General features: G+C 62.5%; 56 protein-coding genes and 1 other RNA gene (1 of these 57 cut by a window edge). 33 read left to right on the top strand and 24 right to left on the bottom strand.

Features of this window, described 5'->3' with window-relative positions; translation table 11 throughout:
• Nucleotides 1–1,441, bottom strand: partial view of a CYTH and CHAD domain-containing protein gene (locus tag C7440_RS07370; protein ID WP_116518020.1) — the 5' portion only. The gene continues 143 nt to the left of window position 1, outside the view; the window shows 1,441 of its 1,584 coding nt (coding positions 1–1,441); the start codon lies at nt 1,439–1,441; its stop codon lies beyond the left edge, outside the window.
• Between the two features lie 217 nt (nt 1,442–1,658).
• Between C7440_RS07370 and ribBA the strand changes: the two genes are divergently transcribed.
• From ribBA to C7440_RS07340, 6 genes are all read left to right on the top strand, one after another.
• Complete coding sequence (gene ribBA, locus C7440_RS07365; RefSeq protein ID WP_116518019.1) at nt 1,659–2,822, top strand: bifunctional 3,4-dihydroxy-2-butanone-4-phosphate synthase/GTP cyclohydrolase II; 1,164 nt, start codon at nt 1,659–1,661, stop codon at nt 2,820–2,822.
• An 11-nt stretch (nt 2,823–2,833) separates the two neighbouring features.
• A complete protein-coding gene (gene ribH, locus C7440_RS07360; RefSeq protein ID WP_116518018.1) occupies nt 2,834–3,364 on the top strand; it encodes a 6,7-dimethyl-8-ribityllumazine synthase in 531 nt (176 codons plus the stop codon).
• Complete coding sequence (gene nusB / locus C7440_RS07355; RefSeq protein WP_017522634.1) at nt 3,354–3,842, top strand: transcription antitermination factor NusB; 489 nt, start codon at nt 3,354–3,356, stop codon at nt 3,840–3,842. The genes ribH and nusB overlap by 11 nt, the downstream gene beginning before the upstream one ends.
• A 124-nt stretch (nt 3,843–3,966) precedes the next feature.
• Nucleotides 3,967–4,923, top strand: a complete 957-nt coding sequence (thiL, locus tag C7440_RS07350; protein WP_116518017.1) for a thiamine-phosphate kinase — start codon at nt 3,967–3,969, stop codon at nt 4,921–4,923.
• A gap of 13 nt (nt 4,924–4,936) precedes the next feature.
• Nucleotides 4,937–5,452: a phosphatidylglycerophosphatase A family protein gene (locus tag C7440_RS07345; RefSeq protein WP_116518016.1), complete on the top strand. Its 516-nt coding sequence runs from the start codon at nt 4,937–4,939 to the stop codon at nt 5,450–5,452.
• The gene (locus tag C7440_RS07340) at nt 5,449–5,949 is read left to right on the top strand and encodes a CinA family protein (RefSeq protein WP_017522631.1); all 501 of its coding nucleotides are present in this window, start codon (nt 5,449–5,451) and stop codon (nt 5,947–5,949) included. Before C7440_RS07345 ends, C7440_RS07340 begins: the two co-directional genes overlap by 4 nt.
• Nucleotides 5,950–5,991: 42 nt before the next feature.
• Here C7440_RS07340 and pyrF read toward each other — a convergent pair whose 3' ends face one another.
• The 6 genes from pyrF to C7440_RS07310 form a co-directional block, all read right to left on the bottom strand.
• Nucleotides 5,992–6,819, bottom strand: coding sequence for an orotidine-5'-phosphate decarboxylase (gene pyrF / locus C7440_RS07335; RefSeq protein ID WP_017522630.1), 828 nt, complete (start codon nt 6,817–6,819; stop codon nt 5,992–5,994).
• A gap of 46 nt (nt 6,820–6,865) precedes the next feature.
• Nucleotides 6,866–7,252, bottom strand: a complete 387-nt coding sequence (locus tag C7440_RS07330; RefSeq protein ID WP_026067572.1) for a diacylglycerol kinase — start codon at nt 7,250–7,252, stop codon at nt 6,866–6,868.
• A 307-nt stretch (nt 7,253–7,559) separates the two neighbouring features.
• The gene (groL, locus tag C7440_RS07325; RefSeq protein WP_017522628.1) at nt 7,560–9,206 is read right to left on the bottom strand and encodes a chaperonin GroEL; all 1,647 of its coding nucleotides are present in this window, start codon (nt 9,204–9,206) and stop codon (nt 7,560–7,562) included.
• Between the two features lie 36 nt (nt 9,207–9,242).
• Nucleotides 9,243–9,530: a co-chaperone GroES gene (locus C7440_RS07320; RefSeq protein WP_017522627.1), complete on the bottom strand. Its 288-nt coding sequence runs from the start codon at nt 9,528–9,530 to the stop codon at nt 9,243–9,245.
• A gap of 189 nt (nt 9,531–9,719) precedes the next feature.
• Nucleotides 9,720–10,085: a 5-carboxymethyl-2-hydroxymuconate Delta-isomerase gene (locus tag C7440_RS07315; protein ID WP_116518015.1), complete on the bottom strand. Its 366-nt coding sequence runs from the start codon at nt 10,083–10,085 to the stop codon at nt 9,720–9,722.
• A 74-nt stretch (nt 10,086–10,159) separates the two neighbouring features.
• Nucleotides 10,160–10,648: a MarR family winged helix-turn-helix transcriptional regulator gene (locus tag C7440_RS07310; protein ID WP_157787522.1), complete on the bottom strand. Its 489-nt coding sequence runs from the start codon at nt 10,646–10,648 to the stop codon at nt 10,160–10,162.
• A 312-nt stretch (nt 10,649–10,960) separates the two neighbouring features.
• On the opposite strand from C7440_RS07310, the gene C7440_RS07305 reads away from it, so the two are divergent.
• The 10 genes from C7440_RS07305 to C7440_RS07260 all read left to right on the top strand — a co-directional run bounded on the left by C7440_RS07305 (nt 10,961) and on the right by C7440_RS07260 (nt 23,169).
• Nucleotides 10,961–13,318, top strand: coding sequence for a xanthine dehydrogenase family protein molybdopterin-binding subunit (locus C7440_RS07305; protein WP_116518014.1), 2,358 nt, complete (start codon nt 10,961–10,963; stop codon nt 13,316–13,318).
• Nucleotides 13,311–14,195, top strand: coding sequence for an FAD binding domain-containing protein (locus tag C7440_RS07300; protein WP_116518013.1), 885 nt, complete (start codon nt 13,311–13,313; stop codon nt 14,193–14,195). Before C7440_RS07305 ends, C7440_RS07300 begins: the two co-directional genes overlap by 8 nt.
• Nucleotides 14,192–14,671 carry a (2Fe-2S)-binding protein gene (locus tag C7440_RS07295; protein ID WP_116518012.1) on the top strand — a complete coding sequence of 160 codons (480 nt, stop codon included), beginning with the start codon at nt 14,192–14,194 and terminating at the stop codon, nt 14,669–14,671. The genes C7440_RS07300 and C7440_RS07295 overlap by 4 nt, the downstream gene beginning before the upstream one ends.
• Nucleotides 14,661–15,515 (top strand): SRPBCC family protein, encoded by an 855-nt coding sequence (locus tag C7440_RS07290; protein WP_017522607.1) that lies wholly within the window; start codon nt 14,661–14,663, stop codon nt 15,513–15,515. Before C7440_RS07295 ends, C7440_RS07290 begins: the two co-directional genes overlap by 11 nt.
• A 35-nt stretch (nt 15,516–15,550) precedes the next feature.
• Entirely contained in the window at nt 15,551–16,720 is a 1,170-nt protein-coding gene (locus tag C7440_RS07285; RefSeq protein WP_371743475.1) for an ABC transporter substrate-binding protein, read from the top strand.
• A 97-nt stretch (nt 16,721–16,817) separates the two neighbouring features.
• Complete coding sequence (locus C7440_RS07280) at nt 16,818–17,870, top strand: branched-chain amino acid ABC transporter permease (protein WP_116518010.1); 1,053 nt, start codon at nt 16,818–16,820, stop codon at nt 17,868–17,870.
• Nucleotides 17,867–19,669 (top strand): branched-chain amino acid ABC transporter ATP-binding protein/permease, encoded by a 1,803-nt coding sequence (locus C7440_RS07275; RefSeq protein ID WP_017522604.1) that lies wholly within the window; start codon nt 17,867–17,869, stop codon nt 19,667–19,669. Before C7440_RS07280 ends, C7440_RS07275 begins: the two co-directional genes overlap by 4 nt.
• Nucleotides 19,666–20,385 carry an ABC transporter ATP-binding protein gene (locus C7440_RS07270; protein ID WP_017522603.1) on the top strand — a complete coding sequence of 240 codons (720 nt, stop codon included), beginning with the start codon at nt 19,666–19,668 and terminating at the stop codon, nt 20,383–20,385. Before C7440_RS07275 ends, C7440_RS07270 begins: the two co-directional genes overlap by 4 nt.
• 27 nt (nt 20,386–20,412) lie before the next feature.
• A complete protein-coding gene (locus C7440_RS07265) occupies nt 20,413–22,788 on the top strand; it encodes a molybdopterin-dependent oxidoreductase (protein ID WP_017522602.1) in 2,376 nt (791 codons plus the stop codon).
• A 162-nt stretch (nt 22,789–22,950) separates the two neighbouring features.
• Entirely contained in the window at nt 22,951–23,169 is a 219-nt protein-coding gene (locus C7440_RS07260; RefSeq protein WP_040547996.1) for a hypothetical protein, read from the top strand.
• Nucleotides 23,170–23,276: 107 nt separating this feature from the next.
• On the opposite strand, the gene purT is transcribed toward C7440_RS07260, so the two are convergent.
• Nucleotides 23,277–24,491: a formate-dependent phosphoribosylglycinamide formyltransferase gene (gene purT, locus C7440_RS07255; protein WP_116518009.1), complete on the bottom strand. Its 1,215-nt coding sequence runs from the start codon at nt 24,489–24,491 to the stop codon at nt 23,277–23,279.
• A gap of 239 nt (nt 24,492–24,730) precedes the next feature.
• Here purT and C7440_RS07250 point away from each other — a divergent pair, with 239 nt between their 5' ends.
• The 8 genes from C7440_RS07250 (at nt 24,731) to C7440_RS07215 (ending at nt 32,393) form a co-directional block, all read left to right on the top strand.
• On the top strand, nt 24,731–25,036 hold the full coding sequence (locus C7440_RS07250; protein WP_017522599.1) for a hypothetical protein: 306 nt from the start codon (nt 24,731–24,733) through the stop codon (nt 25,034–25,036).
• Nucleotides 25,037–25,319: 283 nt separating this feature from the next.
• Nucleotides 25,320–26,612 (top strand): imelysin family protein, encoded by a 1,293-nt coding sequence (locus C7440_RS07245; protein WP_116518008.1) that lies wholly within the window; start codon nt 25,320–25,322, stop codon nt 26,610–26,612.
• Between the two features lie 7 nt (nt 26,613–26,619).
• The gene (locus tag C7440_RS07240) at nt 26,620–28,167 is read left to right on the top strand and encodes a di-heme oxidoreductase family protein (RefSeq protein WP_116518007.1); all 1,548 of its coding nucleotides are present in this window, start codon (nt 26,620–26,622) and stop codon (nt 28,165–28,167) included.
• Between the two features lie 9 nt (nt 28,168–28,176).
• On the top strand, nt 28,177–29,259 hold the full coding sequence (locus C7440_RS07235; protein ID WP_116518006.1) for an imelysin family protein: 1,083 nt from the start codon (nt 28,177–28,179) through the stop codon (nt 29,257–29,259).
• Nucleotides 29,240–30,391 (top strand): DUF1513 domain-containing protein, encoded by a 1,152-nt coding sequence (locus C7440_RS07230; RefSeq protein ID WP_165832492.1) that lies wholly within the window; start codon nt 29,240–29,242, stop codon nt 30,389–30,391. Before C7440_RS07235 ends, C7440_RS07230 begins: the two co-directional genes overlap by 20 nt.
• 86 nt (nt 30,392–30,477) lie before the next feature.
• Entirely contained in the window at nt 30,478–30,684 is a 207-nt protein-coding gene (locus C7440_RS07225; protein WP_017525282.1) for a dodecin, read from the top strand.
• Nucleotides 30,685–30,696: 12 nt separating this feature from the next.
• Nucleotides 30,697–31,341, top strand: a complete 645-nt coding sequence (locus C7440_RS07220; protein WP_116518004.1) for a class I SAM-dependent methyltransferase — start codon at nt 30,697–30,699, stop codon at nt 31,339–31,341.
• 296 nt (nt 31,342–31,637) lie between these two features.
• Complete coding sequence (locus tag C7440_RS07215) at nt 31,638–32,393, top strand: TorF family putative porin (RefSeq protein WP_116518003.1); 756 nt, start codon at nt 31,638–31,640, stop codon at nt 32,391–32,393.
• A 62-nt stretch (nt 32,394–32,455) separates the two neighbouring features.
• Here C7440_RS07215 and epsC read toward each other — a convergent pair whose 3' ends face one another.
• Both epsC and C7440_RS07205 read right to left on the bottom strand, forming a co-directional pair.
• On the bottom strand, nt 32,456–33,379 hold the full coding sequence (epsC, locus tag C7440_RS07210) for a serine O-acetyltransferase EpsC (RefSeq protein ID WP_116518002.1): 924 nt from the start codon (nt 33,377–33,379) through the stop codon (nt 32,456–32,458).
• An 83-nt stretch (nt 33,380–33,462) separates the two neighbouring features.
• A complete protein-coding gene (locus C7440_RS07205; protein ID WP_116518001.1) occupies nt 33,463–35,118 on the bottom strand; it encodes a methyl-accepting chemotaxis protein in 1,656 nt (551 codons plus the stop codon).
• Nucleotides 35,119–35,228: 110 nt separating this feature from the next.
• On the opposite strand from C7440_RS07205, the gene C7440_RS07200 reads away from it, so the two are divergent.
• On the top strand, nt 35,229–35,825 hold the full coding sequence (locus C7440_RS07200; RefSeq protein WP_116518000.1) for a copper chaperone PCu(A)C: 597 nt from the start codon (nt 35,229–35,231) through the stop codon (nt 35,823–35,825).
• Between the two features lie 108 nt (nt 35,826–35,933).
• On the opposite strand, the gene C7440_RS07195 is transcribed toward C7440_RS07200, so the two are convergent.
• The 9 genes from C7440_RS07195 to C7440_RS07155 form a co-directional block, all read right to left on the bottom strand.
• A complete protein-coding gene (locus tag C7440_RS07195; protein WP_116517999.1) occupies nt 35,934–36,752 on the bottom strand; it encodes an alpha/beta fold hydrolase in 819 nt (272 codons plus the stop codon).
• Nucleotides 36,753–36,857: 105 nt separating this feature from the next.
• Entirely contained in the window at nt 36,858–37,544 is a 687-nt protein-coding gene (gene ybgF / locus C7440_RS07190) for a tol-pal system protein YbgF (protein WP_116517998.1), read from the bottom strand.
• Between the two features lie 109 nt (nt 37,545–37,653).
• The gene (pal, locus tag C7440_RS07185) at nt 37,654–38,154 is read right to left on the bottom strand and encodes a peptidoglycan-associated lipoprotein Pal (RefSeq protein WP_017525290.1); all 501 of its coding nucleotides are present in this window, start codon (nt 38,152–38,154) and stop codon (nt 37,654–37,656) included.
• Between the two features lie 33 nt (nt 38,155–38,187).
• Nucleotides 38,188–39,498, bottom strand: a complete 1,311-nt coding sequence (gene tolB, locus C7440_RS07180) for a Tol-Pal system beta propeller repeat protein TolB (protein WP_116517997.1) — start codon at nt 39,496–39,498, stop codon at nt 38,188–38,190.
• A 13-nt stretch (nt 39,499–39,511) separates the two neighbouring features.
• Nucleotides 39,512–40,738: a cell envelope integrity protein TolA gene (tolA, locus tag C7440_RS07175; protein ID WP_116517996.1), complete on the bottom strand. Its 1,227-nt coding sequence runs from the start codon at nt 40,736–40,738 to the stop codon at nt 39,512–39,514.
• Nucleotides 40,735–41,184 (bottom strand): protein TolR, encoded by a 450-nt coding sequence (gene tolR / locus C7440_RS07170; RefSeq protein ID WP_017525293.1) that lies wholly within the window; start codon nt 41,182–41,184, stop codon nt 40,735–40,737. The genes tolA and tolR overlap by 4 nt, the downstream gene beginning before the upstream one ends.
• A complete protein-coding gene (gene tolQ / locus C7440_RS07165; protein WP_017525294.1) occupies nt 41,184–41,864 on the bottom strand; it encodes a protein TolQ in 681 nt (226 codons plus the stop codon). The genes tolR and tolQ overlap by 1 nt, the downstream gene beginning before the upstream one ends.
• A gap of 2 nt (nt 41,865–41,866) precedes the next feature.
• A complete protein-coding gene (gene ybgC / locus C7440_RS07160; RefSeq protein WP_026068109.1) occupies nt 41,867–42,292 on the bottom strand; it encodes a tol-pal system-associated acyl-CoA thioesterase in 426 nt (141 codons plus the stop codon).
• Nucleotides 42,293–42,375: 83 nt separating this feature from the next.
• The gene (locus tag C7440_RS07155) at nt 42,376–44,112 is read right to left on the bottom strand and encodes a proline--tRNA ligase (RefSeq protein WP_017525296.1); all 1,737 of its coding nucleotides are present in this window, start codon (nt 44,110–44,112) and stop codon (nt 42,376–42,378) included.
• Between the two features lie 63 nt (nt 44,113–44,175).
• On the opposite strand from C7440_RS07155, the gene C7440_RS07150 reads away from it, so the two are divergent.
• On the top strand, nt 44,176–44,820 hold the full coding sequence (locus C7440_RS07150) for an RNA pyrophosphohydrolase (protein WP_017525297.1): 645 nt from the start codon (nt 44,176–44,178) through the stop codon (nt 44,818–44,820).
• An 11-nt stretch (nt 44,821–44,831) separates the two neighbouring features.
• Here C7440_RS07150 and C7440_RS07145 read toward each other — a convergent pair whose 3' ends face one another.
• From C7440_RS07145 to C7440_RS07135, 3 genes are read right to left on the bottom strand one after another with little or no spacing between them, the layout of a single operon-like run.
• Nucleotides 44,832–45,746: an NAD(P)-dependent oxidoreductase gene (locus C7440_RS07145; protein ID WP_116517995.1), complete on the bottom strand. Its 915-nt coding sequence runs from the start codon at nt 45,744–45,746 to the stop codon at nt 44,832–44,834.
• 25 nt (nt 45,747–45,771) lie between these two features.
• Nucleotides 45,772–47,277 (bottom strand): tripartite tricarboxylate transporter permease, encoded by a 1,506-nt coding sequence (locus C7440_RS07140; protein ID WP_026068110.1) that lies wholly within the window; start codon nt 47,275–47,277, stop codon nt 45,772–45,774.
• A 36-nt stretch (nt 47,278–47,313) separates the two neighbouring features.
• Nucleotides 47,314–47,775, bottom strand: coding sequence for a tripartite tricarboxylate transporter TctB family protein (locus C7440_RS07135; RefSeq protein ID WP_026068111.1), 462 nt, complete (start codon nt 47,773–47,775; stop codon nt 47,314–47,316).
• 141 nt (nt 47,776–47,916) lie between these two features.
• Between C7440_RS07135 and C7440_RS07130 the strand changes: the two genes are divergently transcribed.
• From C7440_RS07130 to C7440_RS07110, 5 genes are all read left to right on the top strand, one after another.
• Nucleotides 47,917–48,321, top strand: coding sequence for a hypothetical protein (locus C7440_RS07130; protein ID WP_017525301.1), 405 nt, complete (start codon nt 47,917–47,919; stop codon nt 48,319–48,321).
• 6 nt (nt 48,322–48,327) lie between these two features.
• Complete coding sequence (locus C7440_RS07125) at nt 48,328–48,645, top strand: cell division protein ZapA (protein WP_017525302.1); 318 nt, start codon at nt 48,328–48,330, stop codon at nt 48,643–48,645.
• Nucleotides 48,646–48,686: 41 nt separating this feature from the next.
• A non-coding RNA gene (gene ssrS, locus C7440_RS07120) (6S RNA) lies at nt 48,687–48,868 on the top strand.
• Between the two features lie 81 nt (nt 48,869–48,949).
• A complete protein-coding gene (locus C7440_RS07115; RefSeq protein ID WP_051019304.1) occupies nt 48,950–50,437 on the top strand; it encodes a sensor domain-containing diguanylate cyclase in 1,488 nt (495 codons plus the stop codon).
• An 89-nt stretch (nt 50,438–50,526) separates the two neighbouring features.
• A complete protein-coding gene (locus C7440_RS07110; RefSeq protein WP_017525304.1) occupies nt 50,527–51,270 on the top strand; it encodes an SIMPL domain-containing protein in 744 nt (247 codons plus the stop codon).
• Here C7440_RS07110 and lgt read toward each other — a convergent pair.
• Nucleotides 51,230–52,018, bottom strand: coding sequence for a prolipoprotein diacylglyceryl transferase (lgt, locus tag C7440_RS07105; RefSeq protein ID WP_017525305.1), 789 nt, complete (start codon nt 52,016–52,018; stop codon nt 51,230–51,232). The two genes, C7440_RS07110 and lgt, sit on opposite strands and share 41 nt — an antisense overlap.
• Before the next feature lie 141 nt (nt 52,019–52,159).
• Here lgt and C7440_RS07100 point away from each other — a divergent pair, with 141 nt between their 5' ends.
• A complete protein-coding gene (locus C7440_RS07100; protein ID WP_026068113.1) occupies nt 52,160–52,483 on the top strand; it encodes a c-type cytochrome in 324 nt (107 codons plus the stop codon).
• A 140-nt stretch (nt 52,484–52,623) separates the two neighbouring features.
• Complete coding sequence (gene msrA / locus C7440_RS07095; RefSeq protein WP_026068114.1) at nt 52,624–53,169, top strand: peptide-methionine (S)-S-oxide reductase MsrA; 546 nt, start codon at nt 52,624–52,626, stop codon at nt 53,167–53,169.
• A gap of 167 nt (nt 53,170–53,336) precedes the next feature.
• Here the strand turns inward: msrA and hppD are convergent, their stop codons facing one another.
• Nucleotides 53,337–54,455, bottom strand: coding sequence for a 4-hydroxyphenylpyruvate dioxygenase (gene hppD / locus C7440_RS07090; protein ID WP_116517994.1), 1,119 nt, complete (start codon nt 54,453–54,455; stop codon nt 53,337–53,339).
• Between the last annotated feature and the right edge of the window lie 845 nt (nt 54,456–55,300).

Below are 55,300 nucleotides of genomic sequence, written 5' to 3'. Positions count from 1 at the left end.
CGGCCAGGCTTCGATAGTGTTCTTCGGCCACGTAGCAGTCGTTCAGGTCGCCCAGCACGTCCTGGATGTGGTTCAGTGCGGCGCCCAGGGCCTTTGCTTCGCGGCCGGGCAGCAGGCTCGAGCTGAAATCCAGGCTGTAGCGCATCAGCTTCACCTGCTTGCGGACATTGTGCTGCTGGTCGACGGAAAGCGCATTGAAACGGCGTCCGCGCTTCAGGATGCGTTCCCACCAGTAGTCCAGCCGCTGCTGCAGAAGGACCGCGAGTTCGGGGGCGGCGGGCGCCTTGGAAGTACCGCGTTTCCTTCGTTTGGGCCGCGAGTCCTGGCCGGTATCGGCCACGCGCACCAGGTGCCGAAGCAGCGCCAGCAACAGGGATTGAAACTCGACGCCGCCGGCCGCGTCTCGCATAGAGGCCATGGGAGGGCGGTCCGGCCATGCCGGGGCCGCGGTTTCGGGCATGCCGGCCTGTCTCAGCCGCGGCTCGATATGCAGGCGGATGACGTCCTGGTTGCGTGCCTCGCCCAGCATGCTGAAATAGGCCTTGAGCGCCTGCGCAATATCTGGCTCGACAGCTGGCACGATCCCCTCGAACAGTTTCCAGCACGAGCGCAGCCTTCGGATGCCGACCCGAAGCTGATGGGTGTAGACGGCCTGGGTGTCGTCGCCGGAGCCGGCGGCATCCACCCCGGCCAACAGGGCGGCGTTGGCCGCCATCTGCAGCAGGCAGTCGCCCGCGCAGGCGGCGTAGCCCTGGGCTGCCGTCATGTCGGGCGCAAGCGAGACCCTGGCCGCGCGGCGCGCAGGAAACAGCGAGGTGGGCGGTGTGTGCGGCCCTTGGGGCGACTCCGGTTCAGGCGGGTGGGGCGGCAGTGCCGCAAGCCGGTCGCCGCGTTCGGCCTTGCTGCGGGTTTCAAGCACGAGGCCGTGCCTGGCCAGCCATTCGCCGCCCACTTCGAAGACGGCATCCATGTTTCCGGATACGAGCTCGAATTCGACCTCGCTGATGGGCAGCGCCCAGCCCTGGGAGTGGATGGCGCCGTTGTCGTGGGCGATTTCGATTACTGCGTCTTTCAACTTCGCCAGCAGCACCCGCCGCGTGACACGGGTTTCGTAGCGCAGGCTCAGTGGTTCGCCAAGCTGGGCGAAGAAGCCCGCCAGCGGCCCCTGGTCGTATAGCGACAGGTCGAGCGTGGCCTGCGGGCGGGGGTGGTTGATCTCGATGCGGGTAAGCGGGTCGTTGCCGCGCGCCTTGAGGGTCTGCACCCAGCGCCGGCCTTCGCGGCGTACACGCAGCGCAATGCCGGCCTGGGCCAGCGCCCGCGAAGGGGTGTCGAAATACAGGGCGCGCAAGGTGATCTGCCGGGCCTTTTGGGCACGCATGGCCCTGGCTACCGCCGCTTGGGCCGTGGCCGGGATATGAAGGCTGAGTTCTCTTTCCATGCTGCTCCAGCGCAAAGGGGCCAAAGGGGCACACGGCCGCCCAAGGGAAGATGATATCTCTGAATTATTGCTGAATGTGCAGTTTTCCCCATGCCGGCGCCCCGTGGCCGCGGCGTGCGCCGGCTGCGCTGCAAGAATGCCCGGTTCAGGCGACAATACGCAAGAATTCGCCCACTCCAGGCGTTAAAATGTATGACCTTCCATAGAGTCTTTTGTCATGAGCAATCTGTCCGCGGCGCAAACCGATAGCGCGCAAAGCTACGATATCGCCCCTGTTCCCGAAATCATCGCTGAATTGCGGGCCGGCCGCATGGTCATCCTGGTCGATGAAGAAGACCGCGAGAACGAGGGCGACCTCGTCATGGCCGCCGAATACGTCACCCCCGAGGCCATCAATTTCATGGTCACCCATGCACGCGGGCTGGTGTGCCTTACCCTTACCGAAGAGCGCTGCCAGCAGCTCGATCTGCCGCTTATGGCCAGCCGCAACGGCGCTCGCTTCGGCACCAATTTCACCCAGTCCATCGAGGCCGCAGAGGGCGTGGAAACGGGCATATCGGCGGCCGATCGCGCCCGCACCATCCAGGTGGCCGTGGCGCGCAACGCCAAGCCGTCCGACATCGTCCAGCCCGGCCACATCTTTCCCGTGCAGGCTGTGCGCGGCGGCGTGCTGGTGCGCGCGGGCCATACCGAGGCCGGCTGCGACCTTACCGCCCTGGCCGGGCTTACCCCGGCGGCGGCCATCTGCGAAATCCTCAAGCCCGACGGCACCATGGCGCGGTTGCCCGACCTTATGCTGTTCGCACGCGAGCACGGCCTGAAAATCGGCACCATCGCCGACCTCATCCAGTACCGCAGCGAACACGAGTCCATGGTCGAGCGGGTCGGCCAGCGCAGCCTGCAAACGCCCTGGGGCGAATTCCAGGCCGTGGCCTATCGCGACCTGGCCTCGGGGGCGCCGCATCTGGCGCTGGCACGCGGCAATATCTCGTCCGACTCCGAAACCCTGGTCCGCGTGCACGAACCCACCACCATGCTCGACATCCTTTCAGCCGACGCCACTTCGCATAGCTGGACAGTGCCCAGCGCCATGAAGGCCATTGCCGAGGCGCCCAGCGGAGTCATGGTACTGCTCAATTGCCAGGGCTCGGCCGAACTGCTGTTCGAGCAGTTCGGCGCCTGGGGCGGGGCGCCCGCGCCCAGCGCCGCGGCGGACGGCCAGCGTTTCGACCTGCGTACCTATGGCATCGGGGCGCAGATCTTGCGCGATCTCAACGTGGGCCGCGTGCGCCTTCTGGCCAAGCCCCGAAAAATGCCCAGCATGACAGGTTTTGCCCTGACCGTAACCGGTTACGATAGTGAACCTACCCCATCCGCCTAAAAGGAACCGACATGAACCCTTATACCCTATCGCCTGACCTGAACGGAGAAGGCCTGCATTTGGGCATTGTCCGCGCGCGTTTCAACGAGGACATCGGGCTGGCCGAACTCGATGCCTGCCTGGCCGAACTGGCCGAACTGGGCGTAGATGAACGCGACGTCATGGTGGTCACGGTTCCCGGTGCGCTCGAACTGGGCGTGGCGCTGGCGCAAATGGCCGAAACCTTCGAGTTCGATGCACTGATCGCCCTTGGGGCGGTGGTGCGCGGCGAAACCTACCATTTCGAGATTGTCAGCAATGAAAGCGCCGCGGCCATCAGCCGCATCGCGCTCGAAACAGGCATTCCCGTGGCCAATGGGGTGCTTACCACCGAAAACGAAGAGCAGGCCCATGCCCGCGCCGCCGAGAAGGGACGCGACTGCGCCCGCACGGCGGTCGAAATGGCCAATCTCACGGCGGCGCTCGAACCCGAGTCCGACGATGACGAAGATTATGATGATGACGACTTCGACGACGAGGACGAAGATTTTGATGAAAGGTAAACCGCAGGGCGGCGCGGCGCGCGCCAACCCTCGCAGCGCGCGCCGCCGTGCCCGCGAATTCGCGCTTCAGGGCGTCTACGCCTGGCTTCTGCGCGGCGATGAAGGCCTGCAGGAGGCCGGCGCCATCGACGCCCACCTGCGCGACGACGAAGAATTTCCCGAGGCCGATGCCAATTGGTTCAAGACGCTGCTGCATGGCGTGCTGCGCGAGGCGCCTGCCTTGCGCGAGCGCTTTGCGCCCTATCTCGACCGGCCGCTCGAAGAGCTTTCCCCCATCGAGCATGGCATCTTGCTCATCGCCAGCTTCGAGCTCATCCACCATATCGAGGTGCCCTACAAGGTGGCCATCAACGAGGCCGTCGAGCTGGCCAAGTCGTTCGGCGGCACCGACGGCTTCAAGTTCGTCAATGGCGTGCTCGACCGCATGGCGGCCGACGTCCGGTCCGTCGAGGTCGAGGCGGCGGCGCGTCCCCGCTAAGGCCGACAGGGGCGCCGGCAGCGGCTTTGCATCGCCGGCGTGTCCATGGGAGGGGCGGCGTCGCCCCGCCGTCCAGAACGCCGCTGCCACGGCTGGCGGGCACGTCGAAGCAAGCGGAGAGCTCTTGAACGAATTCGATCTTATCCGACGTTATTTCACGCGGCCCGTGCCGCCGGGCTATCTCGGCGCTGGCGACGATTGCGCCTTGCTGCCGGTAGCGCCCGGCAAACAGCTGGCCACCAGCACCGACCTGCTGATCGAAGGCCGCCACTTCCTGCCCGACGCCGACCCGGCGTCGCTGGGACACAAGGCGCTTGCCGTCAATATCTCCGATCTTGCCGCCATGGGCGCCGAACCCCTGGGCTGCATGCTGGGGCTTTCCCTGCCCAAGGTCGATGAGGCCTGGCTGGCTGCCTTTGCCGATGCTTTCCATGAGCTTGCCCACGAAGCCGGCTGCCCGCTGGTGGGCGGCGACACCACCCGCAGCCCTGATGGCATCGTCATCAGCGTGACCGTATTTGGACAGATAGAGCAGGGCAGGGCGCTGCTCAGAAGCGCAGCCCGGCCGGACGACGATATCTGGGTCACCGGCACGCTGGGTGCTCCGCACGCGGCCTTGCAATGGCTGACCAGGCAATGGCCGGCGCAGCCGGCCCTGCTGGCCGCAGCGCGGCCCGCGCTCGAGAGGCCTGTTCCCCCATGGCGCTTTGCACAGCGCTTGCCCGGTCTCGCCCACGCAGCGCTCGATATTTCCGACGGCCTGCTGCAGGATCTGGGGCATATATTGAAGGCCAGCGGCTGCGGCGCCATTTTGTACTACCACCAGTTGCCCATTGACTCGGTGCTGGAGCCGCTGGACGAATCTCTCGTGCGCGAAGCCGTGCTGTCAGGCGGCGATGTTTACCAGCTGTGCTTTACCGCGGCCCCCCGCAATCGCGAGGCCATTGCCGAGCTGGCCCGCGCCTTTGATGTCAGGGCGACACGCATTGGCGTGATTGAAAGCGGTGCCCACCTGAAAGTGCACGATGCCGCGGGTCGGCCGATTCCGATATCATCGCGTGGTTTTGACCACTTTGCCTGACAGGACCCTCGACATGCCGCCCATCCCTCCTGACTCCAGCTCCGCGCCGCATCCCTCACTGGGCTGGGTCTTTCGCTCGCCAAGCCGGGCCGTGGCCTTCGGGCTGGGAAGCGGCCTGCTGCGCCCAGCGCCGGGCACCTGGGGCACGGCGCTGGGATGGCTGCTTTGGGTCGCTGTGGTGTCACGCCTGCCCGACGCCGGCATTGCCACCGTGCTGCTGTTCTCTTTCGCCTACGGCTGCTGGGCCTGCCAGCGGGTCGGCCGCGAACTGGGCCGGGCGGACGACAGCGCGATGGTATGGGACGAGATCGTGGCTTTTTGGCTGGTATTGTGGCTGATGCCCGAAGAGCCGGCCGTGCAGGCGCTGGCCTTCGTGGTCTTCAGGTTCTTCGATATCGTCAAGCCTCCTCCCATCCGCTATTTTGATACAAAGTTGAAGAACGGGTTGGGCGTGATGTGGGACGACATCCTCGCCGCGGCCTATAGCTTGCTGGTAATGGCCATTCTGGTCCGCCTGGAGATCTTATGAGCGACACACGAACCATCGCCGCCCAGCGTCTGGGCAATCTGCTTTCCGGCCATGAGTGGATGCTGGCCTGCGCCGAGTCGTGCACGGGCGGGCTGCTGAGCGCCGCCGTTACCGATGTGGCGGGCTCCAGCCAATGGTTTGACCGGGGCTTCGTCACCTACAGCAATACCGCCAAGATGGAGCAGTTGCGCGTGGGCGCCGACACGCTGGAGCGCTTCGGCGCCGTCAGCGAAGAAACGGCGATGGAAATGGCGGGCGGTGCGCTTGCGGCCAGCCATGCCGACTTTGCGGTGGCCACCACCGGCATTGCCGGCCCGGGCGGCGCCGTGCCCGGCAAGCCCGTGGGTATGGTGTGCTTTGGCTTTGCGTGGCGCAGCGGCCCCGGCATTACCACGCGGGCCGTTACAAAGGTGTTCGAAGGCGACCGGGCACAGGTGCGTGCGGCGGCCGTCGAGTTTGCCTTGAACTCGGCTATCGAGTTTATTGAGCCTCGGTGACCCGGCTCGATAAAAGCAAATAAACCTTCAAGCCGTAATCGTTTACAACGCTGAACGAGCCGTGTTGATGGCGTCTCGCGTATCGACCGCGGCTTTCGCCGCCGCCTCGCGCCAATCGTCCCCGGCGCCGGCGTAAATGATGGCGCGCGAAGAATTGATCATCATCCCTGTGCCACGGGAAGAGCAGCCGGCCTTGACCGTTGCGTCGATGTCGCCGCCCTGGGCGCCGATGCCCGGTACCAGTAGCGGCATGTCGCCCACCCGCTGGCGCACCTGGGCCAGCTCTTGCGGGAAGGTGGCCCCCACCACCAGTGCGCACTGGCCGTTGCGGTTCCACTTGTCGGCCACCAGGCTGGCGACGCGCAAATACAGAGGTTCGGCGGAATCCAGTTCCAGCGCCTGCAGGTCGGAGCCCCCCTTGTTGGACGTGCGGCACAGGATGATGACGCCTTTTTCTTCCCACGACAGATAAGGCTCGATCGAATCGAAGCCAAGATAAGGGCTGAGCGTAACCGCGTCGGCGCCAAAACGTTCGAAGGCTTCGCGCGCGTATTGCTCGGCGGTCGAGCCGATGTCGCCGCGCTTGGCATCCAGCACCAGCGGCAGTTGCGGGTAGCGCTCGGCCACGTAGCGGCACAGTTCCTCCAGCTGATCTTCGGCGCGCTGGGCGGCAAAGTAGGCTATTTGCGGCTTGATGCCGCATGCATAAGGCGCGGTGGCGTCGATGATGCCGCGGCAAAATTCATAGATGGCGTCGGGGCGGCCGTGCAGCTCGGCCGGAAACCGCATGGGATCGGGGTCCAGCCCCACCATCAGCAGGGAATTGGCGTGGCTCCAGGCGGCGTCGAGTTTTTGGGTGAAAGTGGTCATCGCGAATAATGTCGGTGGCAGGGGGTATGTGGATGGATCGGGGCGCTTATGAGCCAAAGCCGGTCAGTACGGCGACCCAGACAATGGCGGCGCCGATGATGGACAGCATCACGGCGGCGCTGCCCAGGTCTTTGGCGCGGCCTATGAGGGGATGCTGTTCCAGCGTGACGCTGTCGGCTATGGCTTCCAGCGCTGAATTGAGCAGTTCCACGATCAGCACGAAGAACAGGGTGGCGATCAGCAAAAGCTGCTCGGCCAGTGTATTGCCCACCCAGATGGCGACGGGTATAAGCACCACGCACAGCAGCAGCTCCTGGCGAAAGGCCGCTTCATGCTTCAGCGCGGCGCCCAGGCCCTGCATGGAATAGCGCAGCGCATTGATCAGGCGGGCTGGCCCACCGCGGCTTTTGTAGGGTGATTTGGGTTGCGTCATGAAGCCCTTGGGATTGAAGCGAACTGCCGGGACAGGAGCATTGTAATAAGAAAGCGCCCACCGCTCCGGCGCCCGTGCCATGCGCCCCGGGAAAAGCACCGTGTTTGGCACAGCGCCGTCTTCGGTCTTGCACGAAAATATTCCAACAGGAAGAGAAAGGCTGGGGGGTGTAGTCACAAAACCGCCTTCATGCAGGCGTAAAAAAGCCCCCGAGAATTCTCGGAGGCCTGTACAGCCCTGGCGGCGTGCCGACGGCACGGCCCTTCTGGGCCTTGCCGCCGGCTTTGCGGCCGGGGATGGCGTGGGCTTAGAAGCCGCCCATGCCACCCATGCCGCCCATGCCACCCATGTCGGGCATGGCAGGAGCGGGCTTGTCGTCGACGATTTCAGCCACGGCGGCTTCGGTGGTCAGCAGCAGGGCGGCAACCGAAGCGGCGTTTTGCAGGGCGGTGCGGGTAACCTTGGTGGGGTCCAGCACGCCTTGCTCGACCAGGTCGCCGTACTCGCCGGTGGAAGCGTTGTAGCCGTAGTTGTCCTTGCCGCTGGCCACGTTGTTGACCACGACGCTAGGCTCGTCGCCGGCGTTGGCCACGATGGTGCGCAGCGGGGCTTCGACAGCACGCAGGATCAGCTTGACGCCGGCTTCCTGGTCGATGTTGTCGCCCTTGACGTTGGCGATGGCAGCCTTGGCGCGGATCAGTGCGACACCGCCGCCGGGAACGATGCCTTCTTCGACAGCGGCGCGGGTGGCGTGCAGTGCGTCTTCAACGCGGGCTTTCTTTTCCTTCATTTCGACTTCGGTGGCTGCGCCGACGCGGATCACGGCAACACCGCCGGCCAGCTTGGCCACGCGCTCTTGCAGTTTTTCGCGGTCGTAGTCGGACGTGGCTTCTTCGATCTGGACGCGGATCTGCTTGACGCGCGCTTCGATCGACTTGCCGTCGCCGGCGCCGTCGATGATGATGGTGTTTTCCTTGCCCACTTCGATGCGCTTGGCCTGGCCCAGCTGCTCGAGGGTGGTGCTTTCGAGCGAGCCGCCGGTTTCTTCCGAGATGACGGTGCCGCCGGTCAGGATGGCGATGTCTTCGAGCATGGCCTTGCGGCGGTCGCCGAAGCCAGGAGCCTTGACGGCCGTGGTCTTGAGAATGCCGCGGATGTTGTTCACGACCAGGGTGGCCAGGGCTTCGCCTTCGACGTCTTCAGCCACGATCAGCAGCGGACGGCTGGACTTGGCCACTTGCTCGAGCACGGGCAGCAGGTCGCGGATGTTGCTGACTTTCTTGTCGTAGATCAGGACATAGGGATCATCAAGGACGGAAACCTGCTTGTCCTGGTTGTTGATGAAGTAGGGCGAGAGGTAGCCGCGGTCGAACTGCATGCCTTCGACGACGTCCAGCTCGTTGTCGAGCGACTTGCCGTCTTCGACGGTGATGACGCCTTCTTTGCCGACCTTGTCCATGGCGTCGGCAATGATCTTGCCGATGGACTCATCGCTGTTGGCCGAGATGGAGCCGACCTGGGCGATTTCCTTGCTGGTGGTGCAAGGACGCGAGATTTTCCTGAGCTCTTCGACGGCAACGGCGACAGCCTTGTCGATGCCGCGCTTGAGGTCCATGGGGTTGATGCCGGCGGCCACGTACTTCAGGCCCTCTTCGACGATGGACTGGGCCAGAACGGTGGCGGTGGTGGTGCCGTCGCCGGCATTGTCGGAGGTCTTGGAAGCCACTTCCTTGACGAGTTGGGCGCCGATGTTCTCGAATTTGTCTTTCAGTTCGATTTCTTTAGCGACCGACACGCCGTCCTTGGTGACGGTGGGGGCGCCGAAAGAGCGCTCGAGCACGACATTGCGGCCCTTGGGGCCCAGGGTGGTCTTGACGGCATTGGCCAGGGTGTTGACGCCGCGGACGATGCGCGAGCGCGCGTCGTCGCCGAATTGTACTTGCTTAGCAGCCATTGTTGATTCCTTGCGAGATTCGTATTCGTTTGCGGATTACTGGATGACGGCGAGGATTTCGTCCTCGCGGATGACGAGAAGCTCTTCGCCATCGACCTTGACGGCCTGGCCGGCGTATTTGCCGAACAGAACTTTGTCGCCCGCCTTGACGTCGACCGGGGTTACCTTGCCGTCTTCGGCTTTCTTGCCGGGACCGACGGCAATGACTTCGCCCTGATCGGGTTTCTCAGCGGCGCTCTCGGGGATCACGATGCCCGAAGCGGTGGTACGCTCGTTGTCCAGACGTTTGACGATCACGCGATCGTGCAAAGGACGCAGTGCCATGAAGGAACTCCTGTTCAAAAAATGGTTGGTAGTAGCGATGGGGGCGGGCTTGTTAGCACTCTGTCCCCTCGAGTGCTAATTATAAGGATGGACTGGAATACTTCAAGGGCGGGAGGCGGCTTTGTTACAAATGCGGGGCGCGAGCGGCTGCAGCTGCTCAAGCAAGAGACGGTCCGGGTCGCTGCTACCTCAAGCCAGCTTGAACTTCCGGTAGCTGCCGCGATCCATGTCCACGACTTCCACGCTTAGATGCGCGGTCATTCCCGGTGGAAACGCCGGCATGTGTTCCAGCATGCCGTCGGCGACGCGCTGGCTGAAGTCCTTTTTTGCTTGCTCGCTGCGGCCGGCCAGAATCCGGACGGTGACGTGAATGAAGCCGCGCTGGCTGTCGGCCAGCCCCACTCGGAAACAGTCGGCCCGCACGACGCGCGCTTTCAGGTCGGCCTCGTCCTCTACTTCGGGGCTTTCCGCCAAGCGACGGGTGACTGAAGCCAGCATGGCATCGAAAGGCAGGTCGGTCAGGTTGGGGGTGTATTCAACGATGATATGGGGCATTTTGGCTGAAGGGTGTGTTTGCTATTTGGGTGGAGGGCATACAGAACATCGCCGGGCGCATGCGAAACAAGAGCTCAGTCAATATCCGCGCAAACCGCCTGAAGCTTCTGCAAGATTCCATACAGGCGCACGCGGTCTTCGACGTCGAGCGCCAGTAGCAAGCGCGCGTGGCGCTCGCGCGCCAGGGGAATCACCTTGTCCACCACCCGTGATCCCTTGGCGGTGATATTGCACACCAGCGAGCGGTCGCCGCTTTTCATCGAAGCGGTGGACACCAACCCTTTGGCCGCCAGTTCCTTGACGGTGCGGCTGACCAACGCCTTGTCGCTGGCCGAGATTTCGGCCAGCTGCTTGAGGGGAATGGAGCGGTGGTGCGCCACGGTGGACAGCAGCCGCCATTGCGGCAGGGTCAGGCCCGCGCTGCTGGCGTAGATGCTTGGAAAACGCTTCAGATGCGCGGCGATCCGGACAATGGGTACGGAAAGAAAATCTTCGACGGTCAGGTTGGAGCCATCGGGTTCGATGTGCTCCCAGGGGCAGCGGGCGGAGGTTTTGTTCGTCACGGCCAGGATGAAGGTGCGCGGGCCAGGGTGGCGGGCCCGCAAGTTGAAGAAAGACGCTGATCAGGGCTTGACGCCTTATTGAAGCGCAAGGGGCGGCCATTCCTGATCGAAGCGCAAAAAATCTGCAGCCCCAATTCTAGCCTCCTCTCTTGCCCTCGCAGGGCATTTTTTTCTAATGCAGCGACCGCTATATATCAACGTACTATTTACACCTATCAAATTGACAAGTCAATAAGTACTGATGATAATTGATTAATCAATTTAAGAGATGGACAATCCGTCTCAACGTAAGAGAGTTTCAGTAGAGGCGTTATGAGTAATACGGTTGAGACGGGTGCCGCGGAAAGTGCGGTGCAAGATGCTTCGCCCACGCATTCCACCACCTTGGGCACGGAGCTTCCCCAGGTCAATCATCGGGCCAAGGTATTGGGCCGGGCCATGTATGCGGGCGATCTCAAGCTGCCGGGCATGCTGCACGGCGCGATTCTGCGCAGCCCCTACGCGCATGCGCGCATCGTCAGCATCGATACATCGGCGGCGCGTGCTTTGCCCGGGGTCAGGGCGGTATTGACCGGCGACGATGCGCCCGCCACACCCTGGGGCGGAGGCCCCATCAAAGAGCGCCACATCCTGGCCAAGGGTATCGTGCGCTTCGCCGGCGAAGAGGTCGCGGCCGTGGCGGCCGTTACCGAGGACATCGCCCGCGACGCTCTGGATTTGATCCGGGTCGAGTACGAAGAGCTGCCCTCGCTGCTGACGACCGACGAGGCGCTGGCGCCGGGCGCGCCCACGGTGCATCCGGGCCGGCACGACAACAGTGGCCACGAGATCAAGTTCAACCGGGGCGACGTCGACGCGGCCTTTGCTTCGGCCGACCTGGTGCACGAGGCCACCTACAACACGTCGCGGCAGTATCCGGGCTATCTGGAACCCATGGTCTCGGTGGCTTCGCTCGAGTCAGACGACCGCCTTCATGTATGGACGTCCACGCAGACCGTGTTCCTGGCGCGCTCGCGCATTGCCAAGGCGCTGGAACTGCCCATCTCGTCGGTGCGCGTCATCCAGCAGACCACGGGCGGCGGTTTCGGCGGCAAGATCGTCGAAGACGACAACCAGCTCGTGGCCGGCCTCCTGGCGCTGCGCACGCGACGCCCCGTGCGCCTGCTCAACAATCGCCTCGAAGATTTCCTGTCCTGTTGCACCAGCGTGCCCGAGCGCATCACGCTCAAGCTGGGCATGACCCGCGACGGCATCATCGTGGCCAAAGACGTGCGCATCGTCGCCGATTGCGGCGCCTATTCGGGCCTGGCCGGCGAGGTCATGCACGTGTCGGCCATGCGCAGCGACAATATGTTCCGCAATCCGAACGTGCGCTGCCATGCGGTGCTGGCCTACACCCATACGCCTCCCCACGGGGCCTTCCGCGGTTTCGGCGGTTCGCAGATGTTGTTCGCATTGAACAGCCATATCGATGCCATGGCCCGCGAACTGAATCTGGACCCGGCGCAGATCCATGAGCGCAATGCGATCGGCGCGGGTGAAACCTCGGTGCACGGATGGAAGATACACAGCACCGGCTTCAAGCAATGTGTGGCCAATGCGACCCAGGCCATCGACTGGGCAAGCAAGCGCGCCGCGCCGCGCGGCCCCGGCGTGCGGCGCCGGGGCGTCGGCATGGCGGCCGCCATGCACGTGTGCGGCAACCGCACCATGGGCAATTGGGACGGCTCCACGGTAGTGCTGCGGGTCAATGAAGACGGCGGCATCACGGCCTATAACGGCGAGTGCGACATGGGCCAGGGGGCGATGACCATGATCACGCAGATTATCGCCAACGAGTTCAAGGTGCCCATGTCCCAGGTGCGGCTGCTGCCGCCCGATACCGACAGTGCGCCCTATGCCCTGGGATCGTTTGCCTCGCGCGTCACCATGTCCGCCGGCAATGCCGCGATTTGCGCCAGCCGCGCCGCACATGCGAAGCTCTTCGCCCTGGCGGCAGAGCTGCTCGAGGCGGCCCCCGGCGATATGGAAATGATCGATGGCGGAGCGGTAAGGGTTCGGGGCGGTGAGAAAAGCCTGAGCCTTGCCGACCTGGCCAAGCAATACGTCTGGCGCCACGGGGGCGAAATGCTGCAGGTCAGTGAAACCTGGGATCCTCAAACCGAAGAGCCCGATAAAGACCTTTACGGCAACTGCGCGCCCACCCATTCGTTCTCGGCCCAGGCGGTCGAGGTCGAGGTGGACACCGAAACCGGCCAGGTCACGCTGCTGGACAGCTTTCTTTCCGACGACCTGGGCCGTGCCCTGAACCTCAACGCGGTTCACGGGCAGGCCAACGGCGGCTGCGTCCAGGCGATAGGCTGGGCTTTGTATGAAGACCTTCAGGTCGAGGACGGCCGCATCGTCAACGGCAACTTCGCCGACTACACCATGGCCACCGCCGAGTCGGTGCCCATGCTGCGCGGCGGCTTCGTCGAATCCATGGACCCGGTCGGCCCCTATGGCGCCAAGGCGTCCAGCGAAACCCCTATTTTGATGGCCGCGCCGGCCATCGCCAATGCGGTGTACGACGCGGTGGGGGTGCGCATCCGCGACCTGCCGATCACGCCCGAGAAGGTGCTGGCCGCGCTGCGGGCCAGGAAAGAACAAGGAGATGCGGCAAATGCGTGATTTTCAATATCTTGAGCCCGCCTCGGTCGAGGAGGCCAGCCGCATGCTGGCCGAGCTCGAGGACGAGGAGGCGCGGCTCAGCGCGGGCGGAACGGCGCTGATCCTTACTATGCGCCAGCGCATGCTCAAGCCCACCCATCTGATCTCTCTTGCCAAGATCGAACGCTTGCGCGGCATCGAGTTCGACGCCCAGGCGGGCCTGCGCATCGGCGCGCTGTCGCGCCATTCCGACATTGCGCGTTCGCCACTGGTTCGTCAGCATTATCCGGTGCTGGCCAGCATGGCCGAGCGCGTGGCCAATCCGCAAGTGCGCAATCAGGGCACCATCGGAGGCAATCTTTGCTACGGAGACCCATCCACCGATCCGCCAGCCTGCCTGCTGGCGCTCGACGCCACGGTGGTGCTGGGCAGCACGCGCGGCGAGCGCACGATGCCTCTTGAGGAGTTCATTGTCGATTACTTTGAAACAGCGCTCGAGCCCGACGAGGTCCTGGTGGAAATCCGGGTTCCGCCGTTGCCCGCGGGCGCAAGCGGAATCTATAGCCGCTTTCTGCGTACGGCGGCGGAGCATCGTCCCCTGGTCAGCGTAGCCCTGGTGGCGCGTCGGGACGGCGCTTCCTGCCACGAGGCGCGCCTGGCCGTGGGGGCTTCCACGCCCATGCCCATGCGCTTGCGGCGCGCCGAAGAATTCCTTCTGGGCAAGACGGTTTCCGCGGCGATTGCGGCCCAGGCGGCGGATATCGTCGCCCAGGACATCGAGCCGATATCCGACTCTCGCGGCAGTGCCGACTTCCGGCGCGACATGGTGCGCGCTGTGGCCCGCCGCACCCTTTGCGAATTGTTTGAGCTTTCCATCGACGAAGGAGTGTCCGCATGAGCACGCATCGCATTGAATGCACGGTGAACGGCGAGACGCACAGCCTGGACGTGCCCACGGGTCGCCTGCTGTCCGATTTTCTGCGCGACGATTTGCACCTGACCGGCACCAAGCGGGGCTGCGAAACGGGCGTGTGCGGCGCCTGTTCAATATTGCTTGACGGCGAGGTGGTCAAGTCCTGCCTGATGCTGGCCGCCCAGATCGATGGCCGCGACATCACGACGATCGAAGGCCTGTCCCGCGGGGACGAGCCTCATCCCCTGCAGGAAAGCTTCATGGAATGCGGCGGGCTGCAATGCGGCTATTGCACGCCGGGCATGATCATGGCCTCGTGCGACCTGCTCAAGAATAATCCCTCCCCCAGTGTGGAAGAGGTGCAGCGCGGCCTGTCCGGCAACCTGTGCCGCTGCACCGGCTATACCCAAATCGTCGAATCAATCCTGCATGCCGCAGAAGAAATGAATCATGGAAATTGAAAAAACACTGACAGTATCGGCGCCGCGCGAGCGAGTATGGGCCCTGCTGTTGGACCCTCACGTCATGACCGGCGCCGTGCCGGGCATGCAGTCCATCGACGTCATCAGCCCCACTGAGTACGTGGCCCTGATGAAGGTGAAGATCTCCTTTCTCAGCGCCAAATTCAAGCTGCACACCACGATCGCCGAACAGCGCGAACCCGAGTACCTGCGTGCCGAAGGCACGGGCGAAGACGCCTCGGTGGCCAGCTCGCTCAAGCAGACGAGCGAGATCTTCCTGTCCGAGACGCCGCAGGGCGGCACCGAGCTTCGAATCAAGGTCAACGTCGACCTGCTGGGCCGCCTGGGTACTTTTGGTCTTTCCGTCATGAAGACCAAGGCCGATCGCATGTGGGACGAGTTCGGCAGGAATCTGGCGGCTCGCCTCGAGAACGGAGAGACGACACAGATCGGCGGTTCAGGAGGGGTGGAAGCCGCCGGTACAAGCTCGACCAAAATAGGTGCAGAGAGCCAAGTTCCACCGAGCTCGGCACCGGACGCGGCGGCTGAAAAATGCGGTCCCCGTTCGCTTCAGAGAGAAGCTGCGCCGCAGCCGGCCAGTCCATCAAGCACCTTCTCCCCCGCGAGAGATACAGCCACGTCAGACGATACAGACGCCAGAGGCTGGTTCTCGCGCCTGCTCGGTGGAGGCCGTACGACAGTGAATCGAGCCCCCGGTCGATCGGGAGGAGTTATCCGAATCGAAGTACGGCAACTGAATCGTACGGTTGCTATCGAGTGGCCGGTGGAAGCTGCAGGCCAATGCCAGGACTGGTTGCGTGAACTTCTAAGTAGTCCCGTTTAAGTTTAATTTCCACTAAGAGAATGGAGGAGTAAAAGATGTTCCGACATACAAAAATGAAGGTGCAGGTCCTTTGTGCCGCGCTAGCCATTGGTTCGACTGGTTTTGCGGCTGTAGCTCAAGCCGCCGACTTGAAAGTCGGCGTGATAGTACCGCTCTCCGGACCGATTTCCGCTCAGGGGCTTAATGACGAGCTGGGCATTAAGGCAGCTCTTAAGTATCAAGGCTCGGTTGCTGGCCACAATATTAAAGTGATCAAGCTGGACGATCAATCCAACTCTGCCCTTGCCACTCGCAACGCGCGCAAGCTGATTGACCAGGAGCACGTAGATGTGCTGGTCGGCGCTGGCGGTGTGCCCAGCTCATTGGCGATCGCCACTGTGGCAACGGAAGGCAAAACACCACTGGTTTCCTTTACGCCAATTGATTTGACTGGTGAGAAGGCAGAGTGGGCCAAAACAACTACTCAGTCCGGCGATTTGATGGTGGGTGCTGTTGTAGATGAAATGAAACGCAATGGCGTCAAGACCGTTGGGTATATCGGCTTCTCTGATGCTTGGGGTGACTCGGCCTACGCTGCGCTGCAAAAGTACGCTGAGCCAGCCGGTATCAAGATTGTTGCCAATGAGCGATACGCCAGAACCGACAACTCCCTGACAGCTCAGGCGTTGAAAGTGATTAGCGCTCGTCCGGATGCTGTACTGGGCGGTGGGGCGGGTACTCCTGGAGCGTTGCCGTACATTGCCTTGCGTGAGCGAGGTTATAAGGGGGTTATGTATGGCACTTATGCATTGATCAGTCCGGAGTTTGTGCAGCTTGTTGGGAAAGCCGGACAGGGCTTGATTGTGTCGTCGGGTCCGTCTCTGGTAGGCCCCCAGCTTCCTGATAGCAATGCGAGCAAGAAGACAATCGCGGAGTTCAATAAGGCATTTCAAGAAGTCAATAATAGCCAACCGAACGACCTGTTCTCTGCTTATTCGTTCGATACGATACTGGTCATTGCCGACGCCGCTAAGCGTGTACCGAGCAATGTCGTACCGGGTACCGAGGCATATCGTTTGGCGTTACGCGACGAGCTTAATAAGACGACGAAATTGCCGACCACGCAAGGATTGCTCAGCTATACACCTGCCAGTTCTTATGGACTTGGAAAAGACTCCGTAGTAATGCTGGAGCTTGTTGATGCCAAGTGGATGCTGCGCAAATAGGGCTATTGGTAGTGTGCAGTAAGACAACTCGACTGTCTGTGCATTAGGGGTCCGGACGTCAAGTCCGGATCTGATGCGCCCAACTTGAATGATGACAATGGATACAGATATCGCAATGATCCTGCTGGCGGATGGCTTGGCAGGATCCGCAATATATATGCTGTTCGGGCTGGGGCTCGTTCTGATCTTTTCGGTCACACGAGTCATTTTTGTTCCGTTTGGCAGCATGGCGGTTTTTGCCGCTTTAAGTTTAGCGGCCATGGAGAACGGGCAGACCCCCGCGGCAATCAAGCTAGTCGTTCTATTTGTTTTGATTGTGCTGGCCATGGAGTTTCTCCGCCTGCTTCGGTTACGACAGATGTGGTTGATGCCCAAGACTCTTATCAGTTGGGGCCTGCTGCCGTTGATACCATGTGGAATTGCGTGGTGGGCCGCAAGCCTGGATTCCGAAACATTGCGAGTGGTTGCCGCGATACTGCTTGTCGTTCCTTTGGGGCCGTTGGTGGAGCGTGCCGTGCTCAGGCCAATAGCCAACGCATCGGTATTGTCACTGCTCATCGTCGCGTTGGTGTTGGATTTGGTGCTTTCGGGACTCGGCTTGCTTTGGTTCGGACCTGAAGGTCTGCGGACGAAGGCTGAGCTTGAGGGGACTTTGGCATTGTCGTCGAACTTTTCGATACGCTATCAGACACTGCTCACCATGGGCACCGCACTAGTGCTCGCGTTCGTGTTCTATTTCGGATTTCAACGCACTAGGCTCGGCAAGGTCCTGCATGCGACGGCGTCAAACCCGGTGGGCGCCCGTTTAGTGGGTATCCGTCCTGCTTATACCGCTGTCGTGGCTCACGTCATCGGAGCGTTTCTTGCGGGGATCGTGGGGGTGCTCATTTCTCCCATCATCACCATCTACTATGACACGGGGCTCATGCTTGCTCTCAAGGCCTTCGTGGCAGCCATTATCGGCGGTTTCTTTAGTTACCCGTTGACCGCGCTTGGCGCTCTGCTGGTGGGTGTTTCGGAGAGCTACGCATCCTTCTGGAATAGTGGCCTAAAAGATGCCATCGTATTTGGCCTTTTGATTCCTGTTTTGGTGTTTCGTTCTTATTTCGCGTCACGTGCCGAGCTGGACGAAGAGGAGGAGGACGTATGAGTCCGCGCGTAAGAAATGCCATAGTCGTCCTGGGCGCCTTGCTGCTCATTTTTATTATTCCGCAAGTGTTTGCCACATTTGCCGTATCGTTGCTGAATGACATCGGGATTGCCGCACTTGTGGTGCTTGGGCTGATTCTCGTTTCGGGGATAGGGGGGGCCATATCTTTCGGCCAGGCAGCATTTGTCGGCATTGCCGCATACGCCAGCGCCTGGCTGGTTGTGGCGCATCAGCTCTCACCCTGGACGGGCCTGCTGTTCGCGCTTGTGCTTACCTGTGGAAGTGCCTGGGCCATAGGCGCCGTCACCATGCGACTGGGAGGACACTACCTTGCTTTGAGCACCATCGCATGGGGTCTCGCGGTACCGCTCGTTATCGCCGATACGACTGCATTGGGCGCTCATTCGGGCATTGACGGCATCGCGCCTATTCAGATCGGGCCGTGGGTCTTGGACAACGCAAACAAGTCGTTTGTGTTGGTATGGCTGATACTGTTCTTTGGTGCCTGGTTTGCATATAACTTGCTGGGGTCTCGCGTGGGGCGCACAATGCGCGCCTTACGTGGCGGGAAAATTCTACTTGCCAGCTTCGGTGCGGATGCATTCCGAGTTCGATTGACGCTTTTCGTCGTCGCTGCAGCGTATGCCGCTTTGGCCGGTTGGTTGTACGCTCACGTCAATCGTTACATAAATACTGCGCCATTCTCGTTGCACGCGAGTATTGATTACGTATTCATGATGGTTGTCGGTGGCGCCGCCCAGCTAGGAAGCGCGCTGATCGGCTCCGCCCTGTACATCGGCTTGAATAATTTCTTGCAAGACTTGCTGCCTCATTTCACCAGCCGTGGGTCGCAGATCAATTCTCTGGTATTTGCGCTGTTGTTCTTGCTCATATTGGAGCGCATGCCGGGTGGTGTGGGCAGGCCATTGAGCCGTTTGATGTCCAGGCTGACCAGGCGGAGCCGTTTCTTCAGGTCGCGACACTTGAATATTTCGCCCGATGCGTCATACAAGCTCTCTCGACGCGCGCTGCCACAGCGTGGCACGCCGCTTGTCAGCGTCAAGAAAGCCACCAAGCGGTTCGGCGGCCTGGTGGCGGTCAACGATGTGAGTTTCGATGTACATGCGGGTGAGATCGTCGGGTTGATCGGTCCGAACGGTGCTGGAAAGTCCACCATGTTTAACCTGCTGACCGGGACGTTGCCTCTTACGGACGGAGCGGTGCGGCTGCTTGACGTACCCACGGCGGATTTGTCTCAGCGGGAGATTGCGTTGCTGGGAGTCGCGCGCACTTTTCAGCATGTCAAGCTGCGTCCCCGCATGACTTTGCTCGAGAATGTTGCGTTGGGTGCCTATGCTCGTGGCCATTGTGGCTTATGGCGGGGTGGTTTGCGTCTGAACGGCCAAGAGGAACACAGCATCATGGCCGAAGCGCTGCGGCAGTTGGAGCGTGTCGGTCTGGCCGACCAGGCTTACGAGCTTGCCGGCAGCTTACCGCTTGGCACGCAGCGATTGCTCGAAATTGCGCGGGCCCTGGCTTCGGACCCTGTGCTGGTCATGCTTGATGAGCCGGCGGCGGGCTTGCGTCTGCTCGAGAAGCAAGCCCTGGCCCGTCTGCTCGACACATTGCGCTCCGAGGGCGTTACCGTTCTGATCGTGGAGCACGACATGGAGTTTGTTATGAATCTAGTCGACCGTTTGGTGGTTATGAACTTTGGCAGCAAGATCTCCGAAGGAAACCCCGCTCAGGTACGTGCTGATCCTGAAGTTCAGGCAGCATATCTCGGAGGTGATGCATGAGCGCGATGCTCGAGGTTCGAGATCTGCATGTGGCTTACGGTCAAGTCGAAGCTGTGCGAGGTGTGTCTTTTACGCTCGATGAAGGTCATATCAGCTCGATCATTGGTCCGAATGGGGCCGGGAAAACGACTCTGTTAGCGTCGTTGATGGGGTTGTTGCCGCCTGCGCGTGGAGAGGTCCTTTTTGATGGTGTTGACGTGGCCAAGGCTGATGTCGAGACCCGGCTGGATCTAGGGCTGTGTCTCGTTCCGGAGCAGCGTGAGCTGTTTGGAGACATGTCTGTACTCGACAATCTGGTTCTCGGCAGCTATATCAGAAAGCCTTCCTCCTCTCAATTGAGGCAGTTGCTTGACGAGACTTATGCTCGCTTTCCTCGCCTGGCCGAACGGAGAAATCAAAGGGCAGACACGCTTTCAGGGGGAGAGCGCCAGATGCTCGCCTTGAGTAGGGCGTTGATGAGCCGACCGCGCTTGCTGATGCTGGACGAGCCAAGCTTGGGGCTGGCACCGTTGATTGTTCAGAGCATACTGGCGGAGATCGGACATTTGCGGAGCGCTGGGTTGTCGGTGCTCCTAGTTGAGCAAAATGCCCGCGCAGCTCTGAGAGTTTCGTCCGAAGGGCATGTCATTGAAGGGGGGAGCATAACGCACAGCGGCCCTTCAGACCAGTTGATGAATGATGATCAGGTGCGGCGCGCGTACCTGGGTGGGGAATGAGGCTAGCGGTCGCACTGACGTAGCAGCATGTTGCATCTGCGAACCGAAACAAAACAGATGTTGGAGATTGTCGTGCCGTCAACCAAGATAATTCAAACGGCCTCGCATTGGGGCGTGTATGGGGTAGAGATCACTGAGGCGGGCGACATCGTCGGCGTGCATCCGTTCAGCGAAGACCCGTCCCCGACTCCACTCATGCGCAGTCTGCCGGATATGGTGCGCAGCCCTCTCCGTATTGATCAGCCCTACGTGCGCAAAGGTTATTTGCGAAAACGAGGGCAGTCCCGATCAGAGCGTGGTGCCGATCAGTTTGTGCCGGTCGGCTGGGATGAGGCGTTGTCGCTGATCGTCGACGGGCTAGAACAGATCAAAGGCGAACATGGCAATGAAGCCATATATGGCGGTTCGTATGGCTGGGCCAGTGCCGGCCGTTTTCACCATTCACCGAGTGTACTCAAGCGATTTCTTGGCTTGTACGGCGGGTATGTTGATAAGCGGGGAAATCATAGTTTTGGCGCCGCAATGGCCATCATGCCTTACGTGATCGGCGACGCCGGCATTACCGATATGGTAGTGCCCTGGTCCTCGATCGTCGAGAGCAGCGGTCTGGTTGTGATGTTCGGCGGCGCGGCCACCAAGAACATGCAGATCGAGGCGGGGGGGGCGGCGCTGCACGAGAACCCGGATTGGATCGACCGCGCGGCTGCCAAGGGTGTACGCTTCGTCAACATCAGCCCTACCCGGAGCGATGTCGCGCAAAAGCTCGCTGCGGAATGGCTGCCGATCCGCCCTAATACGGACACTGCCATGATGCTTGGCCTTGCTCATGTACTGGTCGAGCGTGGTTTGCATAATCGCGAGTTTCTGGCCAAGTATTGCGAAGGCTATGCCGTGTTCGAACGCTATTTGCTTGGCCAGGACGATGGTACGCCCAAGAACGCAGAGTGGGCGGCTTCCATAGTGGGGATCAGCGCGCAGAAAATCGAAGACCTGGCGTTGGAGATGGTGCGCACCCGCACTTTGATCACCACGTCTTGGTCAATACAGCGTGCCCAGCATGGTGAGCAGCCGATATGGATGACGGCGGTGCTTGCGGCGATGCTGGGCCAGATCGGGTTGCCCGGAGGAGGGTTCAGCATAGGGTTCGGCGCGGTCAGCGGCAACACCGTCAGCCGGCCCGATCGCATTCCGCGTCCGACGCTGCCGCTCGGGGCCAACCCCGTCAAGGCCTTCATTCCCGTGGGACGAGTCGCAGACCTGTTGCTCAACCCCGGAGGCAAGCTGGAATACAACGGCGGGGTCATTGATTTTCCAGATATACGCATGATCTATTCGGTGGGCGGCAATCCTTTCCACCACAATATGAACCTGAACCGCTTCGTCCAGGCGTGGCGGCGTCCGGAGATGGTGGTGGTACACGAACCGTGGTGGAACCCGCCATCTAAGTACGCCGACATCGTCTTGCCCGCCACCACTACAATGGAGCGCAACGACATCCTGGCAGCAGACCTGCAGCGTCACTACGTGGCCATGCGCAAGGTCATTGATCCCGTGGGTGGTGCGCGCAACGATTTCGACGTGTTCGCGGAGCTGTCGGACAGACTGGGTTTCGGCGCGGCATACACTGAGGGGCGTGATGAAATGGGATGGCTGCGCCATATGTATAACGGCGCACTTGAGAAGGCGGTTGAGCTCGGGTATGGGCCGCCGTCGTTCGACGAGTTCTGGGAGATGGGCCATTACGAGTTTCCCATGCTGCGGGAGCCCAATTTGTTTCTTGCTGATTTCCGTCGGGATCCGGTGGCGAACCGGCTGCCGACGCCATCCGGAAAGATTGAGATTTTCTCGGAGCGAATAGCAAGTTATGGCTACGATGATTGCCCGCCCCATCCCCGCTGGATTGAGCCGGTGGAGTGGTTGGGTGGGCCATTGGCCAAGCGCTTTCCGCTACATCTGTTGTCGAATCAGCCGAGCGTGCGACTGCATAGCCAGATGAATGCAGGTGTATTGAGTCGCGAAGCCGAGCGAGGAGGGCGCGAGCCGGTATTCCTGTCTGTATCAGATGCGACACGGCGCGGCATCAATGAGGGGGATTGCGTGCGGGTGTTCAATGAACGTGGAGGGTTCCTGGCCACGGTGGTTATAGTCTCGGGTTTGGCGCCCGGCGTGGTACAGATTGCGACCGGAGCGTGGTACGATCCGGAAGATCCGGCGGTCACGCCTTCACTCGAGAAGCACGGTAATCCCAATGTCGTGACGCTGGATCTGGGCAGTTCGCGCTTGTCGCAGGCACCCATGGCCCAAACTGTGCTGGTCGAAGTAGAGCGCTATGACCGGCCGCCGCAGGTGTCGGCGTTCAATTTACCCGACATCGATCGTCGTCCCGTTGGCAGCACGCATTGATATGGTGCGGGGCGCCGCATCCATGTATAAGCGCATCCGTTGGTGCTACACTCGGTGGCACTTGGCCAGGCCCGTCGCACAGGGTGCGCCGGCCGGCTCAAGGCCGGCATGTCGCCGGCGCAGCGCGGGCTTTCACGCACAACAATCAAAAAGGGGGCATTCATGCTTTATGTTTACAATGTTCTCGCGGCCATACTCATCGGCACCGCCATCGGCGCGGTGCTTGGGCAGCGCAACAGTCTTGCACGCATTACCTGTCTCATCGCCGTGGTCCTGGGCGTCGTTTCTCTTTTCGTCCCGTCTTGGATACCCCTGGCAGTCGGCCTGGTGGTGTTCCTGATAGGCCAGGGCATGCAGCGCGACGCGTCGGCGCGGGCCTGACAACTGGCCGCAGCCCCCGGTCGATTCCTCCGGGGGCCCGTGCACACTAAAAGGGTAGTCGCATTGGCGCTTGAACCGCAAGGTCCAGGCGCCAATTTCATGCTGGTTTACGACTGGATGTCGGCCTGCCTGACCTTGACGCAGTCAGCCACGCGGCGTGCGCGGCCTCGCGCGGCATCGGTGGTTTCGTCGTAGGCCACGGCCACGCCCATGCGCCGCTTCACGAAGCTTTCGGGCTTGCCGAACAGGCGCAGCTCGGATTGAGGAATGCGCAGTGCCGCGTCGACGCCGTCGAAGACCACACCTTGCGCGTCGACGCCGCCATATATGACGGCGCTGGCGCCCGGAGCGCGCAAACGGGTGTCCACCGGCAGGCCCAGGATGGCTCGTGCATGCAGTTCGAACTCGCTTTGCCATTGGCTGATCATGGTGACCAGGCCGGTGTCATGAGGACGCGGGCTGACTTCGCTGAACCACACCTGGTCGCCCTTGACGAACAGCTCGACTCCGAACACGCCCAAGCCGCCGAGGTCGTCGGTGACCTTGCGGGCAACTTCCTGGGCATTGCGCAGGGCCAGCTCCGCCATGGGTTGCGGCTGCCAGCTTTCGACATAGTCGCCGGCCTCTTGCCTGTGGCCTATGGGTTCGCAAAAATGCGTGCCGACGGTGCCGTCCTCGTCCCGTGCCCGCACTGTAAGCAGGGTGATCTCGTAATCGAAATCGACGAAGCCTTCGACGATGATGCGGCCGTGGCTGACCCGGCCGCCCGACATGGCGTAGTTCCAGGCGCCTTCGATGTCTTCCTCGCTGTCGATCCGGCTTTGTCCCTTGCCCGAGCTGCTCATGACGGGCTTGACGATGCAGGGATAGCCTATGCCTTCGGCGATGGCCCGGCGCAGCTCTTCGAGCGAGTTGCAGAAGCGATAGGGGCTGGTCGGCAGGCCCAGCGATTCCGCGGCGAGGCGGCGGATGCCTTCGCGGTCCATGGTAAGGCGGGCGGCCCGGGCCGTGGGAATGACGCGGGCCTGGCCGGCCGCCTCGAGCTCTTCGAGCGCGGGCGTGGCGATGGCCTCGATTTCAGGAACGACGAGATGGGGCTTGCATGACTGGATCAGCGCCTTCAACTGCTCGGGGTCGCTCATGTCGATGGTGTGGGCGTGATGCGCAACCTGCTGGCCCGGCGAATCGGCATAGCGGTCGACGGCAATGGTCTCGACGCCCAGGCGCTGCAAGGCGATCAGCACCTCTTTGCCCAGCTCGCCGGAGCCGAGCAACATGACGCGGGTGGCGGAAGGAGAGAGGGGAGTGCCCAGGGTCGTCATACGGCTTCTTCGAGGTGGTTTGGAAAACGGGAATTGTACGACGAAGCCGCAGCGAAGCCCTTGTTTCGGCCCAGGCGAGAGAGAGGAAGGAGAAGGCAAGGTAAGGGGAGGGCGGGGCAAGAGGGGCAAGAGCAGAGCTGGGCAGGGCAAAGGCTGCAATCCGGAGCCTTGAAGTCTTGATCTTCAGATGTTCCGTCTATATAATGATAATTATTCTCATTTCTATGCAGGAGTAGCCCATGTCTTTGCAATGGTCATTGATCCCGCTGTTCCTGCTTTCGTCGGCCATGGTGGCATGGGCGCGCTGGCCCAGAACGGTCTCGCGGCTTGCCTGCTGGACTTTTGCCGGCCTGTTTTTCGGGTTGGGGGTCTTGGGCATGGATGTCGAGGGCGGGCCGCAGGCCGCCTTGGGCGTCGGGGTCTTGTATATGTTGATCGGCTTGCCCCTGGCGTCGGTGACCCTGGCCCTGTCAGGGCTGCGCAGCTGTATTACGCCCGCCGGCCCGGCCCGATTCATGGGGCGGGGGCGGGTCTGGGCCCACTGAAAACAGCGGGTTCCCAACAAAAGCTTAACGCAAGCTTAAAGAATCGCTAATTAATAATTATAATCGTTTAGAATCTAGTGTCCTGTTTAGCTAATTTGCGTACTTATCTTCGGCGCCTGGGCTGGTCATGCGGCGTTGCAAATCCGCGCGATAGCTACGGCTATCGCTGTGGTTTGCGCCTTGCCTGACAAGCCCATGCATCCGGATATAAGCACACAATTAACTAAACAGGACACTAGCCTTTCGAAAACGGCGCCTGTCCGCCAACCAGGAGAGCAGTCTGATGCGTAGCATGTTGTTTGGGGCGTTGCTGGCCCTGTCCTTGGGCTCTGCCCACGCGGCCACCGACAAAACCGCGGTTGTCAAAACCTATGCCGACCTGGCCCAGGCCGAATACCAGGACGCCCTCGAGGCCGCCAAGCGCCTTCAGGGCGCAGTCCAGGCGCTGGTGTCCGCGCCCAGTGCCGAAACCCTGAAGGCCGCGCGCCACGCCTGGATCGATGCCCGGGTGCCGTACCAGCAGACCGAAGCGCTGCGTTTCGGCAATCCAATAGTCGATGCCTGGGAAGGCAGGGTGAACGCCTGGCCGCTCGACGAGGGCATGATCGATTACGTCGATGCCTCATATGGCACCGAATCCGACGCTAACGCGTACTATGTGGTGAACGTCATCGCCAACGACTCCATCAGTGTGGGCGGCAGGGCGGTCGATACCAGCGTCATCGATGCCGAGCTGCTTGGCGAAGTGCTGCACGAAGCCGACGGCAACGAGGCCAACGTGGCCACCGGCTATCACGCCATCGAATTCCTGCTGTGGGGGCAAGATCTTAACGGCACGGGCCCCGCGCCCGCCGATCGCCAGGGCACGCCCCAAGAGCGCCATGCCGGCAATCGCCCGCATACCGATTTCGATGCCGCCCACTGCACCGGCGGCCACTGCCAGCGGCGCGCCACCTACCTTACGGTCGTCACCCAGATGCTTGTCGACGACCTGCAGGAAATGGCCGACAGCTGGAAGGCCGGGGGCGCCGCGCGCGCCGATGTACAGGCCGACCCGCAGCAGGGCCTCATCGCCATGCTTACCGGGCTGGGCAGCCTCTCGTACGGCGAGCTTGCCGGCGAGCGCATGAAGCTGGGCCTGATGCTGCACGACCCCGAAGAAGAGCACGATTGCTTCTCAGACAACACCCATAATTCGCACTATTACAACCAGGTCGGCATGATGAATGTCTACCAGGGGCGCTACAAGCGTGTCGATGGTTCCGTGGTCGAAGGCGCCAGCCTGTCGCAATTGGTGGCTGAAAAAGACGCCGCGCTCGACAAGGAAGTGCTGGCGCGCATGCAAGACACCCATGACGCCATGCTTGCCATGAAGCAGCGCGCCGAGACGGTCGAAACCTACGACCAGATGATCGCCCAGGGCAATGCTGAGGGCAACGCTGTGGTCCAGGCCGCCATTGACGCCCTCATTGCGCAGACGCGCAGCTTCGAGCGGGTCATCGCGGCGCTCGAGCTGGGCCAGATCGAGCTCGAAGGTTCCGACAGCCTCGACAGCCCCGAAGCAGTGTTCCAGTAGGAAAACGATGATTCTTTCGTTCAGAAGGGGCCGTCTCCACGGCCCCTTGTCCATGGCCATCGGCTCGATGCTGGCCGCCGTGGTATCGGCGGCAGCGGCGTCGGGGCCGATTGCGCATCGGGACGACCTTTCCGCCGAAGACCGGGCGCGCGTTGCCGCGATCACGCAGCCGGCCACCGACTTTGCCGTAGCCGAGCCGTTCGAGGTAATGCAGGGTGGCGCAGGTACCGTCAGCAAGCACATCAACGCCGATATCTATTCTCATCCGGCCGCCAACCTCAGCTTCGAGGGGCGGCAAGAGTTCCTGGTGGGCAATGGCCTGTTCCGGAAAGACTGGGTGTCGTCGCCTTCGTCTACTCAGGCTTCCGACGGCCTGGGGCCGCTGTTCAATGCGCGCTCCTGTCAGGCCTGTCACGTGAAGGACGGGCGAGGCACGGTACCGGGCTTCGAACAGTTCGGGCAGCGTGACGCGGTGGCCCTGCTTGCACGCCTGTCGCGCCCTGCAAGCGTCGACGAAGTGCGCGAACGCATCGAGCACGGCGAAATTCCCTGGATGCCCGATCCCGTTTATGGCAATCAGCTGCAGCCCTTTGCCGTGGCGGGCGTGCCCGCCGAAGGCCAGTTGCTGATCGAATACCGCGAGATACCAGTCCGGCTCAATGGCGGAGAAACCGCAGTGCTGATGGAACCGAGCTATGGTGTCCAGAACCTCAATTACGGCCCGCTGCATCCGGACACCACCCTTTCTCCGCGCCTGGCGCCGCCCATGCTGGGCCTGGGCCTGCTCGAGGCCATACACGAAGACGACATTCTGGCCCATGCCGCGCGCGAGAAGCCGGACGGCATATCGGGCAAGCCAAACTGGGTGTGGACCGAAGACGGCAAGCGTGTGCTGGGCCGCTTCAGCTGGAAGGCGGGGCAGCCCGACGTCCGCCACCAGGCATCCACCGCGTTTTCGAACGACATGGGCTTGTCAACCCCCCTGTTTCCTCATCACCATGGCGATTGCACCGAAGCGCAGGCCGATTGCCTGGCCATGCCCCATGGTGCGCAAGAGCACCTGGGCGAACACGAGGTGCCGGCCCGGCTGGCCGATTTCGTCACTTTCTATTCCGAAAATCTGGCCCTGCCGCAGCGCCGCGATGTCGATGATCAGCGCGTTCTGGCGGGCAAGAAACTGTTCTATGAGTCGCAATGCGTTGCCTGCCACGTGCCCAAGTACGTTACGCGGCGCGACGCTGCCCGGCCCGAGCATCGCTTCCAGCTCATCTGGCCGTACACGGATCTGCTGTTGCACGATATGGGCCCGGGCCTGGCCGACGGCCAGGCCGAGGGCGAGGCCAGCGGCAGCGAATGGCGCACCCCGCCGCTATGGGGCATAGGCCTGACCAAAACCGTCAATCCCGACGCCACCTGGCTGCACGATGGGCGGGCGCGCACCTTGCTGGAGGCGATCCTCTGGCACGGCGGCGAGGCACAGGCGGCGCGCGACCGCGTGGTGGCCATGACCCCGGAAGAGCGTGAGAATCTGTTGCGCTTCCTGGAATCTTTGTAGGAAAAACACATGATCAAACAATGGATGGGGGCCGCCGTACTGGCCCTGGCCTGGACCATGCCCGGCATGGCTGTTGCACAAACGGCAGCCGAGTCCGCCTCGGGCCTGGGCGCCCGTTTGGCCCAAGGCTACATCGCACCGGCCATGCAGCAGTTCCATGAAGCGGCAGGCCAGATGGGCAAGGCCTTGCAAAGCGCCTGCGGCGATCCGGCGGCGGGCTCTGACGAGGTGGCGGCTGCGTTCGAGCACCTGGTGGCCGCCTGGTCGGGCATCGAGTTCCTGCGCTTCGGCCCGCTGGTCCAGGCCAACCGCTTCGAAAGCATTTATTTCTGGCCTGACCCGCGCGGCGTCACTACCCGGCAGGTGCAGGGCCTGCTCGCCAAGCCGGCCGGCGAGATTCCGGACGCACAGGGGCTGGCCAAGCACAGTGTCGCGCTGCAGGGTCTGCCCGCCCTCGAGTACGTGCTCTATCGCGACAAGGGCCTGCTGTCGGGCAAGCAAGGCGACGACCAGGCCGCGGCTTGCGCCTATGCGCTGGCGGTGGCCGGCAACCTCGAACGCGTGGGTGGCGAGCTATATGCGCTGTGGAAGGCCGATGGCGAGTTCGCACGGCTGTTTTCCCAGCCCGGCCCCGACAATCCCTTGTATCGCAATGCGCAAGAGGTCGCCGCCGAAGTGGTCAAGGCCTTGTCCACCGGCCTGCAGTTCCAGGTCGACGTCAAGCTCGCACCCTCTCTGGGCGCCGACGCGGGCAAGGCCGCGCCCCGCAAAGCGCCTTTCTGGCGCAGCGATCTCGCACCCGTTTCGCTCCGGGCGGCCGCGCAGGGCATGCTGGCCTTCTACGATGCGGGCGGCTACAGCTTTCCCGGCGCCGAATGGATAGACCAGAACGTGCGGGGCGAACTGCAGAGGGCCGTCGACCAGCTCGAGGGCATGCGGGGCGGAACCGAACAACTTTGGCGCGATGAAGAAAGCCATCGCGGGCTGGTCCTGGTAAGGCTGTTGCTGAACAATGCCAAGAACCTTGTCGACCAGGATGTGGCGCCCGCCCTGGGCGTAAGGATAGGCTTCAATGCACTCGATGGGGATTGACCGGCGCCGTTTCCTGGCCCTGTTGCTGGCGGCGGGCGGCACGTCCCTGGCGACGCCCATACGGGCGCGCGACGGTGGCGCGCCGCTGTACCTGGCGGCCCGCAAGCGGGAAGGGCGCTACGAAGCCGCCGTGTTCGATGCAAGCGGTGCCGATCATCAAGTCGTGCCGCTGCCCGACCGGGGCCATAGTTTCGCCATTGATGCGCGCCGTGGTCGTGCCGTGGCTTTCGGCCGCCAGCCGGGTTTCTTTGCGATCGCCTTCGACCTGCATGGCCGCGATGAACCGCGTGCCCTCGAGCTGGCCGACGAAAGGCATTTCTTCGGGCATGGCGTCTATACGCCCGATGGCAAGCTGCTGTTCGCAACCGAGAACGATTACGAGGCGGGGCGCGGCGTGCTGGGCATCTACGACGCCTCGGACGCGGGCGGCTACAAACGGGTGGGCGAATGCCCCACGGGCGGCATCGGCCCGCACGAGGTCGTGCTCATGCCCGACGGCCGCACGCTTTGCGTGGCCAACGGCGGCATTCTTACCCATCCCGACTACGGCAAGCTCGAACTCAACCTCGACACCATGAGGCCTTCGCTGGCCTATGTCGACGCGCGCAGCGGCCGCCTGCTCGAGCAGGTCTTCCTGCCCCAGGAGCTGTATCGGCTTTCCCTGCGCCACATGGCGCTCGATGCGTCGGGCGCGGTGTGGGTGGGCTGCCAGTACATGGGGCCTGCAGGCGATCGCCCGGCGCTGGTGGCGCGCCACAGGCGGGGCGAAGCAATACGATTGTTTTCGGGGCCGCCCGAAGTGCTGCGCGACATGCGCAACTATGTGGGTTCGGTGGCGGCCGACGCCTCCGGCCGCATCATCGCCACTTCCAGCCCGGTGGGTGGCTGCGTCGTGTTCTGGGACGCCGGCACGGGCGGCTTTCTCAGGCGAGTGGCGCTGGACGACGGCTGCGGGGTGGCGCCGGCGGTATCCGGCGGCTTCCTGCTGAGCAGCGGCCTGGGCGCGATTGCGGGTGTCGGCCTTGAGGCATTTGAATCGAACGGCGGCTCTGCGGCCGGCGCCGCCGGCATGCGCTTCATTCTGCCCGAAGAAGGCGGACGGTCGTGGGACAATCATATGCGCAAGGTCTGAAGCACCGGCCTTTGCCTGCCTTGTGGCGGGCTGCCAAAGGCATTACCATGGTTCAACCCCCAACGACTTCACGCAAGGAGCGAACCATGAGCAATCATGTCTACAAGCAGATCGAACTCACCGGCTCGTCGCCCACCAGCATCGAAGACGCAGTCTCCAATGCCATTGCCAAGGCAAGCGAAACCGTGCGCCACATTCAATGGTTCAATGTCGTCGAAACAAGGGGCCACGTGGTCGACGGCAAGATTGCGCATTGGCAGGTCACCATCAAGGTCGGCTTTACCATGGAGTAGGCCCTCTCCGGCATGACGCAAGTTTTCCGTCCGGCCACCGATGTCACGGCCGCTACGCTACAGGACTACGACAGCAAGGCCGCTGCGTTCCGGGCCGGCACGCAAGAACACGATGTGCGCCAGAATATCGATGCCCTGTTGCGCCACATCCAGGCCCCCGCGCCTTTTCGCATACTCGATTTCGGTTGCGGGCCGGGCCGCGACCTGGCGGCCTTCCTGCAGCTAGGCCATCAGCCGGTGGGCCTTGATGGCTCCAAAGAGTTCGTGGCCATGGCTCGCGAAGCGACGGGGTGCGAGGTCTGGCACCAGGATTTCCTGGCGCTCGATCTGCCTTCGGCGCACTTTGACGGCGTGTTTGCCAATGCTTCGCTGTTTCATGTGCCCAGCGCCGACCTGCCGCGCGTCCTTGCCCAGCTGAATGCCTGCCTGAAGCCATCGGGCGTGCTGTTCAGCTCCAACCCGCGCGGCGCCAATCAAGAGGGCTGGCACGGCGCCCGCTATGGGGTCTATCACGACCTGGAGTCCTGGCGCCGGTTGCTGGGGCAGGCGGGCTTCACAGAGCTTGAACACTACTACCGTCCCCAGGGCCTGCCGCGCGAGCAGCAGCCCTGGCTGGCCAGCGCATGGCGCAAGGCGGCCCAGGCGCACAAGTCCTAGGGCCTGTTAACACTCACAAACTCACAAAGCGTCAGCCGCTGCTTGCAAGCATTCCGGTCCTGCACCAGCACGGGGCGTCCGGCGCCCTGTCATGGGGCTCTTGGGGTCGCCGCCAAGCCCGGGCCATGGCGTGCGGGCAGCCGCTTTCCACAAGCAGACGGGCGATTGAGCCGGGCCTGCGGTACATCCGGCGGCAAGGCATGGGCCGAGCCGCTTTCGCGGGCAGGCAAATTGGCATGCATGTTGCGTATTGAGCAATGGGGCTTCCCATTTCACTCAAACAAGGAGCATGCAAGATGAAAGCCACTTACTCAAAGGTGGTCGCCGCGCTGGGGCTGGCCGCGTGTGTCGCCGGACCTGTCGGCGCCGCCGAGACCGGCGCGTCGGACTTCACGTTCGAGGCCAATGTGTCGCTGGCCAGCCAGTACCGCTATCGCGGCCTGATGCAGACGAACAACAAGCCGGCAGTGCAGGGCGGCTTCGGCCTGACGCATTCCAGCGGCTTCTACGTGGGCAACTGGAACTCCACCATCAGTTGGCTGGGCGACTCGCACCCCGACGTCTCGGCGCCGGTCGAGATGGATTTCTTTGCGGGGTATGCGGGCCCCTTGGGGGGCGACTTCACCATCGACACGGGCGTGCTCCAGTACTTCTATCCCGGCGATTATCCGGGCGGATACACTCGTCCGCATACGACGGAGCTGTTTCTTGGCTTGGGCTACGGCCCGGTCACGTTCAAGTATTCGCACGCGCTCACCAACCTGTTTGGCGTGCCCGACAGCAAGAACAGCCAATACTACGAATTGAACGCCAGCCTGCCCACCGGAGTGTGGGGATTGAACTTCGATGGCCATGTGGGCTACCAGCGCGTGCGAAATCTGGATGACGGTTCGTATGCGGACTGGTCGATCGGCTTCAGCAAGACGTGGGGAGGCTTTACGGCGGCGCTGGCCTATGTCGACACCAATGCCCACCGTGACCTCTACACCAACAGCAGCGGGCGCTTCACCGGGCGAGCCGCGGGCATATTGACTTTGACGCAGTCGTTCTAGCCTAGCCCGGGCTGTGGCGCGCAAAGCGGGTATGCCCGCTTTACGCGTGCAGCGGCTTGCCGTCAGAGACGGGCGGTGGATTCCTGGCGGCTGGGCGTGCAGTCGGCCTGGGTGACGTAGCTGCCGGCCTGAACGTCTTGGGTCAGCCAGACATTGCCGCCGATGACGCAGCCCTTGCCCAGGGTAACCCGTCCCAGGATGGTGGCGCCGGCGTATATGACCACATCGTCTTCGACGATGGGATGTCGCGGCAGCCCCTTTTGCAACGAGCCGTTCTCGTCGGTGGGAAAGCGCTTGGCGCCCAGGGTGACCGCCTGGTAGATGCGCACGCGTTCGCCGATGATGGTGGTTTCGCCGATGACTACGCCGGTGCCGTGATCGATGAAGAAGCTGCCGCCGATCTGGGCGCCGGGGTGGATGTCGATACCCGTCTGGCTGTGGGCCAGTTCGGAAGCTACCCTGGCCAGGAGGGGCAGGCCCTGGCGGTACAGCTGGTGCGCGATCCGATGGTAGATCATGGCTTCCATGCCGGGATAGCACAGCAGCACTTCGTCGACGGTGCGCGCGGCCGGGTCGCCATGGTAGGCGGCCAGGGTGTCGCTGTCGAGCAAGCGGCGTATCTGGGGCAGCGACAGGGCCAGGTTTCGAATTGCCTCGGCCGCCCGGGCTTGCACGGCGACGTCGCCGACATCGTCGTCGTTGCGCGCCAGATAGCGCAGCTCGAGCCGGGCCTGGTCAAGCAGGGAGTGCAGGGCGGATTCAAGCGTGTAGCCCACATAGTAGTCTTCGCTTTCGTGGCGCAGGTCGGTGGGACCCAGGCGCATCGGAAAAAGCGCGCCCTTGAGCTCGTTCATGGCCTGCGCGACAGCTTCGCGTGACGGAAATTCGCGTCCGTCCGGTTCGCGGGGACGCCTTTGCGAATCGCGCCAGTCTTGGCGGATGGCATGAAGAGACTTGACGATGGGATCGATGTCGAAGACGGCCATGGAAACACTACTCGATGGGTGAGGGTGACAGCTTCAAATGTTACCACCCAATCGGCTGTCGTCTACGCGAAGCAGGGCCCCCCTCAGAACTCATCCCATTCCCCGGCGGCTGATGCCGCGGTCAAGCGCGGGGGCGGCGCGAGCGGCGCCGCAGTAGGAGGTGCGTCTTCGACTTGTTGGCCGAGATTGAACACGCCCACGACGTCCACCAACTGCCGGGCTTGGCCACGCAGGCTGTCGGCCGCCGCGGCCGATTGCTCGACCAGTGCGGCATTCTGTTGCGTGACATCGCTTAGCTGGGCGACGGCGTCGTTGATTTGGTTCAGGCCCGAAGTCTGCTCGACCGTCGCCGCGCTGATCTCGCTGATCAGGTCGGTGACGCGCTTGACCTGGGCGACGATGTCCGACATGGCCGCCCCGGCCGCATCGACCATTCTTCCGCCGGCTTCCACTTTCTGGGCGCTATCGTCGATGAGGTGTTTGACGTCCTTGGCGGCCGAGGCGCATTTTTGCGCCAGGCTGCGCACCTCGCTGGCGACGACGGCGAATCCGCGTCCCTGTTCGCCGGCACGGGCCGCTTCGACAGCGGCGTTCAAGGCCAGAATATTGGTCTGGAATGCGATGGTGTCGATGACCCCGACGATGTCCACTACTTTTCGGGACGATGCATTGATCTCGTTCATGGTCGCCACCACTTCGTTCACCACCTCGCCTCCCCTGGTGGCCGAGGCGCTGGCCTGGGCGGCCATGCCCGCCGCCTGCTGGGCGACGTCTGCGTTGTTCTTTACGGTGCTGGAAAGTTCCTCCATGGCGGCGGCGGTCTCGGTGAGGTTGGCCGCCTGCTCTTCGGTGCGCTGAGACAAGTCGGCGTTTCCGACGGCGATCTGGCTGGATCCCGTCGCGATATGGTCGCTGCTGCCGCGCACCGCCGACACGACCTTGCGCAGCGATTCCTGCATCCGGCCCATGGCGGCCACGATGCTGCCGTCCCGGGCCCGGCGGGTATCGATATGGCTGGTGAGATCGCCTTGGGCGATGGCGCCGGCGATGCGGGCGACGTCCCGGGGCTCGCCGCCAAGCTGGCGAGTCAGCCAGCGTGTGATGAGCCAGCCGAGCAGAATGGCCAGCAGCGCGCCGCCCAGTGTCAGGGCGATCAAACTGTACAGTGTTCTGCGGTAGATGTCCCCCATCTCTTTGGCATACTCCTGGGCGATGTTCTGCTTTTCCAGGGTGAGCAGGCTGACCAGGATCTCGGCGGTGTCGCCCAGCGAGCGGATTTCATTGAAGAGCCGTTCGGTGACGACCTCGTGGTCGGGCAGGTCGGCGCGATTCTGCGTTACCAGCGACTTGACTGCCTTTTCATATGCCTCGACGGCGCCTAGAGCATCCTGGACGGCCTTTCGGGTCCGCTCCGTGTCGAACATGCTCTCGAGTTTCTTGAGTTCGAATTTCAGTGAGTCGAAACGCGATTCCATGGCGTAGTATTCGGCCACGTGCACTTCGGCGTCGGGCGCCAGCAGTGTGCTGCGCAGGGCGCGCCCGGCCGCGACGATGTGCAGGTTGGCCTCGGACGCCGACACTACGCCCAGCAGTTCGCGTTCGTACATGCGATCGGCCATCTCGTTCATGCGCTGGGTCGAAAGGATGCCCAGGGCGCCGATGACGGCCGCGATCGCCGCCACGATGAGGAATCCGCCAACAAGCCGAAACCTGACTGTCGTGCCGCTGATCCAACGCATAGTTGCTCCGTTTCATGGTTGTACTTGGAGCTATGGTTAACGGCATGCGGAAGGGACGAATTTAGTTCGAGGTAAACTCAAGGCCAAATCTTCAATCACCTGGAGTGAACATGAATCACGCATCCGCCGCCGCGTTGGCCCTGTTGGGCGCCCTGGCCATGGCTATGCCCGTTGCCAACGCATCCGCCCCGCAGGGGGCCGTCCAGCTTGCCCATGCCCATGCCCACGGCAGCCATGGGCAAGCCCCGGAAGGCCACGCGGCGCATGGCCAGGGTGGTCACGCCATGGCGGCCGCGCCTTCGCCGGAAGCCATTGCCGCCATGCCGGTTTCCACCGCGCTTGCGGTCAGCGACTGCTGGATCCGCCTCGTGCCTGCGCCCGCACCGTCGGCCGGCTATTTCGTGGCGGCAAACAAAGGCGCCCAGGCCGTTACGCTTACTGGCGCCGCCTCGCCACGCTACGCGGCCGTCATGCTGCATCAAACCACGCATGCCGATGGAATGAGCCGCATGTCGCATGTGCATGGCGCCGAAATCCAGGCCGGGCAAAAGCTCGAGTTCAAGCCGGGCGGCTATCACATCATGCTCGAGAAGCCTACGCAGGAAATCAAGGTGGGCGACATAGTGCCCATGCAGTTTCTGCTCGCTTCCGGCGACAAGGCCCAGGCCGATTGCGAAGTGAAGCCGGCCAACACGCTAGCAAAATAGCCCGCCAGCCAACAGCCAACAGCCAACAGCCAACAGCCGAGGCTCCATGCCGCCCGTCGGGCGGCGATGGGGCGGAGCGGGCGGGTTAACCGGGAAGCCGCGGGCCTGTCATGCCTGCGCTTCAAGTACGAAGCGTTCGACGCGCGCATTGAAGGCTCGGGCATTGCCCAGGTTCATGCCGTGCGAGGCTGACGAAATCACGTCGCGCTGGGCTTGCGGCAGAAAAGCCTGCAGAACGTCCATTGAACGCTTGAAGCGGGTCGGACTGTGCTCGCCGCCCAGCAGCAGGACCGGGCACTTCAGCGCCCCGGCGCGCGATGGGTCGAAGGCGATGTCGTGCTCGGCCACCTGCGAGAACAAGGTGCCGGCATTGTCCCGCACCATTTCCTTGAACCAGCCCGTCATGCGCCGCCAGGTGTCGGCGCCGTTGACTGTGTCGATGAAGCCCGCCAGCGCCCCTTCCACGTCGCCCCGGGCCAGGAGGTCGGCCGCTTGCTTTTGAAAGGCCAGGGCAGTGGCGGAGGGCGTGGCCTGCCGTCCCGGGTCGGCAAGGATCAAAGAGGCGATTCTGCTGGGCGCCTGCGCGGCCAGCTCCAGTGCGACGTGCGCACCCCGCGAATGGCCCAGCAGATGAACGGGCCGGCCCACGGTCTCGTCGATGAGCTTGCCCAGGTCGGTCGCGTGCTGCTCTACGGTGAACAAGGGGCTGGCCTGCTCGAAGGCGTGGGGCCAATAGCCCCGCAAGCTGGGCGCGACGACGCGGAAATGGCGGCTTAGCTCTGGAATCTGCCAGCGCCAGTAGCGCAAGTCGCACAATGAGCCATGGACCAGCAGCAATACCTGCCCCTGTCCTGATTCGACGTAGCTGAGCGGATGGCCGGCATCGTCGATGCTTCGAAGGGGCAGACGGGTAAGCGGTTCAAACATGGAAGCACGCCCTTGGATGCGGGCGATTGGCACGAGAGTCGAGAGCAGGCAAGGGCAGGGCGGGGCCGGTTGGCCCTGCACAGCCTACGGCGGATGAAACAGGATTTACTGCAGCAGTTCCAGCCGGCTCTTGGCCGTGTCGGCCGCCGAGCTTTGCGGATAATCGCGCACGATCTGCTGCAAGCTGGTTTTGGCGCCGGCCATGTCGTTGAGTTCGATCTTGCCTGCGGCAACGATTAGCAAGGCGTCGGGGGCGCGGGGGTCGTTGGGCGCGGCCTGGACAAGTTGCTGCAGCTGGGCGATAGAGCCCTTGAAGTCCTTGGTTGCGTACTGGCTGCTGCCCAGGTAGAACCTGGCCTCGGAGGCCAGCTGGCTGTTGGGATAATCGCTCAGGAAGCTGTTCAGCCCCTGCGCGGCTTCTTTGTACTTGCCACTGCGAAACAGCCCCATGGCGTTGTCGAATGCCGCCTGCTCTTGCGGGTTGCTGACCTGGATCGAGCTGCCGCCTGATTGGTCCTGGCTCGAGCGCTTGTTGATGTCGAGCTCGAATCGCATGCGTTCCAGCTGGCCCCGCATCTCGGCCAGCTCGTGCTGCAGGGTTTCGATCTGGTCGGCCAGCAGGAAACGCGCCTGTTGGTTCTGTTCGTGCATTTGCCTTACCTGCTGGCGCAGTTCGAGAATCGCCCGGCGGGCTTCATCGTCGGCGAAGGCGTGGGCGGGCAGCATGAAGAACGTCAGGGCAAGGGTGGCGGCCAAAACCTGGGGTCGGGGCATGGAAACGAATCTGCGCATCGGGAAGCTCCGGCGCCGCGGCAATGCGGCGGACTGACAAGAATATTGGAGTAAACAAAACGCCGCGACGGATGGCCGCCGCGGCGTCGCAGTGACTCAAGACCGTAGATTAACGCTGATAGACGATATCTGCACGCCGGTTTTCAGCGAAATCGGCCTCGGTGTTGCCGTGCGCGCGGGGACGCTCTTTACCGAAGCTGATGGTTTCGATCTGGTCGGTGCGCACGCCCATGAGGGTCATCATGCGGGCGACTGCGTCGGAGCGGCGCTGGCCCAGGGCCAGGTTGTACTCGGCGCCGCCGCGGGCGTCGGTGTTGCCTTCGATGACGACACGCTGCTGGGCGTTGCTGGCCAGATAGGACGAATGCATTTCGACGACGTTGCGATACTGGTCAGGAACCACGTAGCTGTCGAATTCGAAGTACACCGAGCGCTGCTGCGCCAGCGGGCTTTGCGGGTTGAAGGGGTCCATGATCTGGCCGGTTGACGCGCCGCCGCCCGTGCCGGCGCCGCTTCCAGACTGGGATTCGTCGAGAGGCACTGAGCTGCAAGCCGCCAGGGAGGCGGCAAATGCGGCAATGCTGAGGCTTTTTACGATGCGCGATCTCATTTGAGTTCCTTTTAGAAAAGAGTCACGAAAAAACTAGTTGGTAAATGGTCCCCAGGTGGGTTCGCGTACCTTGCCGTCCAAGGTCGACAGAGTCTGACGCACCCGGCCATCGGTAGATACTACGGCCAGCACGCTACGTCCGCCTTGTATGGAACTATAGAGGATTTGCATCCCGTTCGGCGCGAAACTGGGCGACTCGTCATCGGGGCCTTCCGTCAATAATTGTTCGGCCCCGGTGGCCATGTTTTGCAGGCCGATGCGAAATGCGCCATCCCTTCGTGTAACGTACACCAGTTCTTTTGCGTCTGGCGAGAGGGCCGGTGAAATGTTGTAACTGCCGTTGAAGGTGATGCGGCTTGCATTGCCGCCCGAGACCGGAACGCGGTAGATCTGCGGGCTGCCGCTGCGGTCGCTGGTAAAGACCAGGCCGCTGCCGTCGGGCGTGAAGAAGGGCTCGGTGTCGATGAGGGGCGAGCGCATTACGCGGCGCAGCCCGGAACCGTCGGCACTGATGGTGTAGATTTGCGCAATGCCGTCGCGCGACAGGGTGATGGCAAGCTGCTGTCCGTCGGGAGACCAGGCCGGAGCGCTGTTGTTGCCCTTGAAGTTGGCGATGGGAAAGCGTTCGCCCGTGGCCAGGGTCTGGACGTACACGACCGGCTTGCCTGTTTCAAAGCTGACATAGGCAAGCTTGGAGCCATCGGGCGACCAGGCCGGGGAAATGATGGAATGCTTTGAACGCAGCATGACCTGCGGGTTCTGGCCGTCGGCGTCTGCAATTTGTAACTCGTGCGTGTTGTTTTTTTGCACGACATAGGCGAGCCGGGTCGAGAAGACGCCGCGCACACCGGTGATTTTTTCATAGATGCGGTCGGCAATCTGGTGGGCGATGCGGCGCAGTTCTTTTTCGGAGCCGCTGAAGGCGACGCCGTCGAGCTGGTTTTTTTGGATGACGTTGGCCAGGCGATAGCTGATCGTGTACTGGCCGCCGGCCTGCGTGATGGAACCATAGGCTATGTAGTCGGCGCCCCGGCTGTGCCAGTTTTCGTGGTCGACCGTGCTTTCGGCGTCAAGCGTTGTGCCGGTGGCATTGATAAGGCGGAACTGGCCCGAGCGGGTAAGGTCTGCCCTGATGACCTCGCTGATGAGCTGGCCCTTGGGGTCGCCGGAAAAGTCGGCGATGGCGATGGGGTATTGCGTGGCGCCCACGCCGGAGATGTCGACGCGAAGCTGGGCCTTGGCGGTGCCGGCGGCGAACATGCCCAGCACGAGCATCAGCAGGCCGAACAGGCATGCTTGCCATGTGCGATGCATGGCGGTGGGGGCGGGAATGACGGTGGTCATGTCGGCTTATCTCCTATTGGTCATACATCAGGTAGTTTCCGTCGACATACGAAGGATACTTGCCCGTTGGCGGTTTGGGGAAGGGATTGCAGCCCCGTATACCCGACTCGACGGCCCGGTCAAACGCGGGTATGCCGGAAGAGCGCAATATGCGGACTCCGGTCACATGTCCACTGCTGTCCAGATTGGCCCTATATTGTACTGTCGGGTTCGAGCCGCTGCGGGGCGGGGTGGGGTAGACGACGCCATCCCGAATGCACTTGCGCACCAGGGCGGCGTAGCCCGAGTCGGTGCCTCCGCCGCCCGACTGATTGCGGTCGGCGGTGCCGCCGGCAATGCCCGAGGCGCCCAGGGCGTCGCCCCGCATTGCCGCGCGTATGGCGTCACGCTTGGCCTGTTCTTCCTTGGCTTTTTTCTCGGCGGCGGCTTTCTTGGCGGCGGCCGCTTTTTCCGCGGCGGCTTTCTTTTCGGCTTCGGCTTTCTCGGCAGCCGCTTTTTCTGCGGCGGCCTTCTCTTCCGCGGCTTTCTTCTCAGCGGCCTTTTTCTCGGCCGCTGCTTTTTCTGCGGCAGCTTTCTCAGCCGCCGCCTTTTCGGCTGCGGCTTTTTCCTCGGCGGCTTTTTTCTCTGCGGCGGCCTTTTCTTCGGCGGCTTTCTTTTCAGCGGCCTTTTTCTCGGCTGCGGCTTTCTCTGCCGCTGCCTTTTCAGCCGCGGCCTTCTCGGCAGCAGCCTTCTCGGCGGCCGCTTTTTCTTCGGCCGCCTTCTGTTCGGCCAGCCGGCGCTCTTCCTCTTCGCGTTTCTTTTTCTCTTCGCGGGCCTTCTCGAGGGCAATATCCGGGTCGACCTCGGGCGGAGGGGGAGGTTCGGCCTGCGGCGCGGGTTCAGGCTCTGGCTGAGGTTCTGGTTCGGGCTCCGGCTGCGGGGCAGGTTGGGGCTCGGGCTCGGCAGGCTGTTCCGCCTGCGGTTCAGGCTGCTCTACGCTGTCGGGCTCTGTTTCGGGTTCGGCGGCGGCCAGCGTATTGCCGTCGGCCCAGAGCTCGATCTGCACCGGGTTGGGATTGCTGGGCGAGGCCGTGAGGAAACCGACCAGCATGACGGCCGCGATCGCCGCGTGCGCTGCCAGCGCATAAGCCAGCCCGCGACGCTCGTCTTCTTGTTCGGGCGTGCGTGCGGCTTGCTGGGCCGAGCGATGGGAGGGTTTCCCTGAACCGGCCCCGGGCTTCGGACGGAAGGGCTGGGTCATCGTTTTTGGTCGTCGGGGGCGGCGCTTTGATCCACCAGCAGGCCCAGCCGCGTAATGCCGTTGGAGCGCAGTTGGTCCATGGCCTTCATGACTGTCTCGTAGGGAACCTTGCCATCGGCGGCAAGCACCACCGGCGTCTCAGGCGTGATGCGGGACTGGATTTCGCCGACGAGCTGCTCGGGTGCGATTTTCTGGAACTCTTCGCCGGCGCGCCGTGTACGCACGGACATCGAGCCGTCTTCTTCGATCTGGACTTCGACGGGTTCGACAGGAACCTCGCTGGCCTGGCCGACCGTGGGCAGATCGATGAGCCCTGGCGTGATCATGGGCGCGGTGACCATGAAAATGACCAGCAGCACCAGCATGACGTCGATATAGGGAACGACGTTGATCTCGTTTTGCAGGCGGCGGCCGGAGCGGCGGGAAGATCCACGTATGGAGGGCATCAGCGTACCTGGCGTTGCAAGATGTTCAGGAATTCATCGATGAAGCTGTCGAAGCGGATGGACAGCCGGTCGATTTCGTTCGTGTAGCGGTTGTAGGCTACCACGGCCGGAATGGCGGCAAACAGGCCGATGGCCGTTGCGATGAGCGCCTCGGCGATGCCGGGCGCCACGGCGGCCAGCGTGGCCTGCTGCATGCTGGATAGACCGATGAAAGCGTGCATGATTCCCCACACCGTTCCCAACAGGCCGATATAGGGGCTGACCGAACCCGCCGAGGCAAGGAAGTTCAGATGGGATTCAAGGCTGTCCATTTCGCGCTGATAAGTGGCCCGCATGGCACGGCGGGGGCCGTCGAGCATGGCTTCGCCCGAGCCGGTCGCGCTGCGGCGCGCCTTCAGGAACTCGGTCATGCCCGCGTCGAAGATACGGGCCAGGGCGCCGTGCTCGGCGCGGCGCCCCGCAATGGACTGCTGCAGCACGGTCAGGTCGCCGCCGGCCCAGAAGTCGTCTTCAAAACGGCGGGTCTGGGTCTGGGCGCGCCTGAGCGCTGCGCGCTTGGCGAAGATGTATGTCCATGAAAGAACGGAGATGGCCACCAGAATCAGCATCACCAGCTGTACGGGGAAGCTGGCGTCCATCAGTAAGGAGAGCAGCGAGATATCGCTGGTGGGGGCTTGCATGGTTAGTCCTGGACCTTTTGCAGTAGGGTTCTGAGGGATGCGGGAAGACCCGCCGGCCGGAAAGTGAGCGTGTCCACGCAGCAGACTTCCACTGTGCTTTCGCACAGGGTCGTTCCACGTGTCGTTGCAACCTGGGCGAAATCGATCGAGGCCCGGCCAAGCCGGGTAATGCGGCTTTGGATGGTGACCAGGTCGTCGAAGCGGGCGGGCCTGATGTATTGCAGTTGCGCGCTTTTAACCACGAACATGCGCTGGTCGCGCGCGGCAAGTTCGCTTTGATTCACACCCAGGCGACGCAGCCACTCGGTTCGGCCCCTTTCGAAAAACTTGAGATAGTTGGCATAGAACACGACGCCGGCGGCGTCGGTGTCTTCGTAATATACGCGAATATCCAGCGTGGACAAGGAACCTGGTGTTTCTGTTGACATGGGTTCGTTAGGCAGTGTGACAGGGCCGGCTTTATGGCCGGCCGGCTGCGGTATGTCGAATCATGGAGCCGGAGCGAGTTGAATCATGCCAGCGATTTTAATCGCTCCAGCACCTGGGAAAGGGCGCTGTCGGCAGGTATTTTTTCTGTCTGACCCGTGCTGCGTTGCTGGAGTTCCACAATTCCCTCGTTCAGGCCCCGTTCTCCGACCGTGACGCGCAGGGGCACGCCGATGAGCTCCCAGTCGGCAAACATGACGCCGGGCCTGGCGTCGCGGTCATCCAGAATTACGTCCACGCCTTCTTGCCGCAGCTGTTCATAGAGCGTTTCGGCCGCGTTGCGCACTGTTTCACTTTTGCTCCAGCCCATGGGGCAGACCACAACCTCGAAAGGAGCAATGGCGCGCGGCCACACAATGCCCTTGTCGTCGTGATTCTGTTCAATGGCCGCGGCCGATATGCGGCTGATGCCGATGCCGTAGCAGCCCATTTGCAGCACGGCGGGCTTGCCATCGGTGTCGAGATAGGTGGCGTTCAGCGCCTTGGAGTATTTGTCGCCCAGGAAGAAGATGTGGCCCACCTCGATGCCTCGTTGTATGGCAAGGCGCCCGCCCTGCGGGTCCGGGTCGCCGGCGACCACGTTGCGCAGATCGGCCACGGCGGGCTCGGGCAGGTCGCGGCCCCAGTTGACGCCGGTAAGGTGGAAGCCTTCGTCATTGGCGCCGCAGATGAAGTCGCTCATGTTGGCCACGGTGCGATCGGCGACGATCTGTACCGGCCGTGCCGTCTGTACGGGCCCCAGGTAGCCCGGCGGGCAGCCGAAGGCCGACTTGATTTCGTCTTCGGTGGCAAGGCGATAGCCCTGTTCCAGTCCGGGAAGCTTGCCGACCTTGACCTCGTTGAGTTCGTGGTCGCCACGTACCAGCAGCAGCCAGATGCGGCTTTGGCCGGGCGCGTCCGGGTCGTCGGCGGCCAGCACGATGGACTTGACCGTGCGGTCGAGCGGCACGCCGAGCAGTTCGGCCACGAGCTCGCATTTGGACGCATTGGGCGTGGCTGTTTTTTGCAGTGGCTGGGTGGCCTCGGCGCGGTGCTGGATGAGGCCGGGTGCATCGGCCAGCTCGATATTGGCTGCGTATTGCGTGTCGGGGTTATAGACGATGAGGTCTTCGCCGGTGTCGGCGATAACCTGGAACTCATGGCTGCGAGATCCGCCGATCGAGCCCGTATCGGCCGCCACGGCGCGAAACTCGAGGCCCAGGCGCTGGAAGATGCGCGTGTAGGCGTCATACATGGCGTCGTAGCTGCTCTGGGCGCTGGCTTCGTCGCGGTCGAAGGAATAGGCGTCCTTCATGGTGAACTCGCGCCCGCGCATCAGGCCGAAGCGCGGCCGGCGCTCGTCGCGGAACTTTGTCTGGATGTGATAGAAATTGCGCGGCAGCTGGCGCCAGCTGTGTATTTCATTGCGCACGATGTCGGTAATGACTTCTTCGGAGGTGGGCTGCAGCACGAAGTCGCGGCCATGCCTGTCTTTGATGCGCAGCAACTCGGGGCCGTATTGCTCCCAGCGGCCGGATTCCATCCAGAGTTCAGCCGGCTGCACGACGGGCATCAGCAGCTCGATGGCGCCTGCTGCATCCATCTCCTGGCGCACGATGTTTTCGATCTTGCGCAGCACCTTCAACCCCATCGGCATATAGGTATAAATGCCTCCGGCCACCTTGCGGATCATGCCGGCCCGCGTCATCAGCTGATGACTGGCGACCTCGGCCTCGGAAGGGGCTTCCTTGAGGGTGTTGATGTGATAATTGGATGCGCGCATGGTGTGGATCTCTGCAGATACGTATAATCGGGAGTAATTGTATTAAATCTATTGGGGTGGCCTATGCTAGACCGTGAAGGCTACCGTCCCAATGTCGGCATTATCCTCGTAAACAACAAAAACGAGGTGTTCTGGGGCAAGCGCATCCGCGAGCACGCGTGGCAGTTTCCCCAAGGTGGCATCAAGTACGGCGAAAGCCCGGTGCAGGCCATGTACCGCGAGCTCCACGAAGAAGTGGGCCTGTTGCCCGAGCATGTGCGCATACTGGGACGTACACGGGATTGGCTGCGTTACAACGTGCCGAGCGGTTTCATCCGGCGCGATTCTCGCGGCATATACAAAGGACAGAAGCAGATCTGGTTCCTGCTTCGCATGATAGGGCGCGATTCCGACGTCAGCTTGCGCGCGACCCGCCATCCCGAATTCGATGCCTGGCGCTGGAGCCACTACTGGGTTCCGCTCGACGCCGTCATCGAGTTCAAGCGCGACGTCTACACCCAGGCGCTCAACGAACTGGCCGGCATTCTTTTCCGGCGCAGCCACGAAACCCGCTATCTGCGCCAACGCGGACACACGCAGCGCAACGGGCCCGAAAAAGCGCAGGCTGAAGCCAAGCAGCTTGCGCGGCCCCAGGCCGAGCGCTTCGCCGTGGGCGGCGATACCCGCGAAGCCATGCCGGTGCAGCGAAGGGCCCGCCCGGCAAGCTGAACGCCGCAGGCCTATTTGCCTTTCTGCTGCAAGCGGGCGATCAGGCTCGAGGTATCCCAGCGGTTGCCGCCCATTTGCTGCACGTCGCCATAAAATTGGTCGATCAGTGCAGTAACGGGCAGCCGCGCGCCGTTGCGGCCGGCTTCGTCAAGCACCAGCCCAAGGTCCTTGCGCATCCAGTCCACCGCAAAGCCGAAGTCGAACCTGCCCTCGATCATCGTCGCCCCGCGGTTGTCGAGCTGCCAGCTTTGCGCGGCCCCCTTGCCGATCACCTTGACGACCTCGTTCATGTCAAGGCCGGCGGCCTGGCCAAATGCAATGGCTTCGGCCAGGCCCTGCACCACGCCCGCGACGCAGATCTGGTTGACCATCTTGCACAATTGCCCCGAACCCGTCCCGCCCAGCAGGGTGACGGCCTGCGCGAAACAGTGCAGCACGGGCCGGGCCTGCTCGAAGGCATCGGCGTCGCCGCCGCACATGATGGTAAGAACACCATTTTGCGCGCCGGCCTGGCCGCCCGACACGGGGGCGTCGATGAAGCCGACGCCGCGTTCGCCCGCCAATTGATTGAGTTCGCGCGCCACCTGTGCCGAGGCCGTGGTGTGATCGATGAACAGGCTGCCCCGCGCCATGCCCGCCAGGGCGCCGTCCGGTCCCAGGACGACGCTGCGCAGATCATCGTCGTTGCCCACGCAGCACAGCACCATGCCCGCGCCGCGCGCGGCCTCGGCGGGCGTGGCGGCCCGGCGGCCGCCGAATTCATCCACCCACTGCTTCGCCTTGGATTCGCTGCGGTTGTAGACCGTTACGCGATGCCCGGCGCGGGCCAGGTGGCCGGCCATCGGATAGCCCATCACCCCCAGGCCCAGAAAGGCGACGTCTTGAGGTTCGGCGTGCATGTACTGCTTTACGGCTATCGACGTCATGGCTTGCTCCTGTTTCAATGCGGCATCAGTCGTTTTCGGCGAAGGTTTCCTCGCGTTTCTTACGGATGACCGGCAAAGCCACGATAATAACCAATGCCAAAGCCAGCAGCAGCAGCGTGAGCGACAACGGACGGGTGATAAAGGTGGTGTATTCGCCGCGCGAAAGCAATAGCGCGCGCCGGAAATTCTCTTCCATCATGGGGCCCAGCACCAGGCCCAGAAGCAGCGGGGCGCCCTCGCAGCGCAGCTTCATCCAGACATAGCCCACCAGGCCGAAGACGGCCAGCATCCAGATGTCGAAGGTGTTGTAATTGAGCGAGTAGACGCCGATGGTGCAAAACACCAGTATTGCGGGGAACAGGATGCGGTAGGGCACTTTCAGCAGCTTGATCCATATTCCCACCAGCGGCAGGTTGAGCACGACCAGCATCAGGTTGCCTATCCACATCGATACGATCAGCCCCCAGAACAGATCAGGATGAGAGGTCATTACGCGCGGCCCCGGCTGGATGTTGTGAATGGTCATGGCGCCCAGCATCAAGGCGGTCACGGCGTTGCCGGGTATGCCCAGGGTCAGCAAGGGTATGAACGAGGTCTGGGCTGCCGCGTTGTTGGCTGATTCGGGGCCCGCCAGGCCGGCCGGGTGGCCTTGTCCGAAGCGTTCGGGCGAGCTGGAAAGCTTTTTTTCGAGCGTGTACGAGGCGAACGAAGACAGTATGGCACCGCCGCCCGGCAGCACGCCCAGAGCCGCGCCCATGGCCGTGCCGCGCACAGAGGCGGGCCAGGCCTCTTTGAATTCTTGCTTATTGGGATACAGCGTGCCCACCTTGCTGGTGATCTCGGTGCGCTTGTCCTTGAGTTCGAGATTGGCGAGGATTTCGGCCAGCCCGAACACGCCCATGGCCACTACGGCGAAATCAATGCCGTCCTGCAGTTCGGGTATGCCCAGGTCGAAACGGGCCACGCCGGAGTTCACGTCGGTGCCTATCATGCCCAGCAGCAGGCCGAGCAGAATCATGCAAATGGCCTTGGGCAGGGAGCCCGAGGCAAGCACCACGGCGCCGATCAGCCCCAGCACCATCAGCGAGAAATACTCGGCCGCCCCGAACTTGAAGGCAATCTCGGCAAGCGGGGGCGCAAAGCCCGCCAGTACAATCGTGGCCACGCAGCCGGCGAAGAACGACCCCAGTGCGGCAATGGACAGGGCGGCGCCGGCGCGGCCCTTGCGGGCCATCTGGTGCCCGTCCAGCACAGTGACCACAGAAGAGGTTTCGCCCGGCAGGGCGACCAGGATGGCGGTGGTAGAGCCGCCATATTGGGCGCCGTAGTAGATGCCGGCCAGCATGATTAGCCCCGCCACCGGGGGCAGCACATAGGTAATGGGCAAGAGCATGGCGATGGTGGGCAGGGGCCCGATGCCGGGCAGCACGCCGATGAGGGTGCCCAGCAGGCAGCCCAGCAGGCAGTAAACCAGGTTTTCCAGGGTCAGGGCCACCGAAAATCCCAACATCAAGTGTTCAAAGAGTTCCATGAGGACTATTGCGCAAGAGAAGGAAAGGGGAGGCGCCTATTGGCTGAGCACCGAGGGCCAGAGCGGAAAGACCAGGCCCAGCGCCTTGATGAAGGCGAGCCATACGAAGACGGCCAGGCCGGCACCCGTAATGGCCGCCACCTTCCAGTTGAAGAGATGGCTGGCCATGCTGCTGAGCAGCACCAGGATGAAGACCGTAAGGAAAATGCCCAGGATATTGAGCAGCGCGGCCGACAAGGCAACCGAGCCGAGAAGTATGGCCACGGTCTTCCAGTCGGTGGGGTCGAGCTTGCTGATGGGGGCCCGGACGGATAACGCCCGCAGCGCGATCGAGGCCCCAAGTACGGCCAGGCATATACCCAGCCAGAAGGGGAAGTAGCCGGGGCCCATGTCGCGCGCCGTACCCATGTCATACTTGAGGGCACCCAGCGATGCCAGGGCACCGATGACGGCGAACATGACGCCCGCGCCGAAATCCTGCTTGTTTCTGACCTGCATGTCTGCCTTGTCTCCCGCCAAGCGAAGGTGCTGCATGGTAATCGACCCGATGCCTGCTGAAAACCCTGATTTCCCCTTGTTCGAGGGTTTTCCCTCTTTTCCCCTTTCCAGCTTGATGCGGGATGGTTTACGATAACGCCCATGTTGCAAGATCTCGATTCCCTCTCTGCCCGTATCGGGCAACTGGTGCAGCTCGTCCAGCGGATGCAGTCCGACCGTGTCTCGCTGCAAGCCCGCATCACCAGCCTCGAACAAGAGCGCAATGCCTTGCGCGACCAGATCTCGCGCGAACAATCCGCGCAGCAAGAGGCGATCGAACAGGCGCGCGGGCATGCCAGCCAGCTCGAGGCCCTGCGCAGCCAGGCTGAAGCCGCCGAGGCGCAGCTGCGCGCTGAAGCGGCGCGGCATCTCGCCGACTGCGAAACGGTCCGGCAAAGCCTGCAGGTCAGCCAAGAAGAGTCCGGCCGCCTGCGTACCGCCGCCCTTGCTGCCCAGCAGCGCATCGACGCTGTATTGATGCGCCTGCCCGGCGCGCCCCAGGAGTAAACCCGCATGGAACGTATCGATGTCTCCATCCTCGGCCGCGATTATTCGCTGGCTTGTGCCGCGCCCGAAAAACAGGCGCTGCTCGAGGCCGTGCACCTTGTCGACCAGCGCATGCTGCGCGTCAAAGGGTCTGGTAAAATTTCTAGCAACGAGCGAATCGCAGTCATGGCTGCCATTCAGATCGCGGCCGAAATGCTGGCCATGCGCGCGCCCGATGGTCCGCTTGGCGACGTGGCTGTCGGTGACTTCAAGCGTAGAATAGACGACATGAACCACATGATCGATCAGGCTCTGGGCCAAGGTGGCGCCAGGGCCGCAAGCTAAATCATTCGGGGCGTCGGCCTTGCGGCGCGGCGCTCCACAGTTTGTCCCTGCAGTGTTCGAGATTTGACCATACATTCCTTGAACCAATGCTTAGGCATACAGGTTGCCGGATTGACAAGCGGGTGTGAACACCTTAACTGGTGATCCCAAAACTTGGCTGATGGCGACCACCGTGAACCCTCGGTTCCGGGATGCCGGTCTATACGGCACAGGCGGGGCATTTTTTGAAAAAGCTCGTCCATCGCGACGGGCTTTTTTTTGCAGAAGTGTTATCGTTGCGCTGATCCACCACAAGGTAGACATCATGAAAGAACCGTTGCATGCGCAGGACATACCGCAACTCCGGGGATTTCGTCTCGATGATTTCTTCGAAGTCGTGCCAATGTCGCTATGGCTCGAAGACTACAGTGCCTTGTATGAGCTCTTCGAACAATGGCGGTCCGAAGGGGTACACGATTTCCAGGTCTGGCTGGGGCAAGACCCCGATCGCCTGCGGCAGTGCGCCGGCGCAATACGCATCCAGCGCGTCAATCGCCAGACGCTGAATCTGTATGGGGCCGACACGGCCGCAACATTGATGTCCCGGCTTCCCGAGGTCATGCGCGACGACACGCTCGACGGCCTGGCTTCCGAAATGCTGCAACTATGGAGCACCGGCGACAGTTTTCGCAGCACCACGGTCAACTACACGCTTGACGGCCGGCGCCTCGACATCGCCCTCAGGGGTGTCGTGCTTCCCGATCGCGAGCGCCGGTGGGACCAGGTGCTGGTGGCGGTAGAAGACATCACCGAGCTGCAGCAGTCCCGCCGCAACGCACTCATGAACGAGAGCATGGCGCGCGAATTCTTCCAGCAGGCGCCGGTCTCTTTGTGGGTCGAAGACTTCAGCCGCATCAAGACCCTGCTCAACGAAATCCGAGAGCAGGGCATCGTTGATTTCCGTACCTTCCTCGATGTCCACCCCGAGTTCGTCGAACGTTGCATGTCCGAGATCCGCGTGCTGGACGTCAACGGCTATACCTTGCAAATGTACAAGGCCAAAGACCGCAACGACCTGCTCACACGCCTGAACGAAGTCTTCGAGGACGAGATGGTGGCTTCGTTCGCCGAGCAGCTGATCGACCTATGGGAAGGAAAGCTGTTCCAGCATCGCGAGGTGCGCAACCGCTCGCTCGCAGGCGACGTCCTGCACATCCATATGCAGTTCTCGGTGTTTGCCGGCCATGAAGCCGACTGGGACCTGATACTGCTGGCGCTTACAGACATCACGGCGCGCAAGAAGGCCGAAGCCTATCTTGAATATCTGGGCCAGCACGATGTCCTCACGCAATTGAAGAACCGTTCTTTCTTCGTCGACGAGCTTGACCGCCTGGGGCGCAAGCGCATTGCCCCGGTTTCCTTCATTGCCCTCGACCTCAACAACCTCAAGGCGGCCAACGACACGCAGGGACACGCCGCCGGCGATGCCTTGCTGCGCCGCATGGGCGAGGTGCTGAACAAGGCCATAGACCGCCCCGCCTCGGCTGCGCGTATCGGCGGCGATGAATTCATGGTGCTGCTGCCCGGCATGTCGGCGATCGAGGCCGAGGTGATCCTGAGCGACGTTCGCCGCCTGATAGACTTGAACAACCAGTTCTATGGCGGCACACCGCTAAGCGTTTCGGTGGGCATAGCCACCGCGGCCGGACGCGAGGATTTCGATCGCGCGCTGCGCGCCGCCGACCTTGCCATGTACCGCGACAAGCGCGAACATCACTCTTATCGCCGAGCCGGCGACATCAGGCCCGAATAAAGCGCTGGCCGGGCAAGGTGGCGCGGTTCACCTCGATCCGCCGCGTTTGGGCGCACGATACCTACTCTTTCAACTCCCCAGGAGGCCGTATGTATTTATTCCAGCAGAAACACAGTTGGCTAGCGGGCGTGGTGGCAGGCCTGGCCATGGCCCTGGCACTTCCGGCCCATGCCCACGAGCCGGGCGACCACGACGCCCACCGCAAACCGATGCCCGAGGCCACGCTCGACGCGCAGGCCTTCGCTGAAGTGGCTCAGGACACGGTCACCATCACGCTGGCCACCGAGGTCAGCGATCCGTCTCAAGAGGCCGTGGTCAAGGCCTTGTCCAATACGCTTGACTCCGTCATGAAGGACGCCAGGGCCGAAGGCAAGGTGCAGTCGCGCAGCGGCAACTACCGTGTTTGGCCGCATAACGACGACAAGGGCGCGATCACCAACTGGAGGGGGCGTGCCGAAATCGTGCTCAAGTCCACTGATTTCGCCGCGGCTTCGGCGTTGGCCGCCAAGCTGAGCGACCGGATGCCGATCGCGGGAATGGGCTTTTCGGTTGCGCCCGAAACCCGCGCCAAGCAAGAGCAGGCGCTGCTCGCCGACGCCGCCAAGGCTTTCCAGAGCCGCGCCCAGGCCCTCGCCGAGGCGTTCGGGTTTGAGTCTTATTCGATCAAAAGCGTCAACCTGGGCGGCATGGGCATGCCGTTCCAGCCCGCACCGCGCATGATGGCCATGGTCGCATCGGCCGATGAGTCGGCCCGCGTGCCCCTGGAGCCGGGCACCGAAACAGTGACGGTTACTATGAACGGGTCGATTTTCTTGCACTCCAAAGAAAAATGACCGCGCCGGCGGCGATCATGGGCAGCGAAAGAAGCTGCCCCATCGACAGGCCGCCGGCCAGCAAGCCCAGGAAGGCATCGGGCTCGCGAGTGTATTCCACCAAAAACCTCAGCGCGCCGTAACCCATCAGGAACACGGCGCTGACCTGGCCCAGGGGCCGAGGCTTGTTCGAGAACCACCACAGCACGACGAACAGCAGCAGGCCTTCGAGGCCCAGTTCATAAAGCTGCGAGGGATGGCGCGGCAGGTTGTCGCCGCTTTGCGGAAACACCATGCCCCAGGGCATTGTGGTGGCGCGGCCCCAGAGCTCGCCATTGATGAAATTGCCCAGCCGGCCCGCGGCCAGCCCCAGGGGGATAAGGGGTGTAAGAAAATCGCCGATGGCCAGCAGGGGCTTGCCTTTCTTGTACGCGAACAGGCACAGCACGGTAATGACGCCCAGCAGCCCGCCATGGAACGACATGCCGCCTTGCCAGACGTACAGCAGCTCGATCGGATTGGCCAGGTATTCGGACGGCTTGTAGAACAGCGCATAGCCCAGCCGCCCGCCCACCACCACGCCCAGCACGCAGTAGAAGATCAGGTCTTCAAGGTCGCGAAGGGTCAGGTCGGCCTTGCCCGCATTGATGCGCCATCGGCCCAGCAGCCAGACCAGGGCGAAGCCCACCAGATACATCAGGCCGTACCAGTGCACGGCCACAGGGCCAAGCTGAAGGGCGACGGGATCGAATTGAGGATGGACAAGCATGGCTTCGGGTGGGTCGGGTCAAATATCGTCGATAATACAGGAAGAGTGTGATCGGCAGCTGCACTGTCCGATAAGCCGGCTGCCGGATAAAAGGGTTGCTTATTTATTATGTTGGTGCGTTCTGTTTTTTTACCGTGCGCGGTGCTTTTTTTCGCCGCTTCCATCTACGCGGGCCCCGTTTCGGGCCAGACCGTCGGCCTTGGGCTGGCCCAGGCCAATAACTGCATGTCCTGTCACCGGGTCGATCGCAAGGTGGTGGGGCCCGCTTTTTCGACGATTGCCCAGCGCTTCGCCGGCAATCCCGAGGCAGCCGACTATCTTGCCCAAAGCATCGTTAACGGCAGCCGGGGACGGTGGGGGCCTGTGCCCATGCCGCGGCAGGCTCATGTCAGCCCCAACGATGCGCGCGCGCTGGCACAATGGATACTGTCTTTGAACGACTCGCCGGCCGACAAGGTCGAATAGCCAGGAGCAAGCGGCAGCAGGGCCGCACTTGACTGAAGCAGCACGCGTGCCTCGATGTCTTGCCGCAGGGCGGCCAGCTCCTCGTCACCAGTGGCCCCAGGCAAGCCGGCGGACGCCATTACATACATAGGATGAAAGCCATGAGTTCACAGCAAGACTCCAGCATCGAAACCGCTGTCTTGGGTGGGGGATGCTTCTGGTGCACCGAAAGCGTGCTGCAATCGCTGCGCGGCGTGCTCGAGGTGACCCCGGGCTATAGCGGGGGGCACGTCGACAACCCCAGCTACGAACAAGTGTGCGGCAAGGACACAGGCCATGTCGAAGTGGTGCGTGTGCGCTTCGATCCGTCCGTCATCGATTTTGCCACCCTGCTAAGGGTGTTTTTCGCCACGCACGACCCCACCACGCCCGATCGCCAGGGCGCAGATGTCGGGCCGCAATATGCTTCGGTTATTTTTTGCCAGACAGAGGCCCAGAAGATCGTGGCGCGCGAAGTCATCGCCCAGGTCGAGGCCGTGCTGGACACCGCTGTCGTGACCAAAGTGCTGGATGCGGCGCCGTTCTGGCCCGCTGAAGCCGTTCATCACAATTACTACGAACGCAACCCGCAGCAGGGCTATTGCCAGTTCGTGATTGCACCCAAGATGGCCAAGTTGCGCAAGGAATTTGCCGATATGCTGGGGTGACCCGCGGCCGGCGGCCCATGCCCGGCGCCGCCCTGAACCCGGTGTTCGGCGCGTAGCGCCATGAATCGAGGGCCGCTGGCCCCGTCTGGAACTTGTGCCGATGGCTTGGCGGCCGGCCCCCGTGGTCGTGGAAGGCTTCCGCGATTGGCGCTTGCGGGCTGTGCCGGCTAGCCGGCCTTGGGTGTCTTCAAGACACCGCGGCGCATCTGGTCGAGCTCGATGGACTCGAACAGCGCCTTGAAGTTGCCTTCGCCAAAGCCGTCGTTGCCCTTGCGCTGGATGATCTCGAAAAATATCGGCCCGATCTGGTTTTCGGTGAATATCTGCAGCAGCAGGCCGCCATCGGGGGCGCCGTCAAGCAAGATGCGATTCTCGCGCAGGTGTGCCACATCTTCGCCGTGGCCGGGCAGGCGGCCGTCAAGCAGTTCGTAATAGGTGTCGGGCGTGTCGAGAAACTTGACGCCGTTGGCGCGCAGTTGTTCGACGGTGGCGTGGATGTTTTCGGTTGACAGGGCGATGTGCTGGATGCCTTCGCCCTTGTAGGTGTCGAGGTATTCCTGGATCTGGCCTTTTTCTTCGGTGCCTTCTTCGTTGATGGGAATACGGATGCCGCCGCAGGGGGATGTCATGGCGCGGGATTTGACGCCCGTGACCTTGCCCTCGATGTCGAAGTAGCGTATTTCGCGGAAGTTGAACAGGCGCTCGTAGAATTCGGCCCATTCGTTCATGCGGCCCTTGTGCACGTTGTGCGTAAGATGGTCGATGGCGCGCAGGCCCGCGCCCTGGTGATGAATGTCGGCGTCGGCGGTTGAGGGGTCGATGGCCTCGAAGTCGACATCGTAGATGCTGATGTCGCCGATGCCGCCGTGGCCGTTCTTGCCGGCCCAGCGGTCGACCAGGTAGATAAGGGAATCGCCCACGCCCTTGATGGCGGGAATGTTGAGTTCCATGGGGCCGCTGCCCGAATCGATGCCCCAGGCGCCCAGTTCGAGCGCCCGGTGGTAGGCCTGGGCGGCGTTCTCGACCCGAAAGGCAATCGCGCACACCGAGGGGCCGTGCAGGCGGGCAAAGCGTTGGGCGAAAGAATGCGGCTCGGCGTTGACGATGAAATTGATGCCGCCCTGCCGATAAAGCGTGACATCTTTATGGCGGTGGCGTGCGACGGCCTTGAAACCCAGGGTCTCGAAGACCTCGCCCAGCGCCTGCGGGTCGGGCGCGGCGTATTCGACGAATTCGAATCCTGCGGTGCCCATGGGATTCTCCCAGGGCGTGAATGCGGTGTTCATGCGGGCTCTCCGGTGAGAGGGTGGGAAGACTTGGCCAGGGGCCGACGGGCCTGGCCCGCGCGAATGGCGCCCTTGCCGTTGTGCGTTCGTGCCGGCCTATCATCGCCCATGAGGCGCATGGCGTCTATGGTGTCATGTACTTATAGAAGAGGGCAATTGCCCTGCTATCGTGGGTGCGCAAAGCTTCAGCTCGATGAAATATGCCCTTGTATCTATAGGAGAGAACTTCTTCCATGCGAAGGCGACAGCTCGGTGAGAGCAGACTGTTTTCCACCCCATTTTAAAAATATTTCTCTCGGCTAAAAAAATATTTCAGTCCGGTTAAAAACAGATTCCCATGGCCGATCAAGGGCTTAGGATGGGAAGGGGGAAATAGGGCGGGTCGGCGGAAGGATTTTGAGGTGTTTTCCAGTTGCACGGGCTAAAAATGCTGTGCTATAGTTACGTTCTTTCGCAGCCCGCCCCTCAGGGTTAACCCCAAGGGAAACAGGCTTGCAGCAAGCCTTGGGTTTGCTGCCAGACGGGACGGCGAGAAGCGCTGTAAAGCGGGTCAGGAACGCGGTTTTATTAGGCGGTGTTCCGGTCCCCGACGAGAGCGTAGAGCAGGGCGGTACAAGAAGCGGTTGCGGTGCTAGGCCAGAAGGCTCCACACAAAACCCTTAACTTGACAAGCCAAAAAAACTGCTTCATAATCTCGTTTCTTTGCAGTAACGCAGTAACCGCCTTGCAGCGACATGTTAAGCGCAGCGAAGGTTGGGGCAGGACCCTTGTTCTTTAACAACGAAACAACCGATAAGTGTGGGCGCTTGGAATGAGTGCGCCGCGGGGCCTTTCACGAGGCCTTG

The sequence above is a fragment of the Pusillimonas noertemannii genome, assembly GCF_003096595.1.
GTDB classification, from domain to species: domain Bacteria; phylum Pseudomonadota; class Gammaproteobacteria; order Burkholderiales; family Burkholderiaceae_B; genus Pusillimonas; species Pusillimonas noertemannii.
Note: the sequence above shows the minus strand (reverse complement) of the source record. Positions and strands in the feature narration are given on the sequence as shown.

Coding starts and splice junctions, on each gene's coding strand:
- ribBA (WP_116518019.1), top strand. CDS start 1,659: ATGAGCAATCTGTCCGCGGCGCAAACCGATAGCGCGCAAAGCTACGAT.
- ribH (WP_116518018.1), top strand. CDS start 2,834: ATGAACCCTTATACCCTATCGCCTGACCTGAACGGAGAAGGCCTGCAT.
- nusB (WP_017522634.1), top strand. CDS start 3,354: ATGAAAGGTAAACCGCAGGGCGGCGCGGCGCGCGCCAACCCTCGCAGC.
- C7440_RS07345 (WP_116518016.1), top strand. CDS start 4,937: ATGCCGCCCATCCCTCCTGACTCCAGCTCCGCGCCGCATCCCTCACTG.
- C7440_RS07340 (WP_017522631.1), top strand. CDS start 5,449: ATGAGCGACACACGAACCATCGCCGCCCAGCGTCTGGGCAATCTGCTT.
- pyrF (WP_017522630.1), bottom strand. CDS start 6,819: ATGACCACTTTCACCCAAAAACTCGACGCCGCCTGGAGCCACGCCAAT.
- C7440_RS07330 (WP_026067572.1), bottom strand. CDS start 7,252: ATGACGCAACCCAAATCACCCTACAAAAGCCGCGGTGGGCCAGCCCGC.
- groL (WP_017522628.1), bottom strand. CDS start 9,206: ATGGCTGCTAAGCAAGTACAATTCGGCGACGACGCGCGCTCGCGCATC.
- C7440_RS07320 (WP_017522627.1), bottom strand. CDS start 9,530: ATGGCACTGCGTCCTTTGCACGATCGCGTGATCGTCAAACGTCTGGAC.
- C7440_RS07315 (WP_116518015.1), bottom strand. CDS start 10,085: ATGCCCCATATCATCGTTGAATACACCCCCAACCTGACCGACCTGCCT.
- C7440_RS07305 (WP_116518014.1), top strand. CDS start 10,961: ATGAGTAATACGGTTGAGACGGGTGCCGCGGAAAGTGCGGTGCAAGAT.
- C7440_RS07300 (WP_116518013.1), top strand. CDS start 13,311: ATGCGTGATTTTCAATATCTTGAGCCCGCCTCGGTCGAGGAGGCCAGC.
- C7440_RS07295 (WP_116518012.1), top strand. CDS start 14,192: ATGAGCACGCATCGCATTGAATGCACGGTGAACGGCGAGACGCACAGC.
- C7440_RS07290 (WP_017522607.1), top strand. CDS start 14,661: ATGGAAATTGAAAAAACACTGACAGTATCGGCGCCGCGCGAGCGAGTA.
- C7440_RS07285 (WP_371743475.1), top strand. CDS start 15,551: ATGTTCCGACATACAAAAATGAAGGTGCAGGTCCTTTGTGCCGCGCTA.
- C7440_RS07280 (WP_116518010.1), top strand. CDS start 16,818: ATGGATACAGATATCGCAATGATCCTGCTGGCGGATGGCTTGGCAGGA.
- C7440_RS07275 (WP_017522604.1), top strand. CDS start 17,867: ATGAGTCCGCGCGTAAGAAATGCCATAGTCGTCCTGGGCGCCTTGCTG.
- C7440_RS07270 (WP_017522603.1), top strand. CDS start 19,666: ATGAGCGCGATGCTCGAGGTTCGAGATCTGCATGTGGCTTACGGTCAA.
- C7440_RS07265 (WP_017522602.1), top strand. CDS start 20,413: ATGTTGCATCTGCGAACCGAAACAAAACAGATGTTGGAGATTGTCGTG.
- C7440_RS07260 (WP_040547996.1), top strand. CDS start 22,951: ATGCTTTATGTTTACAATGTTCTCGCGGCCATACTCATCGGCACCGCC.
- purT (WP_116518009.1), bottom strand. CDS start 24,491: ATGACGACCCTGGGCACTCCCCTCTCTCCTTCCGCCACCCGCGTCATG.
- C7440_RS07250 (WP_017522599.1), top strand. CDS start 24,731: ATGTCTTTGCAATGGTCATTGATCCCGCTGTTCCTGCTTTCGTCGGCC.
- C7440_RS07245 (WP_116518008.1), top strand. CDS start 25,320: ATGCGTAGCATGTTGTTTGGGGCGTTGCTGGCCCTGTCCTTGGGCTCT.
- C7440_RS07240 (WP_116518007.1), top strand. CDS start 26,620: ATGATTCTTTCGTTCAGAAGGGGCCGTCTCCACGGCCCCTTGTCCATG.
- C7440_RS07235 (WP_116518006.1), top strand. CDS start 28,177: ATGATCAAACAATGGATGGGGGCCGCCGTACTGGCCCTGGCCTGGACC.
- C7440_RS07230 (WP_165832492.1), top strand. CDS start 29,240: ATGCACTCGATGGGGATTGACCGGCGCCGTTTCCTGGCCCTGTTGCTG.
- C7440_RS07225 (WP_017525282.1), top strand. CDS start 30,478: ATGAGCAATCATGTCTACAAGCAGATCGAACTCACCGGCTCGTCGCCC.
- C7440_RS07220 (WP_116518004.1), top strand. CDS start 30,697: ATGACGCAAGTTTTCCGTCCGGCCACCGATGTCACGGCCGCTACGCTA.
- C7440_RS07215 (WP_116518003.1), top strand. CDS start 31,638: ATGAAAGCCACTTACTCAAAGGTGGTCGCCGCGCTGGGGCTGGCCGCG.
- epsC (WP_116518002.1), bottom strand. CDS start 33,379: ATGGCCGTCTTCGACATCGATCCCATCGTCAAGTCTCTTCATGCCATC.
- C7440_RS07205 (WP_116518001.1), bottom strand. CDS start 35,118: ATGCGTTGGATCAGCGGCACGACAGTCAGGTTTCGGCTTGTTGGCGGA.
- C7440_RS07200 (WP_116518000.1), top strand. CDS start 35,229: ATGAATCACGCATCCGCCGCCGCGTTGGCCCTGTTGGGCGCCCTGGCC.
- C7440_RS07195 (WP_116517999.1), bottom strand. CDS start 36,752: ATGTTTGAACCGCTTACCCGTCTGCCCCTTCGAAGCATCGACGATGCC.
- ybgF (WP_116517998.1), bottom strand. CDS start 37,544: ATGCGCAGATTCGTTTCCATGCCCCGACCCCAGGTTTTGGCCGCCACC.
- pal (WP_017525290.1), bottom strand. CDS start 38,154: ATGAGATCGCGCATCGTAAAAAGCCTCAGCATTGCCGCATTTGCCGCC.
- tolB (WP_116517997.1), bottom strand. CDS start 39,498: ATGACCACCGTCATTCCCGCCCCCACCGCCATGCATCGCACATGGCAA.
- tolA (WP_116517996.1), bottom strand. CDS start 40,738: ATGACCCAGCCCTTCCGTCCGAAGCCCGGGGCCGGTTCAGGGAAACCC.
- tolR (WP_017525293.1), bottom strand. CDS start 41,184: ATGCCCTCCATACGTGGATCTTCCCGCCGCTCCGGCCGCCGCCTGCAA.
- tolQ (WP_017525294.1), bottom strand. CDS start 41,864: ATGCAAGCCCCCACCAGCGATATCTCGCTGCTCTCCTTACTGATGGAC.
- ybgC (WP_026068109.1), bottom strand. CDS start 42,292: ATGTCAACAGAAACACCAGGTTCCTTGTCCACGCTGGATATTCGCGTA.
- C7440_RS07155 (WP_017525296.1), bottom strand. CDS start 44,112: ATGCGCGCATCCAATTATCACATCAACACCCTCAAGGAAGCCCCTTCC.
- C7440_RS07150 (WP_017525297.1), top strand. CDS start 44,176: ATGCTAGACCGTGAAGGCTACCGTCCCAATGTCGGCATTATCCTCGTA.
- C7440_RS07145 (WP_116517995.1), bottom strand. CDS start 45,746: ATGACGTCGATAGCCGTAAAGCAGTACATGCACGCCGAACCTCAAGAC.
- C7440_RS07140 (WP_026068110.1), bottom strand. CDS start 47,277: ATGGAACTCTTTGAACACTTGATGTTGGGATTTTCGGTGGCCCTGACC.
- C7440_RS07135 (WP_026068111.1), bottom strand. CDS start 47,775: ATGCAGGTCAGAAACAAGCAGGATTTCGGCGCGGGCGTCATGTTCGCC.
- C7440_RS07130 (WP_017525301.1), top strand. CDS start 47,917: ATGTTGCAAGATCTCGATTCCCTCTCTGCCCGTATCGGGCAACTGGTG.
- C7440_RS07125 (WP_017525302.1), top strand. CDS start 48,328: ATGGAACGTATCGATGTCTCCATCCTCGGCCGCGATTATTCGCTGGCT.
- C7440_RS07115 (WP_051019304.1), top strand. CDS start 48,950: ATGAAAGAACCGTTGCATGCGCAGGACATACCGCAACTCCGGGGATTT.
- C7440_RS07110 (WP_017525304.1), top strand. CDS start 50,527: ATGTATTTATTCCAGCAGAAACACAGTTGGCTAGCGGGCGTGGTGGCA.
- lgt (WP_017525305.1), bottom strand. CDS start 52,018: ATGCTTGTCCATCCTCAATTCGATCCCGTCGCCCTTCAGCTTGGCCCT.
- msrA (WP_026068114.1), top strand. CDS start 52,624: ATGAGTTCACAGCAAGACTCCAGCATCGAAACCGCTGTCTTGGGTGGG.
- hppD (WP_116517994.1), bottom strand. CDS start 54,455: ATGAACACCGCATTCACGCCCTGGGAGAATCCCATGGGCACCGCAGGA.